Source organism: Vibrio sp. 070316B, from assembly GCF_013114115.1.
GTDB lineage: Bacteria > Pseudomonadota > Gammaproteobacteria > Enterobacterales > Vibrionaceae > Vibrio > Vibrio chagasii_B.
Genome location: NZ_VTYC01000009.1, coordinates 57,672 through 115,342 on the forward strand (window position 1 = coordinate 57,672; position 57,671 = coordinate 115,342).

At 45.6% G+C, this 57,671-nt stretch carries 50 protein-coding genes and 1 other RNA gene (2 of these 51 cut by a window edge); 12 read left to right on the plus strand and 39 right to left on the minus strand.

The window, feature by feature from the left end; all coding sequences use genetic code 11:
• From dapB to rsmI, 19 genes are all read right to left on the minus strand, one after another.
• Positions 1-109, minus strand: partial view of a 4-hydroxy-tetrahydrodipicolinate reductase gene (gene dapB, locus F0251_RS09255; RefSeq protein ID WP_081090357.1) — the beginning only. It extends 716 nt beyond the left edge of the window; 109 of the gene's 825 nt are visible here — the first part of the coding sequence; its start codon is at positions 107-109; its stop codon lies beyond the left edge, outside the window.
• A 92-nt stretch (positions 110-201) separates the two neighbouring features.
• Positions 202-600: an 8-oxo-dGTP diphosphatase MutT gene (mutT, locus tag F0251_RS09260; protein WP_008222857.1), complete on the minus strand. Its 399-nt coding sequence runs from the start codon at positions 598-600 to the stop codon at positions 202-204.
• Between the two features lie 335 nt (positions 601-935).
• On the minus strand, positions 936-3,662 hold the full coding sequence (gene secA / locus F0251_RS09265) for a preprotein translocase subunit SecA (RefSeq protein ID WP_116870012.1): 2,727 nt from the start codon (positions 3,660-3,662) through the stop codon (positions 936-938).
• 388 nt (positions 3,663-4,050) lie between these two features.
• Positions 4,051-4,968 (minus strand): UDP-3-O-acyl-N-acetylglucosamine deacetylase, encoded by a 918-nt coding sequence (lpxC, locus tag F0251_RS09270; RefSeq protein ID WP_004740735.1) that lies wholly within the window; start codon positions 4,966-4,968, stop codon positions 4,051-4,053.
• A gap of 96 nt (positions 4,969-5,064) precedes the next feature.
• Positions 5,065-6,294 (minus strand): cell division protein FtsZ, encoded by a 1,230-nt coding sequence (gene ftsZ, locus F0251_RS09275; RefSeq protein WP_061033376.1) that lies wholly within the window; start codon positions 6,292-6,294, stop codon positions 5,065-5,067.
• 31 nt (positions 6,295-6,325) lie between these two features.
• Positions 6,326-7,594 (minus strand): cell division protein FtsA, encoded by a 1,269-nt coding sequence (ftsA, locus tag F0251_RS09280; protein ID WP_004740737.1) that lies wholly within the window; start codon positions 7,592-7,594, stop codon positions 6,326-6,328.
• On the minus strand, positions 7,587-8,366 hold the full coding sequence (locus F0251_RS09285) for a cell division protein FtsQ/DivIB (RefSeq protein ID WP_032498757.1): 780 nt from the start codon (positions 8,364-8,366) through the stop codon (positions 7,587-7,589). Before F0251_RS09285 ends, ftsA begins: the two co-directional genes overlap by 8 nt.
• 191 nt (positions 8,367-8,557) lie before the next feature.
• Positions 8,558-10,018 carry a UDP-N-acetylmuramate--L-alanine ligase gene (gene murC / locus F0251_RS09290; protein ID WP_008223697.1) on the minus strand — a complete coding sequence of 487 codons (1,461 nt, stop codon included), beginning with the start codon at positions 10,016-10,018 and terminating at the stop codon, positions 8,558-8,560.
• Between the two features lie 13 nt (positions 10,019-10,031).
• Positions 10,032-11,093, minus strand: coding sequence for an undecaprenyldiphospho-muramoylpentapeptide beta-N-acetylglucosaminyltransferase (murG, locus tag F0251_RS09295; RefSeq protein WP_061033377.1), 1,062 nt, complete (start codon positions 11,091-11,093; stop codon positions 10,032-10,034).
• Positions 11,094-11,105: 12 nt separating this feature from the next.
• The gene (gene ftsW / locus F0251_RS09300) at positions 11,106-12,302 is read right to left on the minus strand and encodes a cell division protein FtsW (protein ID WP_061033378.1); all 1,197 of its coding nucleotides are present in this window, start codon (positions 12,300-12,302) and stop codon (positions 11,106-11,108) included.
• Between the two features lie 22 nt (positions 12,303-12,324).
• On the minus strand, positions 12,325-13,641 hold the full coding sequence (gene murD, locus F0251_RS09305; RefSeq protein WP_171730855.1) for a UDP-N-acetylmuramoyl-L-alanine--D-glutamate ligase: 1,317 nt from the start codon (positions 13,639-13,641) through the stop codon (positions 12,325-12,327).
• A gap of 58 nt (positions 13,642-13,699) precedes the next feature.
• A complete protein-coding gene (mraY, locus tag F0251_RS09310) occupies positions 13,700-14,782 on the minus strand; it encodes a phospho-N-acetylmuramoyl-pentapeptide-transferase (protein ID WP_008223690.1) in 1,083 nt (360 codons plus the stop codon).
• The gene (gene murF, locus F0251_RS09315; RefSeq protein ID WP_171730856.1) at positions 14,779-16,152 is read right to left on the minus strand and encodes a UDP-N-acetylmuramoyl-tripeptide--D-alanyl-D-alanine ligase; all 1,374 of its coding nucleotides are present in this window, start codon (positions 16,150-16,152) and stop codon (positions 14,779-14,781) included. The genes mraY and murF overlap by 4 nt, the downstream gene beginning before the upstream one ends.
• On the minus strand, positions 16,152-17,636 hold the full coding sequence (murE, locus tag F0251_RS09320; RefSeq protein ID WP_171730857.1) for a UDP-N-acetylmuramoyl-L-alanyl-D-glutamate--2,6-diaminopimelate ligase: 1,485 nt from the start codon (positions 17,634-17,636) through the stop codon (positions 16,152-16,154). Before murE ends, murF begins: the two co-directional genes overlap by 1 nt.
• A gap of 18 nt (positions 17,637-17,654) precedes the next feature.
• Complete coding sequence (locus F0251_RS09325; RefSeq protein WP_008223684.1) at positions 17,655-19,412, minus strand: peptidoglycan glycosyltransferase FtsI; 1,758 nt, start codon at positions 19,410-19,412, stop codon at positions 17,655-17,657.
• Entirely contained in the window at positions 19,409-19,726 is a 318-nt protein-coding gene (gene ftsL / locus F0251_RS09330) for a cell division protein FtsL (protein WP_017062901.1), read from the minus strand. Before ftsL ends, F0251_RS09325 begins: the two co-directional genes overlap by 4 nt.
• 3 nt (positions 19,727-19,729) lie before the next feature.
• The gene (gene rsmH / locus F0251_RS09335) at positions 19,730-20,680 is read right to left on the minus strand and encodes a 16S rRNA (cytosine(1402)-N(4))-methyltransferase RsmH (RefSeq protein ID WP_171730858.1); all 951 of its coding nucleotides are present in this window, start codon (positions 20,678-20,680) and stop codon (positions 19,730-19,732) included.
• 228 nt (positions 20,681-20,908) lie between these two features.
• Positions 20,909-21,348: RNase P RNA component class A (rnpB, locus tag F0251_RS09340), an RNA gene on the minus strand.
• A 256-nt stretch (positions 21,349-21,604) separates the two neighbouring features.
• Positions 21,605-22,471 carry a 16S rRNA (cytidine(1402)-2'-O)-methyltransferase gene (rsmI, locus tag F0251_RS09345; RefSeq protein ID WP_105058998.1) on the minus strand — a complete coding sequence of 289 codons (867 nt, stop codon included), beginning with the start codon at positions 22,469-22,471 and terminating at the stop codon, positions 21,605-21,607.
• Positions 22,472-22,532: 61 nt separating this feature from the next.
• On the opposite strand from rsmI, the gene F0251_RS09350 reads away from it, so the two are divergent.
• From F0251_RS09350 to F0251_RS09365, 4 genes are read left to right on the plus strand one after another with little or no spacing between them, the layout of a single operon-like run.
• The gene (locus tag F0251_RS09350; RefSeq protein ID WP_171730859.1) at positions 22,533-24,350 is read left to right on the plus strand and encodes a penicillin-binding protein activator; all 1,818 of its coding nucleotides are present in this window, start codon (positions 22,533-22,535) and stop codon (positions 24,348-24,350) included.
• Entirely contained in the window at positions 24,337-24,735 is a 399-nt protein-coding gene (locus F0251_RS09355; protein WP_061033384.1) for a YraN family protein, read from the plus strand. Before F0251_RS09350 ends, F0251_RS09355 begins: the two co-directional genes overlap by 14 nt.
• 2 nt (positions 24,736-24,737) lie before the next feature.
• Positions 24,738-25,328, plus strand: a complete 591-nt coding sequence (locus tag F0251_RS09360; RefSeq protein ID WP_004729817.1) for a phosphoheptose isomerase — start codon at positions 24,738-24,740, stop codon at positions 25,326-25,328.
• Positions 25,329-25,344: 16 nt separating this feature from the next.
• Positions 25,345-25,950: a BON domain-containing protein gene (locus F0251_RS09365; protein ID WP_171730860.1), complete on the plus strand. Its 606-nt coding sequence runs from the start codon at positions 25,345-25,347 to the stop codon at positions 25,948-25,950.
• Positions 25,951-26,049: 99 nt separating this feature from the next.
• On the opposite strand, the gene sspB is transcribed toward F0251_RS09365, so the two are convergent.
• From sspB to zapE, 8 genes are all read right to left on the minus strand, one after another.
• Positions 26,050-26,544, minus strand: a complete 495-nt coding sequence (gene sspB, locus F0251_RS09370; protein ID WP_061033386.1) for a ClpXP protease specificity-enhancing factor — start codon at positions 26,542-26,544, stop codon at positions 26,050-26,052.
• A gap of 5 nt (positions 26,545-26,549) precedes the next feature.
• The gene (gene sspA / locus F0251_RS09375; protein WP_004740754.1) at positions 26,550-27,185 is read right to left on the minus strand and encodes a stringent starvation protein SspA; all 636 of its coding nucleotides are present in this window, start codon (positions 27,183-27,185) and stop codon (positions 26,550-26,552) included.
• 97 nt (positions 27,186-27,282) lie between these two features.
• Positions 27,283-28,020 (minus strand): cytochrome c1, encoded by a 738-nt coding sequence (locus tag F0251_RS09380; RefSeq protein WP_061033387.1) that lies wholly within the window; start codon positions 28,018-28,020, stop codon positions 27,283-27,285.
• Positions 28,017-29,282, minus strand: coding sequence for a cytochrome bc complex cytochrome b subunit (locus F0251_RS09385; protein ID WP_008223666.1), 1,266 nt, complete (start codon positions 29,280-29,282; stop codon positions 28,017-28,019). Before F0251_RS09385 ends, F0251_RS09380 begins: the two co-directional genes overlap by 4 nt.
• Complete coding sequence (gene petA / locus F0251_RS09390; RefSeq protein WP_004740757.1) at positions 29,282-29,872, minus strand: ubiquinol-cytochrome c reductase iron-sulfur subunit; 591 nt, start codon at positions 29,870-29,872, stop codon at positions 29,282-29,284. Before petA ends, F0251_RS09385 begins: the two co-directional genes overlap by 1 nt.
• Before the next feature lie 331 nt (positions 29,873-30,203).
• Positions 30,204-30,596 (minus strand): 30S ribosomal protein S9, encoded by a 393-nt coding sequence (gene rpsI / locus F0251_RS09395; RefSeq protein WP_004740758.1) that lies wholly within the window; start codon positions 30,594-30,596, stop codon positions 30,204-30,206.
• A gap of 15 nt (positions 30,597-30,611) precedes the next feature.
• Positions 30,612-31,040: a 50S ribosomal protein L13 gene (gene rplM / locus F0251_RS09400; RefSeq protein ID WP_004740759.1), complete on the minus strand. Its 429-nt coding sequence runs from the start codon at positions 31,038-31,040 to the stop codon at positions 30,612-30,614.
• A gap of 247 nt (positions 31,041-31,287) precedes the next feature.
• Complete coding sequence (zapE, locus tag F0251_RS09405) at positions 31,288-32,391, minus strand: cell division protein ZapE (RefSeq protein WP_171730861.1); 1,104 nt, start codon at positions 32,389-32,391, stop codon at positions 31,288-31,290.
• Between the two features lie 219 nt (positions 32,392-32,610).
• Here zapE and zapG point away from each other — a divergent pair, with 219 nt between their 5' ends.
• The 3 genes from zapG to degS all read left to right on the plus strand — a co-directional run bounded on the left by zapG (position 32,611) and on the right by degS (position 35,774).
• Positions 32,611-33,066 carry a Z-ring associated protein ZapG gene (gene zapG / locus F0251_RS09410; protein ID WP_061033389.1) on the plus strand — a complete coding sequence of 152 codons (456 nt, stop codon included), beginning with the start codon at positions 32,611-32,613 and terminating at the stop codon, positions 33,064-33,066.
• 127 nt (positions 33,067-33,193) lie between these two features.
• Positions 33,194-34,549 (plus strand): DegQ family serine endoprotease, encoded by a 1,356-nt coding sequence (locus tag F0251_RS09415; protein WP_171730904.1) that lies wholly within the window; start codon positions 33,194-33,196, stop codon positions 34,547-34,549.
• A 160-nt stretch (positions 34,550-34,709) separates the two neighbouring features.
• Complete coding sequence (gene degS, locus F0251_RS09420) at positions 34,710-35,774, plus strand: outer membrane-stress sensor serine endopeptidase DegS (RefSeq protein ID WP_061033391.1); 1,065 nt, start codon at positions 34,710-34,712, stop codon at positions 35,772-35,774.
• 104 nt (positions 35,775-35,878) lie between these two features.
• On the opposite strand, the gene parC is transcribed toward degS, so the two are convergent.
• The 6 genes from parC to nudF form a co-directional block, all read right to left on the minus strand.
• Complete coding sequence (gene parC, locus F0251_RS09425; RefSeq protein ID WP_102423068.1) at positions 35,879-38,137, minus strand: DNA topoisomerase IV subunit A; 2,259 nt, start codon at positions 38,135-38,137, stop codon at positions 35,879-35,881.
• A 3-nt stretch (positions 38,138-38,140) separates the two neighbouring features.
• The gene (gene parE / locus F0251_RS09430) at positions 38,141-40,021 is read right to left on the minus strand and encodes a DNA topoisomerase IV subunit B (protein WP_008222567.1); all 1,881 of its coding nucleotides are present in this window, start codon (positions 40,019-40,021) and stop codon (positions 38,141-38,143) included.
• A 239-nt stretch (positions 40,022-40,260) separates the two neighbouring features.
• Complete coding sequence (yqiA, locus tag F0251_RS09435; RefSeq protein ID WP_061033393.1) at positions 40,261-40,866, minus strand: esterase YqiA; 606 nt, start codon at positions 40,864-40,866, stop codon at positions 40,261-40,263.
• Positions 40,867-40,881: 15 nt separating this feature from the next.
• On the minus strand, positions 40,882-41,706 hold the full coding sequence (gene cpdA, locus F0251_RS09440) for a 3',5'-cyclic-AMP phosphodiesterase (RefSeq protein ID WP_061033394.1): 825 nt from the start codon (positions 41,704-41,706) through the stop codon (positions 40,882-40,884).
• Between the two features lie 59 nt (positions 41,707-41,765).
• On the minus strand, positions 41,766-42,206 hold the full coding sequence (locus F0251_RS09445; protein ID WP_008222561.1) for a DUF1249 family protein: 441 nt from the start codon (positions 42,204-42,206) through the stop codon (positions 41,766-41,768).
• Between the two features lie 4 nt (positions 42,207-42,210).
• Positions 42,211-42,840 (minus strand): ADP-ribose diphosphatase, encoded by a 630-nt coding sequence (nudF, locus tag F0251_RS09450; RefSeq protein WP_061033395.1) that lies wholly within the window; start codon positions 42,838-42,840, stop codon positions 42,211-42,213.
• A gap of 227 nt (positions 42,841-43,067) precedes the next feature.
• Between nudF and tolC the strand changes: the two genes are divergently transcribed.
• A complete protein-coding gene (gene tolC, locus F0251_RS09455; RefSeq protein ID WP_061033396.1) occupies positions 43,068-44,387 on the plus strand; it encodes an outer membrane channel protein TolC in 1,320 nt (439 codons plus the stop codon).
• 109 nt (positions 44,388-44,496) lie between these two features.
• On the opposite strand, the gene hldE is transcribed toward tolC, so the two are convergent.
• The 3 genes from hldE to F0251_RS09470 all read right to left on the minus strand — a co-directional run bounded on the left by hldE (position 44,497) and on the right by F0251_RS09470 (position 50,538).
• Entirely contained in the window at positions 44,497-45,927 is a 1,431-nt protein-coding gene (gene hldE / locus F0251_RS09460) for a bifunctional D-glycero-beta-D-manno-heptose-7-phosphate kinase/D-glycero-beta-D-manno-heptose 1-phosphate adenylyltransferase HldE (protein WP_048658013.1), read from the minus strand.
• Positions 45,928-46,047: 120 nt separating this feature from the next.
• Entirely contained in the window at positions 46,048-48,897 is a 2,850-nt protein-coding gene (gene glnE, locus F0251_RS09465; RefSeq protein WP_105059005.1) for a bifunctional [glutamate--ammonia ligase]-adenylyl-L-tyrosine phosphorylase/[glutamate--ammonia-ligase] adenylyltransferase, read from the minus strand.
• A 384-nt stretch (positions 48,898-49,281) separates the two neighbouring features.
• Complete coding sequence (locus F0251_RS09470) at positions 49,282-50,538, minus strand: methyl-accepting chemotaxis protein (RefSeq protein WP_061033399.1); 1,257 nt, start codon at positions 50,536-50,538, stop codon at positions 49,282-49,284.
• 96 nt (positions 50,539-50,634) lie between these two features.
• Between F0251_RS09470 and F0251_RS09475 the strand changes: the two genes are divergently transcribed.
• Positions 50,635-51,384 (plus strand): potassium channel family protein, encoded by a 750-nt coding sequence (locus F0251_RS09475; protein ID WP_105059007.1) that lies wholly within the window; start codon positions 50,635-50,637, stop codon positions 51,382-51,384.
• Between the two features lie 39 nt (positions 51,385-51,423).
• On the opposite strand, the gene F0251_RS09480 is transcribed toward F0251_RS09475, so the two are convergent.
• Positions 51,424-52,941: an inorganic triphosphatase gene (locus tag F0251_RS09480; RefSeq protein ID WP_116869999.1), complete on the minus strand. Its 1,518-nt coding sequence runs from the start codon at positions 52,939-52,941 to the stop codon at positions 51,424-51,426.
• Between the two features lie 207 nt (positions 52,942-53,148).
• Between F0251_RS09480 and F0251_RS09485 the strand changes: the two genes are divergently transcribed.
• The 3 genes from F0251_RS09485 to F0251_RS09495 all read left to right on the plus strand — a co-directional run bounded on the left by F0251_RS09485 (position 53,149) and on the right by F0251_RS09495 (position 56,037).
• On the plus strand, positions 53,149-53,829 hold the full coding sequence (locus F0251_RS09485; protein WP_008222549.1) for a TIGR00153 family protein: 681 nt from the start codon (positions 53,149-53,151) through the stop codon (positions 53,827-53,829).
• Positions 53,830-53,957: 128 nt separating this feature from the next.
• Entirely contained in the window at positions 53,958-55,220 is a 1,263-nt protein-coding gene (locus tag F0251_RS09490; protein ID WP_061033573.1) for an inorganic phosphate transporter, read from the plus strand.
• Positions 55,221-55,425: 205 nt separating this feature from the next.
• Positions 55,426-56,037 (plus strand): TIGR04211 family SH3 domain-containing protein, encoded by a 612-nt coding sequence (locus F0251_RS09495; protein ID WP_008222545.1) that lies wholly within the window; start codon positions 55,426-55,428, stop codon positions 56,035-56,037.
• Positions 56,038-56,162: 125 nt separating this feature from the next.
• On the opposite strand, the gene F0251_RS09500 is transcribed toward F0251_RS09495, so the two are convergent.
• On the minus strand, positions 56,163-57,083 hold the full coding sequence (locus F0251_RS09500; RefSeq protein ID WP_061033572.1) for a general secretion pathway protein GspB: 921 nt from the start codon (positions 57,081-57,083) through the stop codon (positions 56,163-56,165).
• A protein-coding gene (locus F0251_RS09505) for an ExeA family protein (protein WP_171730862.1) crosses the window boundary here: on the minus strand, positions 57,083-57,671 show its final stretch. It continues 1,082 nt past the right edge of the window; the window shows 589 of its 1,671 coding nt (coding positions 1,083-1,671); the start codon falls outside the window, past its right edge; the stop codon is at positions 57,083-57,085. Before F0251_RS09505 ends, F0251_RS09500 begins: the two co-directional genes overlap by 1 nt.

Sequence of the window (57,671 nt, forward strand, 5' to 3'; positions counted from 1 at the left end):
CAGCGCCAACACTAGCTTCTGAATTATGATGAGCGGCTTTCACCAAGTTGCGGCCCATACGACCCGCTGCTCCTGCTATTGCAATTCTTACCACTGCGAATATCTCCATTGTTTTGGTTACTGTTGCCGCAGTTCTCTTGCAGCAACGTTCATTCGATTAATCTCTTTAAACTAACAACAATCTCAAACTCAGGCTAGCAATTAAGAAAACTCTTTTACCACTCGCTCTAAAATTGGCACATTTGCTTCAGGGAAAGCGTACTGATTCAATGATTCAAGGCTGACCCATTCACCTTGCTGACCTTCTTTACCATAAGGTTGCTCTTCAAAATCAGTCACGAGAATGAAATCGAACTTAAGTGACTTGTCCGTGTAATCAAATTCAAGATGCTCAAACAGAGACTGCTCGGTCACCTTGATACCGATCTCTTCATCAAGCTCGCGAGTCATCGCTTGCTCAATAGTTTCGCCCTCTTCAACCTTGCCACCAGGAAACTCCCAAAAGCCGCCTTTGTGCTTGTCATCTGGGCGCTTTGTAATAAATACCTGTGACTTATCTTGATTGAAGATAATACCCGCTACGATATGGATTCTTTTCATTGATGGTGTTCCTTAATAAAACGCTGAACTCACATAGTCCCTAAATACATCATCCTCAAGAAGGAGGAACGACTGAGTTGGGGATCTAAAACTACGCGAGCCTAACTAAACAAGATTCCCTACTACGCTCGCTCCTCGCTATAGGGAATGACGACTTCCTTGAGTAACAAAGTAAGCCATGAAATTTACATACAAAAAGAGCCGCCTAAGCGACTCTTGAATAAATAAAATTATATTTAGGCAAAGCTGTAATGGTTGAGAACAAGGAGGCGACGCGGAGTTTACAAGTGTAAATGAGCATCGCCGACGCAGTTATCAACCTTTACAGCAAAGCATCAATTAATTTTACCGTGACACTGTTTGTACTTCTTACCGCTACCACATGGGCAAGGCTCGTTACGACCAACTTTACGCTCATCACGTACTACAGTTTGTGGCGACGCTGCTTCTGCTTCATCATCACCTAGCTGGTTTTCTGCTGTTGCGTGTTGCGCTTGTGCACGACGCGCTGCTTCTTCAGCTTGAGCTTGACGCTGCGCTTCCATCTTTTCTACTTCTTCTTGTTGCTGAACGCGAACTTTCGAAAGGATAGTAATAACGTCTGACTTCAGTACATCCAGTAGACCTTCAAACAGTTCAAACGACTCGCGCTTGTACTCTTGTTTCGGGTTCTTCTGAGCGTAACCACGCAGGTGGATACCTTGACGAAGGTGATCCATCGCAGCCAAGTGCTCTTTCCATAGACCATCTAGCGTTTGCAGCATTACAGACTTCTCGAAGTTGCGTAGCACTTGTGCACCAACCACTTCTTCTTTCTGTTTGTAAGCATCAACAGCCATGCCTAGGATACGTTCACGTAGTGCTTCTTCGTAAAGCTTGTCGTCTTCGTCCAACCAGCCTTGAATATCAAAGTCTAGGTCGAAGTCGTTCTTCAGACGATCTTGTAGACCAGCGATGTCCCACATATCTTCTAGCGATTGCGGAGCAATGTACTCATCGATAACCGACGTAAACACGTCTTCACGGTTGTGCTCAATCATTTCGCTGATGTCGTCAGAGCCCATTAGCTCATCACGCAGCTCGTATACCACCTTACGTTGGTCATTGGCTACATCATCGTACTCTAGAAGTTGCTTACGGATATCGAAGTTACGCCCTTCAACTTTACGTTGTGCTTTTTCGATAGAGCGAGATAGCATCTTAGATTCGATCGCTTCACCTTCATCCATACCGCTCTGGATAAGACCAGCCATACGATCAGAAGTGAAAATACGTAGTAGAGAATCTTCCATCGATAGGTAGAAACGTGAAGAACCTGCATCACCTTGACGACCAGAACGACCACGTAGCTGGTTATCGATACGACGAGATTCGTGACGCTCTGTACCAATGATGTGTAGACCACCTGATTCTAGTACTTTGTCGTGAACCACTTTCCAGTCCGCTTTGATCTTGTCGATCTGCTCTTGAGTTGGACTTTGTAGTTTCTCAACTTCAGACTGCCAGCTACCACCTAACACGATATCGGTACCACGACCGGCCATGTTAGTTGCGATAGTTACTGCACCAGGTGTACCTGCTTGCGCTACGATTTCCGCTTCTTTCTCGTGGAATTTCGCGTTTAGTACGTTATGCTTAATTTTTGCTTTTTTCAGTGCGTTAGACAGTAGCTCTGATTTCTCGATAGAAACAGTACCAACCAGTGATGGCTGACCTGCAGCAACACGGTCTTTAATGTCTTCAATGATCGCATTGAATTTGTCTTCTTCTGTACGATAAACCACATCTGGCATATCGTTACGAACCATAGGTTTGTTAGTCGGGATAACAACCGTTTCTAGGCCATAGATAGACTGGAATTCGAAAGCTTCAGTATCGGCTGTACCTGTCATACCTGACAGTTTCTCGTACAGACGGAAGAAGTTTTGGAAGGTAATCGAAGCTAGCGTTTGGTTTTCATTCTGAATCTTCACACCTTCTTTTGCTTCAACAGCTTGGTGTAAACCTTCAGACCAACGACGACCTGGCATTGTACGGCCAGTATGTTCATCAACGATAACCACTTCGCCTTCTTCAGTTACGATGTAGTCTACGTTCTTCTCAAACAATACGTGAGCACGCAACGCAGCATTAACATGGTGTAGTAGGCTGATGTTTGTTGGAGAGTAAAGCGTATCGCCCTCTTCCATCAGACCATTTTTCACCATTAGCTCTTCAACAAATTCTTGACCGTTTTCAGTCAGGTGAACCTGCTTAGATTTTTCGTCCATGGTGTAGTGACCTTCACCACGGTACTCTTCAGAATCTTCTTTATCTTGGCGCTCAAGATGAGGAATCAATGTGTTAATACGCGTGTAAAGATCTGAGCTATCTTCAGCCGGGCCAGAGATAATAAGAGGTGTACGCGCTTCATCGATTAAGATTGAGTCAACCTCATCGACTACAGCAAAGAAGCGTTCGCGTTGAACACGGTCTTCAGCACGGAAAGCCATGTTGTCACGTAGGTAATCGAAACCAAACTCGTTGTTTGTTCCGTATAGGATATCCGCTTGGTATGCTTCTTTTTTCTCTGGTGGAGCCATGTTTGGCACGTTCACGCCAACAGTCATACCAAGGAATTCAAATAATGGGCGGTTAGTTTCCGCATCACGCTTAGCTAGGTAGTCGTTCACCGTTACTACGTGAACACCTTTACTAGGTAGGGCGTTAAGATAAGCAGGTAGAGTTGCTGTAAGAGTCTTACCCTCACCAGTACGCATCTCTGCAATTTGGCCAGCATTTAGAACCATGCCACCAATCATTTGCACGTCAAAGTGACGCATGCCGTAAACACGCTTAGACGCTTCACGTACCGTAGCAAATGCTTCAGGTAGGAGTTGGTCTAGCGATTCACCTTTGTCTAAGCGCTCACGAAACTCAACAGTTTTCGCTTTTAGCTCTTCGTCAGAAAGCGCTTCAAACGTTGGCTCGTAGTTATTAATTTCTTTTACAATTTTTCTAAGGCGGCGCAGTGTTCTGTCATTGCGACTGCCAATTACCTTTGTCAGCAGCTTAGTAATCATGTGCTTGGAATCTCTTCGTTCTCAGATCGTCCGCGATCTATTTTAAATGCCGTCAGTCTCTACTAGCGATGAACCAGTCTTCAGTTACTAACCAAGGATACTGAGATAAATCTAGTATTTCTGATATTGTACTTGAGAGTAGAGTTTTCAAGGCTTGAGTTAAAATTAATGCCCCTTAGTGTAAGTAATTTTCACACCAACGACCATTTATAACCCCATTTGTTTGATGTGCTTGGAACTTTTCTTTCTAATTGCTGATGGATTAGCCAGACTGGCGACCATTAGTCGATGACTTTCGGATGTTGATGACACTGTATCTGGAAAATAGATACAAAAAAACCAGGCCGATAGCCTGGTTTTCGAAATCTTACATTGTTGAAAACAACAATTACGCTAGAACCATTCCTGGTTCAGCAAAAGCCACTGGCGAGCCAGCTTCTTCTTCGAATGTTGCCCATTCCCAAGCTTCTGCGTCAGCAAGCACTGCACGTAGTAGTTGGTTGTTTAGGCCGTGACCTGATTTGTATGCACGGAATTCACCGATAATAGCGTGTCCACACATATAAAGGTCACCAATCGCATCTAGCACTTTATGAGTTACAAACTCATTGTCAAAACGTAGACCTTCTTCATTAAGAATTCGGTATTCGTCTAGTACGATTGCACAGTCAAAGCTACCACCCAAACACAAGTTTTGTGATTGAAGGTATTCGATATCACGCATGAAGCCGAAAGTACGAGCTCGAGAGATCTCTTTCACAAAGCCTTGAGAAGAGAAATCAAACAATAGATGCTGTTCGTCAGACTCAATTGCAGGGTGGTTGAACTCGATTTCAAAGTCCATACGGAAGCCGTTAAATGGAACAAACTCTGCCCACTTATCGCCATCTTCGAAACGAACTGGCTTTTTGATGCGAATGAAACGTTTTGGTGCATTCAGCGTTTCAACACCCGCTTGCTGTAGCAAGTATACGAATGGGCTTGCGCTGCCATCCATAATTGGGATCTCTGGTGCATCTACTTCAACAATAATGTTGTCGATGCCCATGCCCGCTAAAGCCGCGTTAAGGTGTTCCACTGTAGAAATACGTACGCCTTCGTCATTTACAAGAGCAGTACATAACATAGTGTCACGAACTGATGCTGGATCAGCTGGAAAATCTACAGGTGGATTTACATCAGTACGACGGTAAACAATACCTGTATTTGCAGCTGCCGGGCGAAGAGTAAGTGTGACTTTACGACCAGAGTGGAGACCCACACCAGTTGTTTTCACAATTTCTTTCAGAGTACGTTGTCTGATCATCTGCTTGCCTCGTTATCAGTGCTACAAATCACGGTCAGTATTTACCGACCGCGAATTTTACCATTAATTCGACGATAGTCAAATTTTGGGTAATTGTTAATCAGCCTGACGTCGTAAGAATGCTGGAATATCTAAGTATCCGCTCTCTTTCTCAGCCTTAGGTGCTGCACTTTGGCTAGCGCCTGTACCTGAAGAAACAGGCGACGTTGTTGGCTGCGGCTTAACTTGAGGTTTTACCTCAGTTTTTTCTTGCAATGGTTGTGCCACTTTCTCTTCCACTTTTGGTGCAGCTTGTGCCGCTACTTGTGGTTGAGGAGTTGCTGCAACCTTAGCTTTTCCACCAGCAACTAGTGTAATGTCTGGTTTTCTCTCTGTGCCGATACCTGTTGCAACAACAGTTACACGGATTTCGTCCGTCATATCAGGGTCTAGAGAAGTACCAATCACAACAGTTGCATTATCAGAAGCGAATGCCTTAACTGTGTTACCTACTGTTTCGAATTCATCTAGACGCATATCTAGGCCAGCAGTGATGTTCACAAGAACGCCACGTGCACCAGCTAGGTCGATGTCTTCTAGTAGTGGGCTAGAAATTGCCGTTTCAGCAGCTTCTTCAGCACGGTCTTCACCTTTCGCGATACCGCTACCCATCATTGCATGACCCATTTCCGACATTACGGTGCGAACATCCGCGAAGTCGACGTTGATCATACCAGGGCGAGTAATTAGCTCAGCGATACCTTGTACAGCGTTTTTAAGTACATCATTTGCACTTGCGAAAGCTTCTAGCAGTGTAACGCCACGGCCTAGTACTTTAAGTAGCTTTTCATTTGGAATCGTAATTAATGAATCCACATGTTTAGAAAGCTCTTCGATACCTTGCTCAGCAAACGCTAAACGCTTTTTGCCTTCAAAGCTAAATGGCTTAGTTACAACAGCAACGGTTAGCACACCCAGCTCTTTCGCAACTTCAGCAATAACTGGAGCAGCACCTGTACCAGTACCACCGCCCATACCAGCTGCGATAAATACCATATCGGCGCCAGTTAGAACTTCTTTAATTCTTTCTCGATCTTCGAGAGCTGCATCACGGCCTACTTGTGGATTTGCACCAGCACCAAGACCTTTAGTGATATCACCACCAATTTGGATCACGCTGCTCACGCTTGTTTTACGAAGTGCTTGTGCATCAGTATTAACACTGATGAATTCTACGCCTTCGATTGATTCACGTACCATGTGCTCAACAGCGTTACCGCCACCGCCACCAACTCCAACGACTTTAATTACTGCATCGTCAGACATTTCCATCATCGGTTCAAACATGTGTTATCTCCGTTTTTTCCTGCAACTCAGGTTAAAACTCTTTTTGTATCCAATTACGCAATTTACCAAATAAACCAGACATCGAAGGTGCTGAACGCTTAGGTTCGCTGTAATCACCTTCATCACTGATCTGACAATCTCTTGCGTAATGAAGTAAACCAACCGCCGTAGAATGATACGGCTCTTTAACATAATCAGTTAAGCCACTAACTTCTAATGGCTTACCAACTCGAACTTGATTGCGGAAAACACGTTCCGCACACTCTACCAATCCGTCAATTTGTGCCGCTCCACCAGTGAGGACGACGCCAGCTGCAAGGTGGTGTTTAATACCTTCGTCTCGTAGCTGTAATTGAACCGTATCGATAGTTTGGTTAACGAGGCCCATAAGTTCAGTGTAACGTGGTTCAATCACTTCCGACAAAGTTTGTCGTTGCAAACTTCTTGACGGGCGACCACCAACACTTGGGACGTTAACAGAGTCATCCTTGCTAACGAGTTCACTCAGAGCGCAACCATGGTTTACTTTTATCTCTTCAGCATCGCTCACTGGCGTACCGAAAGCGAAGGCAATATCACTGGTTACTGCATTTCCTGCATAGGAAAAGACTTCTGTGTGTCGTAGCGCGCCGCCAGTCCAAATGGAAATATCCATTGTACCCGCACCGATATCAACCACACACACTCCGAGCTCTCTCTCGTCTTCAGTAATTACCGCATTACTTGAGGCAAGTCCTGAAAACACGATTTGTTCTACTGTGAGACCACATCGTTCAACAGCTTTAATAATGTTTCTCGCCATGTCGCTATGGCAAGAAATTAGATGAACGCTCACTTCCATTCGAACACCAGACAGACCAAGTGGGTTCTTAATCCCTTCTTGATAATCAATGGTAAATTCTTGTGGGATCACGTGCAGAATTCTCTGCTCTTCACCTATTTTAATTGATTTCGCAGTATGGATCGCTCGATCCATATCGTCTTGAGACACCTCTTCATCAGAGATAGTGCCCATGCCTTTTTCAATTCGGCTTGCGATATGTTTGCCTGATAGCGAGATAAACACATTGCTGATTTGGCATTCCGCCATCAACTCTGCTTGATCAATTGCTCGCTGAACTGACTTAACTACCGACTCTAGGTCGTTCACACCACCTTTATCCATACCTCTGGATGGGCTTTGCCCAGAGCCAATGATATTGATTTGACCATCAGGCAGTATTTCACCAACCAGAGCTGATATGGTCGCAGTGCCTATATCAAGACCAACGATTATGTTGTCATCTGCGGTCTTAGTCATCTGTGCTCTCTTCTAACTCTTGCTCTGGAAACCAGCCTACAGCGGCTCCCGTATCATACCTGAGGTCGATGTAGCTCACTTGATTCGCCTTACTACCGAGTTCGTTGTAAAGCGAAATGAAGCGTTCAACACGCTCATCTAAAGAATCTTTACCTAGCTCTAAACGGATACCGTTATCTAGGATTATTTGCCAAGCGCGACGTTCGTTGAGAACAAGTGAGGTAACCGTTAACCCTAGACTGTTAATCAAAGGGGTTATCTTTCTCCACTTTTCGATCACTTCTTGGCTGGTGCCATCTGGGCCGTAAAGCTTAACTCTATCGCCTTTCAGAAGACCGATATCGCCATTAAACACCTGACCATCATCATTCAACAGCATGTTGCCGTTCCAGATTGCTGCAGCATGATACTCAGTCAAAAATACTTTTATTGTGTCTGGCCACTGCTTACGAATAGAGACAACAGACACCCAAGGCAATGCTTCTAAACTGTCTTGCAACACACCAATGTCTTGTGACATGAATGTACCAATATGCTCGAGTCTTCCAAAAGCATGTTGAACATCACCAGCGGTTACATAAGTTAAGTCACCTTGAATGACTATTTTGGAGAGAGGCAATCGTTGATCGTCCCACATCCAAGTCAGTGTGGTGTAGAAAAGAAACCCAATGAATAGCAATACCATGACAAAAAAGGACCCGCCTAGGGCGTGTTTCTTTAACGATGGTAAACTGAATAGGTGGCGGTTTTCGCTAAAAGTACTTTCTACCAAAGCCCGCTTTCCCTGTCGTTGGTTCGCAATTCTATTCCCTATCTTCGTAATAGAGGTAAAAGCACTTACTTTAACCTATGAATTATACTGAGCAAAATCAAACTATCAAACGTTGATAATAAGATTTTTGGTCAATTTTAGGTCAATCGCAAGAAGTGAGCGATTGACCACAGTATGTAGACAGTATTCTGCTACACGTTCTGCATTTTATTAATGTCTAACTGTAACGATTCTAGTTGCTTAGCAACGCGGCCAACATCGCCTGCACCCTGCGTCAATACAAGGTCGCCGCCTTGAATCACGTTAGCTAAAACCGATGGCAGCGTGTTGATATCAGCAACAAAGATTGGGTCAATCTTACCACGCCCGCGAATAGTTCGACTTAATGAGCGCCCGTCTGCACCTGCAATAGGTTTCTCACCCGCAGAATAAACATCTAATAAGATTAAGACATCAACCTGCTCAAGAACGTTCGCAAAATCATCATATAAATCACGTGTTCGACTGTAACGATGTGGTTGGAAAATCATCACGAGACGCTTATCAGCCCAACCACTTCGAGCAGCCTGAATCGTTACATCAACTTCGGTTGGGTGATGACCATAATCATCAACCAGCATTGCGACACCATTACCCGTCTCGTACTCACCAAGATGGTCGAAACGACGCCCAGTACCTTCGGTACCTGCCATCGCTTTTAGGATCGCTTCATCGCTGATGTCATCTTCCGTTGCCACTGCAATCGCCGCAGAGGCATTCAGTGCATTGTGACGACCTGGAATGTTCAACGTGATATCCAGATTAGCTTTACCTTCACGTACAACAGTGAACTTGCCTTGCTGGCCTTCTTGTACGTAGTTTTCAATACGGATGTCCGCATCTTCTGAGAAACCGTAAGTGATCACTTGGCGACTAACCTGAGGAATCAGCTCTCGTACAACAGGATCATCCACACACATCACAGCCTGACCATAAAATGGCAGGTTGTGTAAGAAATCGATAAACGTCTGCTTTAATGTTTCGAAGTCACCGCCATAGGTATCCATATGGTCCGCTTCGATATTGGTTACGATACTCACCATAGGTTGCAAGTGTAAGAATGATGCATCACTCTCATCAGCTTCAGCAATCAAGATACGGCTCGAACCAAGGCGGGCATTGGTACCTGCACTTTTCACTAACCCACCGTTTACAAACGTTGGATCTAAACCTGCTTCAGAGTAAATCTGTGTAACCAAAGCCGTTGTTGTTGTCTTACCGTGCGTACCTGCCACAGCAATACCGTGACGAAAACGCATCAGCTCAGCTAGCATTTCTGCACGACGAACGATAGGCGTACGCGCTTCACGAGCGGCAATAATCTCTGGGTTCTCTTCGTTGATAGCGGTTGATACCACGACTACACTTGCATCAGCAACGTTACTCGCCTGGTGGCCAATGTAAACGGTCGCACCCTTGCTAACTAAACGCTCTGTCACTGGATTTTGAGCGATATCAGAACCAGTGATCTGGTAGCCTTCATTAAGCAAGACTTCAGCAATCCCGCTCATTCCAGCACCACCAATACCAATGAAGTGGATAGATTTAACACGGCGCATCTCTGGCACCATTGCACGGATTTGCGCTAAGTCTTGGGTATGTTCAATCGTCATCAATTCAGTCTCATTATTTTGCTAAAGCTTTAATCGCTTCAGCGACAGTAACGTCGGCATCAAGCTTGGCTGCTTGACGCGCTTTTGTTGCCATCATTTTTAATTCATTTCTATCAAGTTCAGCGATGGTGTTCGCTAACTTTTCAGCCGTCAGTTGTGGCTGTTCAATCATTAACGCCGCACCACATTCAACTAAATGGTCGGCATTCAGTGCTTGCTGTCTGTCTTTGTGCATAAACGGAACAAAAATTGAACCGACACCGGCTGCTGATACCTCTGATACGGTTAACGCACCTGAGCGACACACTAATAGATCCGCCCACTCATAGGCTTGCGCCACATCATCAATAAATTCAGTTACTTGAACATTATCTACAGAATGTGATTTGTATTGTTCAATCACTTGCTGTTGATTGTTCTTACCCGCTTGGTGCATCACTGTGAAGCCTTCTCCAAGCTGTGCCATCGCTACAGGCAAAGTATCATTGAGGATTTTAGCCCCTTGGCTGCCACCCATAACCAAAATACGGATATCGCCATCACGCTCAGCCATGCGTAGCTCTGGCTCCGGTAAAGCAACCACATCCTCACGAACTGGGTTACCCACTACCTCAGCAGTAGGAAATGCACCAGGGAAGGCTTGGAAAACCTTTTTCGCAATCTTAGATAGCCACTGGTTGGTTAGACCCGCCACTGCATTTTGCTCATGCAAAACCACAGGAATGCCTGATAACCATGCCGCAATACCACCCGGGCCACTCACATAGCCACCCATACCAAGTACCACGTCAGGCTGCCACGCTTTGATATGCTGCTTTGCTTGAAGTATGGCATTAATAATTTGGAATGGGGCTTTAATTAGCTTACTAATGCCTTGACCACGCAGGCCTTTCACTTTAATGAAGTCGATCTCAATGCCATGTTTTGGCACTAAATCCGCTTCCATTCTGTCTGCTGTGCCTAACCAGCGAATTTCCCAACCTTGCTGCTGAAGCTTTTTAGCCACCGCTAGCCCTGGGAAAACGTGACCGCCAGTACCACCAGCCATCACTAAAAGTTTTTTGTTTTGTTTCATCGCTTTAGATTCTTATTCTACTAATTCGTTTTGACTATCAGCTTGTTCTTTTTGTTGCATTCGGCATTCGTGGTCAATGCGCAGCAGCATTGATACCGCCACAGACATAACAATTAAACTTGAACCACCGTAACTGATTAGCGGGAGGGTTAGACCTTTGGTCGGAACAATGCCAGATGCTGCACCTACGTTAACAAGCGTCTGAAACGCAAACCAAATACCAATACCAAAAGCCAGATAGCCACTGAACACTTGATCATGTTCAAAGGCTTTTTTGCCAATAAGAATGGCTTTTAACACCAAGCTGAAGATCAACATTAATACTAAGGTAACACCGACAAAGCCAAGCTCTTCAGCCAAGACCGCAAATACAAAATCAGTATGCGCTTCTGGTAGGTATTCGAGTTTTTGAATCGAGTTACCAAGCCCTTGTCCCATCCAATCACCACGGCCGAACGCCATCAATGATTGAGTTAATTGGTAGCCGCTACCAAACGGGTCATTCCATGGTTCCCAGAATGAAGTCACACGTCGAACACGGTAAGGTTCTATGACAATCAAACCAACGACAGCGGCAATACCAGCGACCATCAAGGCAATAAACTGTGACAACTTGGCACCAGCAATGAACAGCATGCCAAACAGCGTTACCAACATTACAACTACGGTACCCAAGTCGGGTTGACCAAGTAGCAAGACGGCAAAAGCACCAAACACCATGATGGGTTTTGCAAAACCACCAAAGAAGGTTTTTCTCACTTCGTCTTGTTTACGAACCAAGTAGCCCGCCATGAAGATAAACAAGGAAAGCTTAGCGACCTCGGCAGGCTGTAAGTTGAATAGCCCAAGAGGTATCCAGCGAGATGCACCGTTAACTGACTTACCGACGGCTAGTACTACGACCAACAAGAAGAAGGATAAGCCCAGCAGGTACATGCTGTATTGAAACCAGCGCTTCATCGGGATTTGCAATATCACACTGGATACACCCAATGCGAGCAATAGAAAGATCGCGTGACGGAACATAAAATGAAACGGCTGATCGGTTAAACGAGCACTGATGGGGAACGAAGCAGACGTCACCATCACCAAACCTGTCAGCATTAGCCCAAGAGCAATCCATACCAATTGACGATCGTAAAGCGCCTCGGGAGTAGCACGGTTTAGCCACTGCCAGATGGATTGATTAATCTCTTTGACTCTTTGCACTGAATGTTAGTCCTTCAACACGTTAAGCATACTCATGAGCAAGCTCAATGAACGCGTCACCTCTTGCCATGAAATTATTAAATTGATCGAAGCTTGCGCACGCCGGAGACAGCATCACCATATCTCCAGCCACCAGCTGTGGCGAGATAGATTCGATTATCTGCTGCATAGTGTCGAACTTTTGTGCCGATGGGTGTAGAGGCATGAATTGATCTGCATCTTCACCGAAACAACACAGCTGAACACGCTCAAGTTGCGTCAATACTGGTTCAAGCTCACTAAAGTCAGCACCTTTACCAACGCCGCCAACCAAAAGATATAACGTACCTTGATACTCCAACCCAGACAGGGCTGCCAATGTGCTGGCTACATTCGTTGCTTTGGAGTCATTAACCCATTTGATTTCGCGCTTGTCAGCCACGACTTGGCAACGATGCGTCAAACCGTTATAGGCCTTCAAAGCATCAAGACTTTTGCTGTAGTCGATACCAACTTGCTTCAATAGTGCAAGTGAGACTAACGCATTCGCCACATTGTGACGTCCAACCAATGTTAAATCTTGGGTAGCAAGGACAGGTGTACCGTGATCGACTAGCCACTCAGTACTATCAATCGTTGATACACCAAACTCTTGGTTATCTAAGCCAAAAGTCAACAATGGCATTGTCTGGTCAGGGTAAGTCTCTTTGTCTTCACGATTAACAATCGCACACTGCGCGTTATTAAAGATTCTTAACTTGGCCTCACGGTAATCAGCCATGCCTTGATAGCGATCCATATGATCTTCAGACAGATTTAAGAATGCCGCAGCGGCAAGTTTTAAATTTGATGTAGTTTCTAGCTGAAAACTTGAAAGTTCAAGGACATATAAATCCGCATCAAGTTCTAGAAGGTCTAGGGCTGGAATGCCAATATTGCCGCCAACGCCAACATTAAGCCCAGCAGCCTTAGCAAGCACACCAGTCAAATCAGTCACGGTACTCTTACCGTTTGAACCAGTAATCGCCACAACAGGCTTATCTACAGCCCAACCAAACAACTCGATGTCGCCAACGACAGGCGTACCCGCTTGAAGCACATCTTGAATTTCAGGTGTCGCTAAAGCAATGCCTGGGTTAGCAACCACTAGATCAGCCTCAGCTAACCATTGGCTATTCCAGCTTCCAGAATGCAGCTCAACCGACTCAGGCAAAGATTCTTTTCCTGGCGGTAGATCTCGCGTATCAATGACCTTCACATGCGTATGAGGTTGATATTTTACGAGATGTTTAACGACAGAGAGCCCGGTAATACCGAGCCCCACAACCACTACATTTTGAATATTTTGCCAACGTTCCATTTAAACAAGATGCTCTTAATAGTTTTAAAGAGCCTCTAATACAGAGGCTCGCATAGGATTAACGAACTTTCAGTGTCGCTAGGCCAATCAGTACCAATACCATTGAGATGATCCAAAAGCGCACGATAACACGCGGTTCTGGCCAGCCTTTCAGCTCATAGTGGTGGTGAATCGGTGCCATACGGAAAATACGTTGGCCACGTAATTTGTAAGAGCCGACTTGCAGGATTACTGACAAGGTCTCCATTACAAACACACCACCCATGATCACTAGTACCAACTCTTGACGAACGAGTACCGCAATCACACCTAACGCACCACCCAGTGCTAGAGAGCCAACATCGCCCATGAATACTTGTGCTGGGTAAGTGTTAAACCATAGGAAGCCAAGGCCTGCACCAACGATAGCAGTACATACCACAACCAGTTCAGAGGTGTATGGGATGTATGGAATGTGTAGGTATGCTGCAAAGTTAACGTTACCTGTCGCCCAAGCGATAACAGCAAAACCCGCTGCAACCATAACCGTTGGCATAATCGCCAAGCCATCTAGGCCATCAGTTAGGTTTACCGCGTTACTGGTACCCACAATAACAAAGTAAGTTAGAACAATGTACAGTAAACCAAGTTGTGGCATCACATCTTTAAAGAAAGGCACCACTAATTGTGTTGCTGCAGTGTCTTGCCCGTGAGCATACAGAGCAAATGCCACTACCAAAGCAATCGCCGACTGCCAAAAGTACTTCCAACGAGCAATCAGACCATCAGTGTTCTTACGAACAACTTTACGATAATCATCAACAAAACCAACTGCACCGTAACCGCCTAGCACGACAAGCACCGCCCAAACGTAAGGGTTTGATAAGTCAGCCCAAAGCAAGACTGTAATAATGATCGCAGCAAGGATCATCACACCACCCATAGTTGGTGTGCCACGCTTACTAAAGTGAGACTCTGGGCCGTCGTTACGAACAACTTGGCCAATTTGCAGCATTTGCAGACGCTCAATTAAACGAGGTCCCATCCACAGCGACAGACATAAAGCCGTCAAAATGCTCGCGATTGCACGAAACGATAAGTATTCGAACAAACGGAAAAAAGAAAAGTGTGGCTGTAGTAGCTCTGCAAGCCAAATTATCATGAAAAGTTCTCCTTTAAAGCAGCGGCTATTTTACTCATTCCTGCACTATTGGCGCCTTTTACCAACAAGGTATGTGGCGCGTTTTCTGGCAAGCTCAAGTGCTGCTCTATGTGCGCGATCATCGCTTCATGCGTTGCAAAGTGAGTACCGTTACACACTTCACTAATCACCTTGGTATCATCACCGTAAGTGAGTACATGCTCAAAAGCGAATGGGGCAGCATATTCACCGACTTGACGGTGAAGTGCAAGGCTTTCATCGCCTAATTCAGCCATATTGCCTAAAATCAACCAACGCTGACCTTTGAAGCTCGACAACAATTTAGCTGCCGCCTTCATTGCCGGTACGCTGGCGTTGTAACTGTCATCTATCAGCTTGATATTCTGACTTAATTGTTGAACCTCAACTCGGCCTTTAACTGAGATAAGATTCGCTAAACCGCTTTTAATTTCTGCAAGCGTGGCACCGAATTGAATGCTCAGTGCAGCTGCCGCTAATGCGTTTGCTACATTGTGCTGACCAATAATGCCAAGTTCGACATCGATGGCACCTTGTGGGGTCTGCATATCAAAGCAAGCTTCACCCTGCTCGTTGATGCGAATATTCGTCGCAAAGTAATCCGCCGTGTCATCACTTTCAGAAAAGGTCAGTACGTTTTTGTCTGCAAGGACATCTTTCCAGAAGTCACCACCATTGCTCTCTAGGTTAACAATAGCAGTATCATCAGCAGCAAGCCCCTGAAAAATTTCGCCTTTCGCTTGCTTCACACCATCGATAGAGCCAAAACCTTCTAAGTGTGCCGCCGCGACATTGTTCACCAAAGCAACCTGTGGTTTAACAAGCTGAGTGGTATAAGCAATTTCACCGATGTGATTGGCGCCTAGTTCGATCACTGCGTAGTCGTCGCTTGACTCACTACGCAGCAGGGTTAACGGTACCCCAATATCATTATTGAAGTTGCCTGCTGTAAACAGCACCTTGCCACGTTGCTGCAAAATGCTCGCAACCATCTCTTTTACTGTCGTCTTGCCGCAGCTGCCTGTAATCGCCATAGTTGGAACGTTACATTGCTCATGAATCCAAGCACTTAGCTGACCTAAAGCAAGTTTAGTGTCTTCAACAACAACTTGAGTAATATTTAGGTCAAGTTTTCGTTGAACTAATAACGCACTCGCATTGGCCTCAACAGCCTGACCACAAAAATCATGCGCATCAAAACGTTCACCAACGAGAGCAACAAACAGCGCACCTTGTTCTACGGTACGAGTGTCGGTAGAAACCGCATTGATCAAACTATTGCTCGATTTGCCAGCCTCTATCAGCTGACCGTTCACCGCTGAGCAGATCTGCTCGAGTGATACATCAATCATTATGAAATACCTAAAAGTTGTAGCGCAGACTCTCGATCCGAATAGTGGATCGTTTTGTCTTTCAATACTTGGTAATCCTCATGGCCTTTACCTGCCAGAAGAATAATGTCGTTATTACCCGCCTTCTCTAAAGCAAACTTAACCGCCTGAAAGCGATCGTGTTCAACAAAGGCGGCATCAGGCTCACTTAAGCCTGCCAGCATGTCTTTAACAATCAATGCCGGATCTTCGCTGCGAGGATTGTCATCTGAAATAATAATTTTGTCGGCGAACTGCTCTGCGGTCACCGCCATCATAGGGCGCTTGCCGGTATCTCGATCACCACCGCAGCCAAAGATTGCCCATAGCTTTCCAGAGCAGTGAACTCGTAGTGCTGCTAGTGCTTTCTCTAATGCGTCTGGTGTATGCGCATAATCGACCACTACTTTGGCTTTGTTTGGTACTTGGAACAATTCCATGCGACCAATAACCGGTTGCAGTTGAGGTGCTGTGTCGATCAAAGTTTGCTTGTCGATGCCTAGTGAGAGTAATGTCGCGAAAGCAACCAATACATTTGATGCGTTGAACTGGCCAATTAAAGGAACAGACAGTTCTCCCTGCCCCCAGCTACCATCAAAAGCGAGTTTGATACCGGTCTCTGCATAAGCAACATCCGATGCCCATACTGACTGCTGGTAGCCCGATAACGGAAGTAATGAAACAGCTACTGCATTAGACAGATCTGCCATCCAAGCTTTACCGACTTCATCGTCGACATTAATCACAGCGTGCTTACAATTATGCTGAGTAAACAAGCTCTTCTTAGCTAGAGCGTACTCTTCCATCGTGCCGTGGTAATCCAAGTGGTCACGGCTCAAGTTGGTAAATACACCAACCTCAAAGTTCAACGCCTTAACTCGACCTTGAACCAAACCATGAGACGAGATTTCCATCGCGGTATAAACGGCGTTTTCTTCAGCTAACTCACTCAGTGTGCGTTGTATTTCAATCGCACTACCGGTCGTATTAGCCGCCGTTTTAAGGTTGTCTAGAAAGCCATTACCCGTTGTGCCCATTACCGCAGAGCGTTGGCCGACTAGGTCTAGCCACTGAGCAATCAATTGAGTGATAGTGGTTTTTCCATTGGTGCCAGTAACGCCAATCAATTTAGTCGCTTGAGAAGAGTAAATACGACCCGCCAGTTCTGAGAGGATTACATTCAGCTCAGATACATAAATCACTGGCACTGCATCTAACCATTCAACCAAACCATGCGTTTTGTCATCGCTAGCTTGTGCAATAACCGCCTTTGCGCCCTGAGCAACGGCTTTGTCGATAAAGCGGCGACCATCGACAGCATGCCCTACAATGGCAACAAAGGTATCACCGTCCTTGATGGCACGACTGTCTAGCACCAATTGCTCAACCGCAATCGACGCTAACTCGGGAGCACTAAAATCTCCCCAAGGAGAAAGTAAAGATGACAGCGTGAGGCTATTACTCATATTGAATCCTGATTAGATCTATTCTTGAAACTTGTTTTCATCAGCAGGGACATTCAGTATTTGCAGTGCGCCCTTCATGATTTCAGAAAAAACAGGGGCTGCGACCGAGCCACCATAGTAAAGGTCACCTTGAGGTTCATTGATCATCACAACCAAAGAGACTCTTGGGTCACTCACTGGAGCAACACCAGCGGTATAGGCGAAGTACTCGTCTCCATAACCACCGGAAATCGCTTTTCTAGATGTACCTGTTTTTGCTGCTACTCGGTAACCCGGCACGGCAGCTCTTGTCGCTGTACCGCCCTTTTGGGTTACGCCTTCTAACATGTTCAAAACCAACTCAGCATTTTCGCGCTTGATGATCTGTTTTGAGAAATCTTGGTCGTTGCTTTTAACGATATGAATAGGCTCGTAAACACCGTGATTCGCTAACGTCGCATAGGCATGAGCCAATTGAAGCGGAGTAATCGCTAGGCCATAACCAAATGATAAGGTAGCAATTTCAAACTTAGACCAGCGTCGACGGTTAGGGAAAATACCGGCAGTTTCACCGACTAGGTTCAGTCCAGACATCTCACCAAGGCCTACTGAACTGTACATACCCAGTAGCGCTTCAAGCGGCATATCCAGGGCTAATTTCGCCACACCGATGTTACTCGACTTCTTAAGGATTAACGCTAAGTCTGCCTTACCAACTTTGGAAGTATCACGTACACGACTACCACCGATTTGCATGATGCCGTTGCCCGTATCAATCACAGTATCAGCATCTGCGGTGCCATTTTCGAGAGCCGCTAGAACGACAAAAGGCTTAACCGTCGAACCTGGCTCAAAAGCATCGGTGATCACGCGGTTACGCATCTTAAAGCTTTGTAAGTCAGCACGATTGTTTGGGTTGTAAGACGGCGCGTTGACCATGGCCAAAACCGCCCCCGTTTTTACGTCTAATAAGATAGCAGAGCCAGACGTCGCCTTGTGATCGGCTACCGCCTGTTTAATCGCTCGATAAGCGATGGCTTGTAGGCGCTGATCGATGGTTAATTCGAGTGGTTTGCCTTCTTCACGCTCTTCTAGTGCAATGTTTTCCACTACTCGCCCGTAACGGTCTTTACGGATTGTACGTTTACCGGCTTCACCCGTTAGCCACTTATCGTAGCTGCGCTCAACACCCTCTAGCCCGTGTCCGTCAATTCCGGTCACACCTATCAGATGCGCACTGACTTCGCCGGCTGGGTAATAACGACGTGATTCTGCTTTAAGACCAATACCCACCAGCTTTAAGTCACGGATGTATTTCGCCATTGCTGGGCTAACTTGTCTTTGTAGGTAGATAAAACGACGAGATTTGTCACTGGAGATCTTGTTGATCATTGATTGTCGATCTAAGCCAAGTACATCAGCTAACGCATACCAACGATCAATTTGGGCCATGCCATTTTTATCGAAGATGGTTTTCGGGTCAGCCCATACCGCCTCAACAGGCACACTGACGGCAAGTGGTTCGCCATTGCGGTCTGAAATAATCCCGCGGGCAGAAGGAATAGCCTTAACACGTACAGAACGAAGGTCGCCCTGACGAATTAAGTTATCTGGTTCAATGACTTGGATGTAAGCCACACGACCTACTAGTACAGAAAAGGCAACCAACACAAAAGCAATAACGACGTTGAAACGCCATTTAATCAGAATTGGATCCGAGTCCTTTTCGCTCTTCACTCGCTCTTTCGTTGGTTTCTTAACGGCTTTCGCGGGTGCTTTTTCCTTTTTTCCGGTCATTTCAGTGTGATCACAACTTCTTTGTCGGAGTCTGGACGTTTCATGTCTAGCTCTCGTTTTGCCGATGCTTGAACGCGACTATGTTCAGCCAGAGCCGTCTCTTCAAGCATTAAATTTCGCCATTCATTATCAAGCTGTTCACGCTCACTCAATGCCATGTCTTTTTGCGTGATTGCCTGACGTGACATGTGTGTCGTGAGAACGACCCCCATCGCGCTCGCGAAGATACAGATAAGCAGCACCAATGGGACTTTACCCACGGAGATCAAATCAAAAAATATTATCTTGGCTAAGTTCGGCTTGGAGGTCTTCATTGACTATAGCTTTTCTGCGATTCGTAATACTGAGCTACGTGAACGAGTGTTCTCATCCACTTCGCCTTTCGATGGTTTGATCGCTTTACCGACAGGCTTAAGATCAGCACTGCCTAGTGCTTTGATCTGCTCTTCCGTTAACGGAAGGCCGTGAGGTACTTGCGGGCCTTGGCTCTCTTTACGAATAAAGCGCTTCACCATACGGTCTTCAAGTGAGTGGAAGCTAATAACAGACAGGCGACCTTCTGGAGCAAGAATGCTTGCTGCGCCTTTTAGTGCCGTGTCGATCTCTTCCAGTTCACTGTTAATGTAGATACGGAATGCTTGGAACGCACGCGTTGCTGGGTGCTTTTTCTCTTTGAAGCTTTTTGGTGCTACATCAGAGATAAGCTTAGCCAACTGGCCAGTGCGAGTTAACGGCTCATTCTCTTCGTTTTCTTGATAAGCCATGATGCCTTTTGCGATACGACGAGCATGCTTGTCTTCACCAAACTCACGAATCACCCAAGTGATGTCATCAAGATCCGCTTCTAGTAGCCACTGAGATACAGGAATGCCCGAAGTTGGGTCCATACGCATATCTAGTGGGCCATCTTTCATGAAACTGAAGCCACGTTCAGCATCATCAAGTTGTGGTGAAGAAACTCCTAAATCCAGCAGAACGCCGTCTACTTTACCCACTAAATCATAACGCTCTGCGTATTCAGCCATGCCTGAGAATGGACCGTGGATGATAGTAAAGCGAGGGTCATCAATTTTTTGTGCTTCTGCAATCGCTTGTGGATCGCGGTCGATACTAAATAGTCGTCCATTCTCGCCCAGTTTAGACAGGATTGTACGGCTGTGACCACCACGGCCAAAAGTACCATCGATGTAGGTACCATCAGGTTTGATCGCAAGTCCGTCAATAGATTCGTTAAGCAATACTGAAATATGTTTGAATGCTTCTGTCATAGTCTTCTCAGTGAGTGGATTGAGCCATTAGTTCGGCAATAATTTGTTCTGTTAACGTTTTAGTGTACTGATTTCACGCTGTATCTCCACCATATTGTGTACAGGCTTTGGGAATTTTTGACCCAAGCTCATACCAAGATGACGGATTTTAAGGAAATCTAAATAATTTACGTCAATATAAAGCAAAAAACCCATCACTACCGTTAAGTAATGATGGGTTCTTAAAATGGGTGGAGTTGACACATACGCCGGGTTCTGTTCCGCTTGCGCGGCGGTAACCATTCGTCTAGGCCTGCAATCGCTCACAGGCTCAAGCAATCTACCCGCCCCCATACGCGAGCAACGCAATGTGAGGGCCTATTTGATCTTGCTCCGGGTGGAGTTTACCTTGCTACGAACTGTTACCAGTCGCACGGTGCGCTCTTACCGCACCCTTTCAGCCTTACCTGTGCCCCTTCCGAAGAAATGAGGCCATCGGCGGTCTTCTCTCTGCTGCACTTGTCGTGGGCTCGCGCCCCCCAGACGTTATCTGGCACCCTGCTCTATGGAGCCCGGACGTTCCTCCCCTCTGCCAGTCTCCCGAAGGACTTCAACGTCAGTTTCCCGAAGGACCTCAACGTCAGTCTCCCGAAGGACATCAGCAAAGCAGCGATTACCCGTTCAACTCCGAGGGCGGATTGTATAGAGATTAGTGTGCAGTGTCTAGCGAGATCACAAATATGGTGCAAACCAATGATTAACTGATGGGGAATTGACCTAAAAGCGGATGCGAGTGGCGAGATGCGGGATTCGAAGGGATAAAAAGAAAGATGCGAGTGGCGGGATGAGAGATGAGAAAAGAACTAAGAGCAGATTAGAGATACAGATAAAAAGATGGTTGGGTTTCTTGTTTATCTGTATCTGAATTATGTAACTAAAGAAGCATTAGTTGTCTAGGTGCTCTAGGCCCCATTTGTACAGCGCGTTCTTTTTCAGGTTGTAGATTTCTGCTGTCATTGCCGCCGCTTTTTTAAGAGGCAGTTCTTTGGTCAGAATACCCAGCGTGCGAGTCGCTTCATCTGGTAGTTCAGTGCTCGCTTCTTCGCGGTGACCATGAATCAGTAATACCATCTCACCGCGCTTGCGGTTCGCGTCCTCTTCAATCCATTCAATCAGTTCACCAAGAGGCAGGCCTTGAATGGTTTCGAAAGTCTTAGTTAGCTCACGCGCCAATACAACTTCACGGTCAGGGCCTAAAATCTCAAGCATATCTTGCAAAGAGTCAGAAATGCGGTGCGGTGATTCGTAGAAGATGCACGTGCGCTCAGCTTTCGCGATCTCTAGGAACTTATCTTTACGACCTTTACTCTTAGGCGGTAAGAAGCCTTCAAAGCTGAAACGATCCGATGGTAAACCTGACGCACTTAACGCGGTAATCACAGCACAAGCACCAGGAAGTGGCACAACTCTCACACCCGCTTGACGACATTGTGATACAAGATGGTAACCTGGATCACTGATTAAAGGTGTACCCGCATCAGAGACTAATGCGATAGACTGACCTTCTAATAGCTTTTCGACTAGAACTTGAGCTTTAGTTTGTTCATTATGATCATGTAAAGCGAACGTTCTGGTTGATATATTGAAGTGAGCAAGCAGCTTACCCGTGTGGCGTGTGTCTTCGGCTGCAATAACATCGACACTTGATAAGATTTCAATTGCTCTTTGAGTGATATCTCCCAAATTTCCGATTGGGGTTGGCACAATGTAGAGAGTTGGGCTCTCTGTGAGCAAGGTTTTGTTATCTGTCATTTGTTTACCATCACTTCAACGATTAATATAGATACAAATTTATACGGAATTTAAAGAACTCATGGCAACGATGAACCATAAGAGACTCAGTGTACCACGCTTACTAACTCCAATTGCATTAGCAATTACATTGGCGGCTTGTTCTTCAGGTCCACAAGCACCAACAAGCGTAGATATTACACTAGATCCAGTGCAATCCACTGAAAGTTACATGATGCAGGCGGACAGTAGCAAAGGAAGCCTACAAAACGACTGGTTAATCATGGCGCTTAAAGCTTCTGTGCAAGCTGGCAAAACCGACCAAGCGACACTGCTTATCAAACGCTTAGCAAAACAAGAGCTCACTGAAGTTCAGCAAGCAGAATGGCAACTCGCTCGAGCTCAACTGTTGGTGAATAACTCACAGCCGGATCAAGCGTACAGCCAACTAAACTTCCAGCCTTGGTGGAAACTGCCAAACGAACAGTGGAAAGATTACCACGAGCTGCGTGCGAATATTTCAGAGATGCGAAGCGAGTATTTCGAGGCGAGTCGTGAACTTGTTCTTTATTCTGAGTACGCGAAAGATAACGACGAGATCCAGCAGCAAGCTGCAGATCGAATTTGGCAAAATCTAAATAGCTACTCTCAATATGAGATTCTGGAACTGAAAACGTCACCGACGGAAGACGTTTTAGCCGGTTGGTTACAACTCGCTATTTACATGAAGACACTCAACTCGAACCTGCCAAACCTACAGGAAACCCTGTCTGATTGGTTAGCCGAGAATCCTCAGCATCCTGCTGCTACTTATACACCGCAAGCGATCACGGACATCTTAGCCTTAGAGATCAGCAAGCCAACCAGCACTGCATTGCTACTACCGCTAACGGGTAAATATGGTAAGCAAGCACAACTGGTACGTGATGGTTTCATCTTTGCGATGATGAATGACAAAGAGCGCGAAGAAGATGCAACGCTGACGGTTATGGACACCAATGTTCAAAGTGCCGCTGAAATTAAAGCGACACTTGAAGAGAACAATGTTGATTTCATCGTTGGCCCGCTGATTAAGAGCAACATCACTAAGCTTCAGCAAGCGCAGAAAAATCACGAGAACTCGATTCCAGCTTTAGCTCTGAATATTCCAACTCAGCTAGAACCTGACACCAATATTTGTTACCTCGCTCTATCTCCTGAGCAAGAGGTTGCTCAAGCAGCGAAACACCTGTTTGCTCAAGGCTACAAATACCCACTGATTCTGGCTCCGAAGGGACGCCTTGGTGATCGTGTTGAGCAAGCGTTTAAAGAAGAGTGGAAGAAATACAGCAATAACGATGTAGCAATCAGCTTCTTCTCGGACAAACGCCAACTTCAACGCAACGTGAATCAAGTATTCGGTCTACAAGAGAGCCAACAGCGCATCGCGCAAATGGATAACCTACTTGATATAGACCTAGAAACCGAACCACGCAGTCGTCGTGATATCGATTCTGTCTACATCGTGGCGAAGAACTCCGAGCTAACGCTGATCAAGCCTTTCATTGAAGTTGCGATCAACCCAGATGCTAGCCAGCCTGCTCTGTTCTCTAACTCACGCAGTAATAGCGGCGACAAGCAGTATGAAGACCTAACAGGTGTATTCTACAGCGATATCCCACTGCTAGTTGAAAAAAAAGGTGAGCTGAACAAAGAGCTTAACGAACTATGGCCAGCACATTCAAACGGCCAGAAACGCCTACAAGCGTTAGGTATGGATGCATACTACCTAATGGATGCGCTACCACAGATGAAAGCCGTACAGGGTTACAGTATTCCGGGTGAAACTGGCGTATTAACCATCGACAACAACTGTGTTGTACAACGTGAAATCAGCTGGGCAGAGCATGGGGCTTTTTAGCCGAACGTTCTTGTCCAAAGCAACGGTCACCCATAAACAAGTGGGTGATCAATACGAGGCCGTGGCAAAGGCCTATTTGACTCGCCACGGTTTATCGTTAATTCAACAAAACTTCATAGCAAAATGTGGCGAGATTGATCTTATAATGCGCCATAACAATACGATTGTGTTTGCCGAGGTAAAATACCGTAAGCAAACTCGCTACGGACATGCCGCTGAGATGGTGACAGCGAAGAAGTCACAAAGGCTACTCAAAACAGCCCAAGTGTGGCTGATGCAGCAAGGCTTGTCGGTACATTCCACAGATTTCAGGTTTGATATCATTGCCATTGAAGGGCCAGATGATCATATCAACTGGATTCAAAACGCGATTACCCAAGGATAAACATGCTAGACAGCATTAAAGAAAGTTTTACAGAAAGTATTCAAATCCAAATTGCGGCTGCAGAAGCACTACCAGATGCAATCACGCACGCCGCTCAAGCTATGGTTGCTACCTTGCTCAACGGAAACAAAATCCTATGTTGTGGTAATGGTGGATCCGCATCAAACGCTCAGCAATTTGTATCATGCCTACTTAACCGTTTTGAAACCGAGCGCCCTAGCCTACCAGCAATGGCCCTTACAGCTGATAACACCACGCTTACTGCGGTTGCAAACGACTACCACTACGAAGAGATCTTCTCTAAACAGGTGCGTGCGTTTGGTCAAACGGGTGATATTTTACTGGCTATCTCGACTAGCGGTAACAGCAAGAACATCATTAAAGCGATGGAAGCAGCGGTAACTCGTGACATGACTATCATCGCCTTTACCGGTAAAGATGGTGGTGAAATGGCAGGTTTGCTTGGTGAGCACGATGTAGAAATTCGTATCCCGTCACACCGCACAGCGCGCATTCATGAAGTGCACATGGTGACACTACACTGCCTATGTGACCTAATCGATCAAGTACTCTTCCCTGCTCACGAAGAGTGATATACGGAGCATCACAATGAAATCATTTACCTCTAAGACGCTATTGAAGCTGATTAGTGTTTCGCTACTTACACTATCTTTGTCTGGTTGTGCTGGCATTTTCATTGCTGGTGCAGCAACCACTGCAAACATTGTCACTGACACGCGAACCACTAAAGAGATTTGGAACGACAACAATATCGAATTTGAAGTCGCAGCCATCACTAACAAACAGCCATACCGTGGTAGCGTTCGTGTCACAGCAAGCTCTTACCGCGGCTCGGTGGTATTAATGGGCCAAGCAACAACAGATGCTGAACGCCGCTCTTTTGAGAGCCAAGCGAAAGATGTACCTGGCGTCGAAACAATTCACAATCAGATTCGCGTGAAAGAGCCTCTCTCTGTTAGCGCTATCAGCAAAGACAGCTGGATTACCACTAAAGTGAAATCGGCTCTGCTGGCTAACTCTGAGCTGAACGGCATCAAGGTGAAAGTCATCACTGAAGATTCAGAAGTATTCTTACTGGGCTTAGTATCTCGTGAACACGCAGATATCGCGACGGAAGTTGCACGCAACATTTCCGGTGTGAAGCAGGTAATCCGAGCATTTGAATATGGTGAAGAAGAGACAGCCGTTAACTAGCGATTAAGCTAAAACTGCAAAGAAATCAGCAGGTAACAGAAAAGAAAAAAGCAGCGATGAGTCGCTGCTTTTTTATTGAGTCGTTACTTATAAATAACGTTATTTGATAACACGAAGGCTTGGACGACCTTTTGCCGGGCGAGGTGGCTCAGGATCTGAGTCTGGCTCTTCAGCTTCTGGTTCAACCGTAGCAACACTCAAAGATGGGCCTTTTTCTGGCTCTTCGAAAGGACTTTCTTCAATCCCTTCTTCGAACGATTCCATGTAAGCCTCTTCAGGTTCAAACATGGTACCAGCACCATTCTCACGAGCGTAAATCGCTTGTACAGCATAAAGTGGAACGATCACAGAGTGAGGACGACCACTAAAACGAGCGCTAAACGTCACAGCTTCATTACCCAGCTCAAGTTGTCCAACTGCACGAGGTGCGATGTTCAGAATGATCTGACCATCTTGAACAAACTCTTCTGGAACTCGCACGCCTGGTAGTGTTGCTTCAACTACAAGGTGTGGAGTCAATTCGTTATCAACCAGCCAATCATAGAATGCACGAAGCATGTATGGTCGGCGTGGTGTCATATTTGAGATATCCATAACGCTTAGCGAACTAGTCGCATCTCGCGCTCAGCTTCCGTTAAAGAAGCTAGGAATGAATCACGTTCAAATACGCGGTTCATGTAAACTTTAAGCTCTTTAGAACCAGGGCCAATTAGCTCGATACCAAGCTCAGGTAAACGCCATAGTAGCGGAGCAAGGTAGCAATCGATTAGGCTGAATTCTTCGCTCATGAAGTACTCGTACTCTGCGAAGATAGGAGCCAGAGTCAGTAGATCGTTACGTAGTTTAGTACGTGCTGCTTCAGATTCTTCAGCGTTGCCTTTAACGATCTTCTCTGCAACTGAATACCAGTTGCGCTCGATGCGGTACATCATTAGACGGCTGTTACCACGAGCAACCGGGTATACAGGCATCAATGGTGGATGAGGAAAACGCTCATCTAAGTATTCCATGATGATCTTAGAGTCGTATAGAGCAAGCTCACGATCAACAAGAGTTGGTACTGATTTGTACGGGTTCAGTTCAACAAGCTCTGCTGGAAGATTTTTTTCATCAACCAACTCAACTTCAACACTTACGCCTTTTTCAGCAAGAACGATGCGCACCTGATGGCTATACATATCAGAAGCACTTGAGAAAAGAGTCATTACAGAACGTTTATTGGCAGCTACAGCCATGGAGCCCTCCAGTACACTTTAAATAAAAACAATGGAGGCCTAAAGCCTCCATTGAACATTAACATAATTTGGGAATTAGCACGGTATTATAGCACAATTAGTGCACATCACGCCAATACTCTTTCTTCAGCAGAATCACAATGATAGTGAAGATTACTAAGAAAGCCATTACCCACCAACCTAGAGCATGACGCTCAAGTTGAACAGGGTCGCCCGAGTAAACTAGGAAGTTAACTAGGTCGCGAACCGCTTCATCGTATTCACCAGCACTTAGTTCACCAGAGCCATCAGTCTCAGTACCAACAACCACTGTTACTTCTTCGCCATCTACAATGTGAGTATCGTAGATTGGTGTAGGGATACCTTGCAGCTCTTCAAGAACGTGCGGCATACCAACACTTGGGAAAACAATGTTGTTCACGCCAAATGGACGAGACGGGTCTTCGTAGAAAGTGCGAAGATACGTGTATAGCCAGTCAGCACCACGAACACGAGCAACCAAAGTTAGGTCCGGCGGCGGAGCACCAAACCAGCTTGCCGCTTGCTCAGAAGGCATCGCATTAACCATTAGGTCACCAATTTTCGCTTCAGGGTCGAAAATCAGGTTTTCCTTCATTAGATCAACTGGGATCTCTAAGTCATTCGCAACACGCTCATAGCGTTGGTATTGCGTTGAGTGACAAGCAAAACAGTAGTTCATGAACATCTTAGCGCCATTTTGCAATGAAGCTTTGTCCGTTAAGTCATTGTTCGCTTTGTCTAATGGTACGTTTGCACCCGCTGCCATCGCCAGTGACGGCAACATAGCAAATAAAATTACAATCCACTTTTTCATTTGAATGTCACCCTTTCTGGTAATGGTTTCGTCGCTTCATTTTTACTGTAGAACCACAGCAGAACGAAGAACATGAAGTAACCTAAGCTAAAGATTTGAGCTAGTAGCGTGTATGTTGGTGTTGCTGGAAGCGCACCAAGTACACCAAGCGCAATAAAGCTTATTGTGAATTGGATGATGTTAATCAAATGCAGTTTGCTACGGTAACGGTAAGAACGCACTTTACAACGGTCGAACCATGGCAGTAGGAATAGCACAACAATCGATGCACCCATTGCTACAACACCTAGCAGCTTATCAGGAACCGCACGTAGGATTGCGTAGAACGGCGTGAAGTACCATACAGGAGCAATGTGCTCAGGTGTCTTCAGCGGGTTCGCAGCTTCAAAGTTTGGCGGCTCAAGGAAGAAACCACCCATCTCTGGGTTAAAGAACAGCACATAACAGAAGAAGAATAGGAAACCAGCAACACCAACCATATCTTTCACTGTCCCGTATGGGTGGAAAGGAATAGAGTCAATGATGTCGTATTTCTTCGTGTAATCTTTATGGAATGGGAACTGAGTTTTGTAGTCGTCGCCCATTGTGCCTTTAGGAAGCTTAGTCTCGATACCGTCTGGGTTGTTCGAACCCACTTCGTGCAGCGCTAGTACGTGAAGCACGATAAGCAGCAGAAGTACGATTGGTAGCGCGATAACGTGCAGTGCGAAGAAACGGTTCAACGTTGCACCAGAGATGATGTAATCACCACGGATCCAAAGCGTTAGGTCATCACCGATAACAGGAATCGCACCAAACAGAGAAATGATTACCTGAGCACCCCAGTAAGACATTTGACCCCATGGTAGTAGGTAACCCATGAAAGCCTCGGCCATAAGCACCAAGAAGATCAACATACCGAAGATCCAAAGTAGCTCACGAGGTTTTTGGTAAGAACCGTAGATTAGACCACGGAACATGTGCAGGTAGATAACAACGAAGAATGCCGAAGCACCTGTCGAGTGCATGTAACGTAGTAGCCAACCGTATTCCACATCACGCATGATGTATTCAACAGAAGCAAACGCACCCTCACCAGACGGTACGTAGTTCATTGTTAGCCAAATACCCGTAAGGATTTGGTTAACCAATACCAACATTGCCAAAGAACCGAAAAGGTACCAAAAGTTAAAGTTCTTAGGCATTGGGTATTCAGATAAGTGCTTTTTGTAAGCATTCATCGCGGGTATACGTTTTTCAACCCAGTCTAGTAGTCCTTGCATTATGCATCTCCCTCGTCAATACCGATCAGGATCTTGGTGTCGCTTAAATACATATGCTTTGGCACAACAAGGTTCAATGGTGCAGGTACGCCTTGGAATACTCGACCAGCCATATCAAATTTCGAACCATGACACGGACAGAAGAAACCAGACTTAACACCTTGTACTTGTTCTGCGAAAGAATCAGGTAGGTAAGTCGGAGAACAACCTAAGTGCGTACAGAAACCAACAGCAACGAAGAATTCCGGCTTAATTGAACGGAATTCGTTCTGTGCGTATTCTGGCTGTTGTTCAGCTTCAGATTGAGGATCACGAAGTTGACCACCGATAGATTTTAGGTTTTCTAGTACCGACTCAGCACGACGTACAACCCATACAGGTTTACCTTGCCACTCGACACGAACCATTTGTCCCGGTTCTAACTTGCTGACTTCCACTTCCACCGGTGCACCCGCAGCTTTCGCCTTGGCACTCGGATTCCATGATTTAATAAAAGGCACGGCTACAGCAGCAGCTCCCAAACCACCAACAACGGCTGTTGTTGCGGTTAAGAAACGCCTGCGACCGTTATTTAAAGGCGCGTTGCTCATCCAAACATTCTCCCATTTGCTCCTTGTGGATTGAAATTATTCCGATTAAAGAGCATGGCTAACAAAATATGTATTTAGTTCTATTTATTGACGGCAAATGATAAATAAAACCCTACTTTTTGACAAGATAAAGCTACCTTTTTGTAACAATCATGAGGCAAAGCGCACATTGAGTTACAAAAGCTTTCAAAATACAAGAATTTGGAAATAAAACGAGAGGGGAAAAGCATTTAGCAGGGGGGAGAAAAACAAAAAGCCCGGCATATAGCCGAGCTTTGAACCACAATTCCAGTAATAAAACTGGGAGCGTGTACTTTTTCGTAAAGAAAAATTAACGCTTAGAGAATTGAGGTTTACGACGTGCTTTACGTAGACCAACTTTCTTACGTTCAACGCAACGAGCGTCACGAGTAACGTAGCCAGCTGCACGTAGAGCAGGACGTAGAGTTTCATCGTACTCCATAAGAGCGCGAGTGATACCGTGGCGGATTGCGCCAGCTTGACCAGAAATACCACCACCAGAAACAGTGATGTAAAGGTCAAGTTTCTCAGTTAGTTCAACTAGCTCAAGAGGTTGCTTAACAACCATACGAGAAGTTGGACGACCGAAGTAAACATCAAGGCTACGCTTGTTGATTACGATCTCACCAGAACCTGGTTTGATGAAAACACGAGCTGCTGAGCTTTTGCGACGACCAGTGCCGTAGTATTGATTCTCTGCCATTTTCATAATCCCCAATTAGATGTCTAGTACTTGTGGTTGTTGAGCAACATGGTTGTGCTCAGCACCAGCGTATACTTTTAGCTTACGGTACATAGCGCGGCCTAGAGGACCACGTGGAAGCATACCTTTAACAGCTAGTTCTAGAACCATTTCTGGTTTCTTGTCGATCAGCTTTTCGAAAGTGATAGACTTAAGACCACCTGGGAACTCAGAGTGACGGTAGTAAACCTTACCCTTAGCTTTGTTACCAGTTACAGCAACTTTCTCAGCGTTAACAACGATGATGTAATCACCAGTGTCTACGTGAGGAGTGTATTCTGCTTTGTGCTTACCACGAAGGCGAGAAGCGATTTCACTTGCTAGACGACCAAGAGTTTTACCTTCAGCGTCTACAACATACCAGTCGCGTTTTACAGTTTCTGGTTTAGCAACGAAAGTTTTCATGCTAATAATTACCTATTTAAAAAATTTACACTTAAGGAATACTCGCGTATTCCCACTGTCTAAGAGTCACCATTCATCACCCCTTCGAGTGTTGGAAAACTCTTGGCATAACGTGATTTAACTCATCGTTAGAGGCCCGCAGTAACGGTAGGTCGCAGGATTATAGAGAAGAGCGAAGAAAAAATCACCTCTTTTTGAACAAAATCACGATTTTTTTATTTCTACTTCTCAATCGAGATAATCCTAGCTAACTCAAGTGCTCTTTTGCTAAATATTCATGGCTCTGCATTTCAATTAAACGCGACTGACAACGTTTAAATTCGAACTCTAGCTGGCCGTGGGTATATAAATTTTCAAGCTCTACTTCCGCAGAAATAATCAGCTTTACATTGCGCTCATAGAACTCGTCCACTAGTGCGATAAAACGTCTTGCTGCGTCATCGGAAGTCGCGCCCATTTGCAGTACATCAGCCAAGAGAACCGTGTGGTAAACGCGCGACAGTTCAATATAATCATTCTGGCTTCGAGCCGACTGACAAAGCTGAGCAAAAGTACCATGCAACACGCCATCGCTTGCTTCAATAACGTCTAACTGACGATGATTCAATTCAATTTGCTTGAGTCTCTCTTTATCTTCCCCAACCAGTTGGTTGTAGTACTTTTCAAGATTGATGTTCGCTTGTCTATCTAATGGGTAATGATAAATTTCAGCTTGTTCTAAAGTACGCAGACGATAATCAATACCGCTATCAACATTGAGAATATGGCAGTTGTCTTGAATCAGCTTAATCGCTGGCAAGAAACGCGCACGCTGCAGACCATTACGATACAGGTCAGCAGGCGGAATGTTCGAGGTTGCAACCAAGATAACGTTTCGTGCGAACAACTCTTGGAATAAGGTACCTAAGATCATCGCATCGGTGATATCGGAAACGAAAAACTCATCGAAACAGATAATATCAGCCTCTTGCTTCAATTTATCAGCAACCAAAGGCAGTGGATCGCTGACATTGCCCAACGCCTTCAATTCATCATGTACTCGATACATAAAGCGGTGAAAGTGAACTCGCATTTTTTTAGTGGTCGGTAAGGCATCGTAGAACGTATCCATAAGGTAGGTTTTACCGCGCCCTACGCCACCCCAAAAGTAGAGACCTTTCGGTGGTGTCGGTAGCTCTGGCTTCTTACCGAGCAATTTCTGGAATCGAGTCAATTGAGGAATGGGAGTATTTACGTAATCTTGGAACTGATGAAAGAGTTCATCTAAAGATTTTACGGCTTGCTCTTGCGCTGGATCTCTTTGAAATCCATGCTCTTTTATATCTTGTTCGTATTTTTGGACGGGATTCATGACGACATTTCCACAATGAAAGCGATATCAGACAGCGAATAAAATTAAGTTCAAACAGTAAGAGACGTGACATTAAGCGGTGAATAATGCAGCATTAAACTGCTAAGTAGCGCACATGCATTTCTCTTTATACTGCGGCTTTCTCATAGTACCATGGAGCCGTAGCACGTGTAACTAAGCAGTAACAAACATGTTAAAAAACAATAATAAGGAGCTGTTATGCCTTGGATGTATGCCATTGCCGGTTTACTAGTCGGAGTTATTTTAGGGGTCGCTATTTCTCGTCTTATGACACCTGAATACAAGAAGCAAAAGAACGTACAGAAAGAATTGGATAGCGCAAAGTTTGCCCTTGAGCAGCAGCGACAAGAGCTGGCTGATCACTTTGCGAAATCAGCAGAGATGTTGGACACCTTAGGTAAGGACTACACAAAACTGTACCAACACATGGAAAAAACCAGCTCAGAGCTAATCCCTAATTTGCCAGAGCAAGACAACCCGTTTGTGAAGACAGCGGCTGCCCATTCAGAAAAGCCACAAGAAAAGTCGGCAACCAAAGAAGCGGCACTGGAAGAGCAACCTAAAGATTACGCCAATGGTGCAACCGGTTTGTTTACTGAGCACAAGAAAGAAATCATTGATGCTCCAGATGTAGTCACAGCAAAAGCATCATAAACATTTAACACTTAGGTGAACTTTACAAAGGTTTTTGAGTCATAACTTTCACTCAGGTCATTTGAAACTTCTCATACATATCACACGTAATGAGAGGGGTAGGACCTTAACTAGAGAGGAGTTTATGATGAAAAAACCTTTGCTTGCTTTATCAGTACTGACCTTAAGCTTAAGTTCAATCATCACCCCGATTCAAGCAACTGCCGCACTACCATTAAGTGTAGGTAATGAACAATTACCAAGCCTTGCACCAATGCTTGAACAAGTGACCCCCGCTGTGGTTAGTATTGCCGTTGAAGGCAAACAGGTACAACGTCAGCAAATCCCTGAACAATTCCAATTCTTTTTTGGCCCGGAACAAACTCGTGAGCGTCCATTTCGCGGGTTAGGCTCTGGCGTGATCATTGACGCCCAAAAAGGCCATATCGTCACCAACTACCATGTAATTGATGGTGCTGACGATATCAAAGTAAGACTTTATGACGGTCGAGAATACGATGCCGAGCTTATCGGCGGTGACCAGATGTCCGATATTGCCCTCTTAAAACTCGAAAAAGCCAAGAACCTAACTCAGATAAAGCTCGCAGACTCAGACAAGTTGAGAGTCGGTGATTTCACTGTCGCGATTGGTAACCCGTTTGGACTTGGCCAGACCGTAACATCTGGCATCGTTTCTGCACTTGGCCGAAGCGGCCTCAACCTCGAGAACTTTGAAAACTTCATTCAAACCGATGCCGCTATCAACAGCGGTAACTCAGGTGGTGCGCTAGTGAACCTCAACGGTGAGCTAATTGGTATCAACACTGCCATCCTTGGCCCTAACGGAGGTAATGTCGGTATCGGCTTTGCAATCCCATCCAACATGATGAAAAACCTGACAGAACAGATTATCGATTTCGGTGAAGTAAAACGCGGCATGCTTGGTGTACAAGGTGGCGAGATCACCTCAGAACTGGCAGAAGCTCTAGGTTATGAGTCCAGTAAAGGCGCCTTCGTTAGCCAAGTCGTGCCAGATAGTGCAGCCGATGATGCTGGCTTAAAAGCGGGTGACATTATCGTCTCTATTAATGGTAAACGCATCGATACCTTCAGTGAGTTAAGAGCGAAAGTCGCAACGCTCGGTGCAGGTAAAGAGATCGAGTTAGGTGTGGTTCGCGATGGTAAGAATAAAACCTTCGATGTAACGCTAGGTGAGTCAACCAATAGTAAGACTAAGGCCGAAAAGTTGCATGAAGGACTAACTGGTGCAGAGCTTACCAACACCACTGGTAATGACTCTGCAACAGGCGTCAAAGTATCCAGCGTCGCTCAAGGTTCACCGGCGGAAGCTTATCAGCTCCAGAAAGATGACATCATCATCGGAGTGAACCGCCAGCCCGTTAAGAACCTTGCCGAGTTTAGAGCGATCGTTGAAAAACAACCTGGTGTATTAGCGCTCAATATCCAGCGAGATGACAGAACCATCTACCTCGTAATTCGCTAACGAGTTCGTCAACACAAACACAGGGAGACTGAGTAAGTTTGCTTTAAACTTACTCAGTCTCTCTTTTCTTTAGATGAATCAAAATGCTATGCTTCACAAGTAAATCAAACTAGTCACCCATGCGTGGAGGCTCAATACCTTACCTGTCGAAGAGGGAAACATGCTGGCCTTTCTATTTCGTTCTATCTCCCTTGGACTCGTTTCAGCAGCGCTGATTCTTCTTGCCTTTCCTAGCTTAAGGCCAGCCATTGTTGCAGATGTGACTAGCCCTAAAGTCGATAATATTGGCTCTCTTCAGATTTCATTTAATCAAGCGGTACGCCGCGCTGCGCCTGCTGTAGTGAATATTTACAGCCGTAAATACGCAGAAAGTGATCGTAACAAACTACTGACTCAAGGTTTAGGTTCGGGGGTTATTGTCAGCGAAAAAGGCTATATCATTACCAACTTCCACGTAGTTGCTCAAGCTGACCAAATTGTTGTCGCACTTCAAGACGGTCGAGTAGCAGCAGCGCAACTTGTCGGTTCAGACAAGCGCACCGATATCGCGATACTGAGAGTCAGCGGTGATAACCTACCGGTGATCCCACTCAACCCTAATTACAAAGCCAATGTCGGGGATGTAGTACTGGCTATCGGTAACCCATATAACCTAGGTCAAACCACCACCTTTGGTATCATCTCTGCAACCGGCCGCTCTTCGATCAGCGCTGACGGTCATCAAGCCTTTATTCAGACTGATGCGGCGATCAATGAAGGTAACTCTGGTGGTGCTCTGGTTAACTCTCAGGGTGAGTTAGTCGGCATCAATACCGCCTCTTTCCAACAAGCGACCGACATGGAAACCTACGGTATTTCATTTGCTATCCCCTACCCACTTGCCAATAAAATCATGGAAAAGATCATCGCTGATGGTCGTGTGATCCGTGGTTATATCGGCATCGACGGGCAAGACATCAACTCAGTCACTTCTCGCATGTTGGGTACTAAGAATATCGGTGGGATTGTTGTGTTGGGTATCGATCCAAATGGTCCGGCTGCGGATGCAGGTTTTGAAGCTCAAGATATTATTGTCAGCATCAACAATAATCAGGTAAATGGTCGCCAGAGCGTGATGGATATCGTTACCGATCTACGCCCAGGTACGGTGATCGATGTTGGCATCTTGCGCCAAGGTGAAAACAAGACTCTCAAAGTGACGATTGCTGAAGATACTCGCCTGTAGAGCAAACGCTAAAAGTAAGCGACTCAAAACAACTGACAGACAAATACAAAAAACCCAGCTCACAGGCTGGGTTTTCTTTTATCCGAAGATAGCATCAAATGTCTTTACGATTCACTTGGCTCTTCGATATCAATGCGAGTCACACGCTGTAGGCCTCTTGGCAGTAGACCGCCACGACGACCACGTTCACCACGGAAGTTTTCAAGGTCAGCCGGTTTCAAGCCAAGTTTACGTTTACCCGCGTAGATGGTCAGCGTTGCATTCTCAGGAATAGCCATCAGATGCGATACAAACTCTTCACGCTCTTTAGCCTTCGCTGAAGGAATGTTGATGATCTTGTTACCCTTACCTTTACTCAATTGAGGGAGGTCTTTTATTGGGAACAACAACATGCGGCCTTGGTTGGTAATCGCTAGAATCTGGTTACTTTCCAAATCAGCAATCGGACTAGGCGCCATCACTTCTGAAGATTGCGGCAGGTTAACCAGAGCTTTACCGCTCTTGTTCTTAGACAGCAGATCGCTACCCTTACAAACAAAGCCGTAACCAGCATCAGAGCCAACTAACCATAGCTGTTCATCTTCTCCCATCACCACTTGGCGAATAGAGGTGCCTGCGCTTATGTTCAAGCGACCGGTAATCGGCTCACCTTGACTTCGCGCAGATGGTAATGAATGAGATTCAAGGGAGTAGCTTCGGCCATCACTGCCAAGGAACACCGCTTGTTGATTACTCTTACCCTTAGCGCTCGCTAGGAATTTATCACCCGATTTGTAGTTCAGGCCTTCAGCGTCAACCTCATGCCCTTTCGCATGACGAATCCAACCTTTCTCTGACAGCACAACAGTAATTGGTTCGCTAGGTACCAAATCACGCTCAGTCATCGCTTTTGCTTCAGCACGTTCAACTAATGGAGAACGACGGTCGTCACCGTATTTATCGGCGTCAGCTTGAATTTCTTTCTTGATAAGTGTGTTTAGACGACGCTCAGAGCCCAGCAGCTTCTCTAGCTTCTCACGCTCTTTCTCTAGTTCATCTTGCTCGCCGCGGATTTTCATCTCTTCCAGCTTAGCAAGGTGACGAAGTTTAGTATCAAGGATAGCGTCAGCTTGAATTTCCGTAATACCAAAGCGCTCCATCAGAACCGCTTTAGGGTCATCCTCAGTTCGGATGATCTCAATCACTTCATCAAGGTTGAGGTAAGCAACCAGCAAACCTTCCAAGATGTGTAGACGAGCTAGTACTTTATCTAAACGGTGTTGCAGACGACGGCGAACCGTTGTGCGACGGAACTCAATCCACTCTTTCAGAATTTGAACCAGGCCTTTAACTTGAGGGCGATTGTCTAAGCCAATCATGTTCAAGTTAACACGGAAGTTCTTCTCAAGATCTGTCGAAGCAAATAGGTGACTCATCAGTTGATCACAATCGATACGATTCGAACGAGGCACCACTACGATACGTGTTGGGTTCTCGTGATCGGATTCATCGCGCAAATCATCAACCATTGGCAGCTTCTTAGCACGCATCTGGTTCGCAATTTGCTCAAGTAGCTTAGCACCTGACACTTGGTGAGGCAGAGCTGTGATAACAATATCAGAGCCTTCTTTGTGCCAAACCGCACGCATCTTGATGCTGCCACGACCCGTTTTGTAGATCTTTTCGATATCCGACTTCGGAGAAATAATCTCAGCTTCTGTTGGATAGTCAGGGCCTTGGACGCTTTCCATGATGTCTGATAGCTCAGCTTTCGGGCTATCGATTAGCTTAATCGTCGCATCAGCAATCTCACGCACGTTATGTGGTGGGATATCTGTCGCCATACCTACCGCGATACCAGTAATACCGTTAAGTAGGATATGAGGCAGACGCGCTGGCAACATTTGTGGCTCTTTCATGGTGCCATCAAAGTTTGGTTGCCACTCAACTGTGCCTTGGCCTAATTCACCAAGCAATACCTCAGCAAACTTAGACAGTTTCGCTTCGGTATAACGCATCGCTGCGAATGATTTCGGGTCATCGGGAGCACCCCAGTTACCTTGACCATCTACCAATGGGTAGCGGTAAGAGAACGGCTGTGCCATCAGTACCATGGCTTCGTAACAAGCAGAGTCACCGTGCGGGTGATACTTACCTAGTACGTCACCAACGGTACGTGCTGATTTTTTATATTTCGAGGCGGCAGATAAACCAAGCTCAGACATCGCATAGATAATACGACGCTGTACAGGCTTAAGGCCGTCACCGATATAAGGCAATGCACGATCCATGATTACGTACATTGAGTAGTTTAAGTAGGCGTCTTCGGTGAACTTGCGCATTGGCAATTGTTCAACGCCATCAAATGTAATTTCGTTAGACATCCATTATACCTCGGCCATATCACCGTTAGTCTGTAGCCATGTACGGCGATCATCAGCGCGTTTTTTACCTAGCAGCATGTCCATCATCTCTAGTGTCGCTTCGTTATCGTCAATGGTTAATTGAACAAGGCGACGAGTATTTGGATCCATGGTGGTTTCACGTAGCTGAAGTGGGTTCATCTCACCCAGACCTTTGAATCGTTGTACGTTGATTTTGGATTTCTTCTTAGACAAGCGCTCAAGTACGCCATCTTTCTCATCGTCATCCAGTGCGTAGAACACCTCTTTACCACAGTCGATACGATACAGTGGCGGCATTGCTACATAGATATGACCCGCTTCAACAAGTGCGCTGAAGTGACGAGTGAATAGTGCACATAGTAGTGTCGCGATATGAAGTCCATCCGAGTCCGCATCGGCAAGGATACAGATCTTACCGTAACGCAGGCCTGATAAATCGTCGTTGTCTGGGTCAATACCCAAAGCCACTGAGATATCGTGAACTTCTTGAGACGCCAATACTTGGTCTGCAGACACTTCCCATGTATTTAGGATTTTACCGCGCAATGGCATTACTGCTTGGAACTCACGATCGCGAGCTTGCTTAGCAGAACCACCCGCCGAGTCCCCTTCCACGAAGAAGATTTCAGTGCGATTCAAATCTTGTACCGAACAGTCGGTTAGCTTACCTGGTAGTGCAGGGCCAGACGCTACTTTCTTACGCACAACCTTTTTGCTGGCACGCATACGACGGTGCGCATTCGCAATACAAGCTTCAGCTAGCTGTTCTGCCAGTTGTGGTTTTTCATTCAACCACAGGCTGAAGGCATCTTTTACGACACCAGAAACAAATGCAGCGGTTTGACGAGAAGATAAACGCTCTTTTGTTTGACCTGCAAACTGAGGATCTTGCATCTTCACCGATAGCACGTATGAACAGCGGTCGAAGATGTCATCACCCGTTAGCTTAACGCCACGTGGTAAAAGATTACGGAATTCACAGAACTCACGCATTGCATCCAATAGACCTTGGCGCAGACCATTTACGTGTGTACCACCTTGTTTAGTCGGTACCAGGTTCACGTAACTCTCAGTGATCATGTCGCCGCCTTCTGGCTGCCAGATGATCGCCCAGTTCGCCATTTCCGTTTCAGCAACAAATTCGCCAACATAAGGTTCTTCAGGCAGTAAGGTGTAACCTTTCACGCCTTCAGCAAGATAGTCTTTTAGGCCATCTTCATAGAACCATTTGTGTTCTTCGTTGTTCACTTTGTCGCTGAAGGTAATTTCTAACCCCGGGCAAAGTACCGCTTTCGCACGTAAATTGTTGATCAGGCGAAGCGTTGAAAACTTAGAGCTATCGAAGTATTTAGGATCAGGCCAGAAGTGTACTGATGTACCACTGTTGCGATGACCACAAGTGCCTGTAACCGTCAGTTCAGTAACCGCTTTACCATGCTCTAGAGCGATTTCATGAACTTGACCTTCACGGCGAACCGTAACCTCAACACGCTTAGACAGGGCGTTTACTACCGAGATACCTACACCGTGCAAACCACCAGAAAACTTGTAGTTGTTGTTCGAGAACTTACCACCAGAGTGGAGCTTGGTTAGGATCAGCTCGACACCTGAGATACCTTTCTCAGGGTGGATATCGACAGGCATACCACGGCCATCATCGGTAACTTCTAATGATTGGTCTGCATGAAGCACAACTTTGATTTTCTTAGCGTGTCCCGCTAGAGCTTCATCGACCGAGTTATCAATGACTTCTTGGGCAAGGTGGTTCGGTCTTTCTGTCTCGGTATACATACCTGGGCGGTGTCGCACAGGGTCGAGACCTTCAAGTACCTCGAGGTCTTTTGCATTATATTGTTCAGTCATAATACGGAGTTTACTCAAAAAGTTTGCGTCAGTTCGCTGGCTCCAGTTTCACTAAAGCAGAATCATTACTATGAACCGTCATAGCAGAGCGAACGAGCGAAGTATTGGGGAATATAGTCTGGAAGCTGAGTAATGATGTCAAGCTAGTTCAAAAACTAAGACATCAAACTATGATATTTCACCATTGATAGATGAAATAACAAGCAAAAGAGAGATATCTACTCAGTGAATAAAATAGGTTATAGCTGTAGAAAGGTGATGATTTGTTGTGGGTAGCGTTCAAAATCAACAAAGCTATGATCTCCGCCCTCTTCTACAGTTTGTGTTGCACCTTGATACTTCTCAACCGCTTGTCGGTAATCCAGAACTTCATCTTCCGTTTGTTGAAGTAACCAGAAATCGCTTGGCTTTGCTACATCTGGCACATCTAACGCCTTTAATTCATCAATATGCTTTGTTTCCAGTACATATCGTTCATCTGTGTATGGGTTTACTTGCTCACCTAAATAGTCCACAAGCAGTTCATACGGTTTCACCGCGGGATTAACCACAACTGCCTTAAAGCCATAATGACTGTTGAGCCAAGTTGAAAGGTAGCCGCCTAATGAGCTGCCGACCAGTGCAATCTGATATTGATCTTTGTGTTGTTCCACGAGCTGCTGCAGGAAAAGGGCAGCTTGTTGTGGGAAACTCGGCAGTTGCGGTATTAGCACCTTAATATCCGCGCGATGCTCCGCGCAATACTCGGCCATCACCATCGCTTTGTGAGAACGTGATGAACTGTTAAAACCATGGATATAGAGAAGCAGTGATGGCTTTATGGTTTGATTGATAGAATCAGACATCGGTAGCAACCTTTATTAATAACCCGCAGCCTTAAAATCAGGCAAGAACTGCCCATGAGGCAAGCGACGAACTTGAGTGCTGACCGTACCATCTTGATGCAATTCGATCTCTCTCCACCCCGGAGATAAGGTATCTACGGCGAAGTCATCTGAATTTGGCTTGAACTGAACGCAAGTCGACGGAGTTGCCATGACTTGTACACCATGATGTTCTCGATTCATGTCTTGGTGAACATGGCCACACAACACAGCTTTCACGTTAGAATGCTGTTGGACGACGTCCCAGAACTGGTCGGCATCTTTAAGGTTGTGCTGATCGAGCCAAGCACTGCCCACCAACAACGGATGATGATGAAGCAAAACCAAGGTATTACGTTCAGGAAATTCCGCTAACTTTTGTTCAAGCAGATCGAGTTGTTGATCGCTCAGACGCCCGTGAGGTACGCCAACCACTTGAGAGTCCAACATGATCATTTGCCAACGCTCGCCCAGCAATACATGTTCGACACATTGAATCTGTGGTGATGGTAAAACACTGCCCATATTAGGCTTAAAATCATGGTTTCCAGGTAGCCAGTAACACGGTTTTTCTAAGGGTTGAATCCCTGATTCAAATTTCTGGTATGACTCAGCGCTGTGATCTTGAGAAATGTCACCAGTCGCTAAGATCGCTTGATAGTCAAAGCCCTGACTAACAATGCCATCGACTACAGCACGAAAGCTATCTTGAGTGTTGATGCTTAATAAGCTGCCATTGCTCGGCGCAAACAAATGCGTATCCGTTAGCTGCACAAGCTTAATACTGCTCTCATCAAATTTTGAAGTGTGTGATAATTCCAAAATAACAAATCCAGATACGTTACTGTTTAGACTTTAAAAATGTTCTTAAATTAGCTCAATTAAAAGGCAATTGGAGTTCGGCTGATACCAGTTTTTAAACAAAACGTTAACCATTCCCCAAGAAATTTATTCAATTGAAATTTCTCATCCTTTTGCAGAAGCTTAGTGTTGGGATAGTCATATTTCGCTTTGACTCGCGAAAAATCCCCGCTAGCGCACACTTCTGCAACTCGAGCGTCGTGATATAGCCTGACAGACATTTTTGGCAAAGGAAACACTGGCATCGCGTCACTCTGACATATATCTATTAATGTGGTGTATTTTGTGACCTCATTCACTGTCAATTGATACACCATATTAACGGCTTGGTAACAGCGGACATCACCAACCTCATGCCCAACCGGTAACAAAGCGTTAAGTTTGGCATAATTCGTCTCATAGACTCGCATCAATTCAGCAAGATCAACATGATACGGTTTTTTGACCGCTATATTTGGCATAACGTTAAGCCACCCACTCTGACTGTAATTCTTGGTAGTTCAATTGTAGCCATTGCAGCGCAATGATTGTGGCTCCATTTTCAAACACACCGTCTTTCACTAACTGATAAGCGGCTTCACGGCTCATCACTTGTACACGAATATCCTCACCTTCGTAATCCAATCCGTGCACCCCTTTGGCCGTGGTGGCATCCACACAGCCAACAAAAACATCTAGCTTTTCTGAGCAACCACCTGATGAAGGGTAATATGAAGTAATGGGCAACACAGTTCCGACTTCGACTCCGGCTTCTTCCATCGCTTCACGACGAGCCACATCTTGAGGCGACTCATCGGTATCAATGATCCCAGCAACAATTTCGTATTGCCAAGGGTTCTCATGCTCTAAAGCACCAACGCGGATCTGTTCAACGATCACCACTTCATCGCGCACAGGATCATAAGGTAGCAAAGCGGCAGCATGACCACGCTCAAACATTTCACGTTCTATTGGTTGGCTCCAGCCTCCCTCAAACAGCTTGTGCTTAAATGTGTACTTAACCATTTTGAAAAAACCACGAAACAGCGTCTCTTTTGAGACTATTTCCACATCTTGCGGAGTAAACTCATGTCGTTGATTGTCAGACTGTTGCATTTGGTACCTCACTAAGTGATCTTTATAGTTTACTCATTGTCCGAGTTAACTACCAAGGATAAGGTTCAACTTTTTATATAAAACTTATAATTAAAGTTAAGTTTTAAAAAATAAATATTGCACAAGTGGACAGTTAAATGTAAAAAAGTGCAAAGTTTCGAGTAAATTACCACCAAACTGGGTTAAACTCTTTTAAAGAAAATTCCATAAAAGGCAGGAATAGGAAAATGAAAAAACTGCTTCCACTATTTATCAGTGCAGCAATTGGCAGCCTGAGTTCGTCAGCTTTTGCTGATACGCTAGCTGAAGTTTACGACCAAGCAAAACAGAACGATCCACAACTTCTTCGTTCAGCAGCGCAGCGCGATGCCGCTTTTGAAGCAGTAACGTCAAGCCGTAGCTCTTTGTTACCGCAAATTAATCTAACAGCAAACTACGATATCAATCGTGGTGATCGAAGTGATATGAGCAATGACAACAACCAATGGGGTGTTGGCATCGGTTTCAGCCAAGAGCTATACCAACGCTCTTCGTGGATCACTCTAGACACGGCAGAGAAATCGGCTCGTCAAGCAGATTCAGCATACGCGGCAGAGCAACAAGCTTTGATTCTGCGTACAGCAACAGCTTACTTCGACGTACTTCGTGCTCAAGATAACCTAGAATTTGTTCGTGCTGAAAAAGCAGCGGTAGCTCGTCAGCTTGAGCAAACTAAGCAACGTTTCGAAGTGGGTCTTTCTGCTATTACCGATGTACATGATGCGCAAGCTCAGTACGATGGCGTTTTAGCTGATGAAGTATTAGCAGAGAACGATCTGACTAACAGCTACGAAGGTCTACGTGAGATTACAGGTCAAGAACACTCTAACCTAAGCATCCTAGATACTGACCGCTTCTCAGCGAGCAAATCTTCTGAGTCGGCAACCGCTCTTGTTGAACAAGCCGAGCAAAAGAACCTTAGCCTACTAGCTGCGCGTATCTCTCAAGACGTAGCAAAAGACAACATCTCTCTAGCAAGCTCTGGTCACCTGCCAAGCCTAACGCTAGATGGTAGCTATGGTCTTTCAGAGCAGACTGACAGCTCTAACAGCCAAAACGATTACGATGCAGATAATCTGAACATTGGTTTGAACTTAGTTGTACCTCTATACACGGGTGGTAACACAACTTCTTTAACCAAACAGGCTGAATACAACTACGTTGCAGCAAGTGAAGATCTAGAAGCAACTTACCGTAGCGTTGTAAAAGACGTACGTGCATTCAACAACAACATCAGCGCTTCAATTGGTGCTCTACGCGCTTACGAGCAATCTGTTGTTTCTGCTCAGTCAGCTCTAGAAGCGACAGAAGCAGGTTTCGATGTAGGTACTCGTACTATCGTTGACGTACTAGATTCAACTCGTCGTCTGTACGATGCAAACAAAAACCTTTCAGACGCTCGTTACAACTACATCCTAAGTGTCCTTCAGCTTCGTCAAGCAGTTGGTACGCTAAGCGAGCAAGACATCGTTGATGTAAACGCAGGTCTAAAAGTAGCAAGTAAGTAATTCTTAATTACTTACGTAAGTTACAGTTACAAAAATGCCGCTCATTGAGCGGCATTTTTATTATCTGTTCTAAAGCTAGCTGAGAAGTTTCGAGCTAAAAGGCGAAACGTTAACCTCGACCGCCTTTGATCGCTTTAATGATTTCAGTAGTCGAGCAACCATCTTCAAAGTTAAGTACTTTAACTTCACCACCAGCAGCAATCACTTCCGCACCACCTGCGATCTCTTCAGGCTTGTAATCACCGCCTTTCACTAAGATGCTTGGTAGTACTTCAGAGATCAAACGTTGAGGTGTGTCTTCAGAGAAAGGCACCACCCAGTCAACTGCGCCCAAGCCTGCCAATACCGCCATACGACGATCGGTAGGGTTCACAGGACGACCAGGGCCTTTCAAACGCTTAACAGATTCGTCGGTATTAACGGCAACGATCAAACGGTCGCCAAGTTCAGCCGCGTGGTTCATGTAAGAAACATGCCCCGCATGCAGAATATCAAAGCAGCCATTGGTCATAACGACCTTCTCGCCTTTCGCGCGAGCGCGCTTCACCGCTTCAACCAGTGCTGCTTCAGAGATCACACCGTAGTCTGTATCTTGACTACCGTGAATCGCTTCCGCTAATTCAATTGTCGACAAGGTTGATGTACCTAGCTTACCAACCACAACACCAGCTGCCGCGTTCGCTAATGCACACGCTTCATCCAATGGTTTACCGGCAGCAACAGAAGCAGCAAGAACGGAGATAACCGTATCACCAGCACCTGTCACGTCGTAAACTTCTTTCGCTTGAGTTGGCAAGTGGAATGGTGCCTGACCTTTACGTAGTAACGTCATACCATTTTCACTGCGAGTCACCAATAAAGCTTCAAAGTCATACTTCTCGATCAAGGCAATACCCTTCTCGATAAGATCTTCTTCTGATTTCACTTTACCGGCAACCAGCTCAAACTCTGCCATGTTTGGTGTCAGTAATGTCGCACCACGGTAGCGCTCTAAATCCGCACCTTTGGGATCGATGAATACAGGAACATTGGCTGCGCGTGCTTTTTGAATGAAACTCTGTACATGCTCTAATGCACCTTTCGCGTAATCCGACAAGATAACCGAACGTACATTTGGTAGGGCTTGCTCCATGCGAGACAGAATAAGCTCTGGATTGGTGTTTTCAAACTTGTCTTCAAAATCAAGACGTATCAACTGCTGACCACGGCTCATCACTCGTAGTTTGGTGATGGTTGGATAGTCTTCTAACTCAACAAAATCACACTTAACCTTCAGCGCACCCAAGGTGTTTTTCAACACCTCAGCTGGTTCATCTTTACCAGTTAAACCAACAACATGAGCATGACCGCCAAGCGAGGCAATATTCATTGCTACGTTGGCAGCACCACCTGGACGCTCTTCGTTATTTTCTACTTTTACCACAGGCACAGGGGCTTCTGGTGAAATACGGCCAGTTGGACCATACCAGTAACGATCAAGCATGACGTCACCGACAATAAGAACACCTGATTGGCTGTAGTCAGGTAGAATTGGTTTCATTGTTGAGCTCCAAAAATCGAATCTGGCTAGAGTCTAGCACACTGATTACAGTGGCTAAACCATAGAAAAATGAGTAAAGCCTATCTCGATAGGCACTGTGCTAGCTAAGCGAAAGACAAGTTACACTTCCATCCATTGCTTCCATGCGTGAACCACATGTTCTCTTTCCATTTCGAACTTATTAATTGCAACATCAGCATCAAGATTAAGTAGGTTACGATGGTGTATTTCATCGCGTAGCGTTGTGTATGCATTGGTCAATGCCATGCCTTGTTGCTCGTCCATGATTCCTTGTGACATCAGACTCTCAAAGATTCTGACATTGTCACACCAACGTGTCAGCTTTGGCTTCTCGTGGCTGTATCGTAACACTAAGTATTGCGCTAAAAACTCAACATCAGTGATGCCACCAGCATCCTGTTTGAGCATGAATCGTTCGGCTTTTTTACCGCCAAGGTGATCACGCATTTTTTCTCGCATATCCACCACCGCTTTTTTCAACGTTGCTTCATCACGTGATAGACACAACACTTCATGACGTGTTTTGTTGAATGCGGAAGCCAATTGCTCATCACCATAGATCATACGAGCTCGAGTCAGCGCTTGATGCTCCCATGTCCATGCATCGTTGTGTTGATACTCATCAAAGGCATCAGTTGGACTAACCAACAAACCCGAAGCACCCGATGGACGCAAGCGAGTATCGACTTCATACAGGATTCCCGACGCGGTTCTGGTCGAGAAGATATGAATAATACGCTGCGCCAACCTTAGATAAAATTGGCGTCCATCGATCTCTTTCTTACCATCAGTATAGATGTGTACCGGGCAATCGTGCATAAACACAATATCGAGGTCTGAGTTGTAACCAAGCTCCCAGCCGCCGACTTTGCCATAACCGACAACCGCAAAACCGCGGCCTTCACGGTCTTTAACATGAGTGGGCTCACCAAACTTAGCCGACACTTGTAACCAAGCTTGGTTAACACCGGCTTCAACAATCGCTTCTGCTAAGTAAGTCAGGTGATCACTCACCTTCATCACCGGCAGCACACCCGCTATATCCGCCGCAGCAATCCTTAGGATACAAGTCTGCTTAAACTGACGCAGACCTTCCATCTGCTGTTCCATGTCGTCTTCAGGAATACGAGCAAGGTAATCACGCAATTCTGTCTTGTAAGACTCAAGCGGCACCGGGTTATAGAGCTGCTGAGGGTCGATAAGTTCGTCTAACAGAATTGGGTAACGTCCAAGCTGTTCTGAGATCATCGGGCTCGCGGTACACAAACGAACAAGTTGAGTCAATGCAGCGGGGTGCTCATCGAGCAACTCTAGATAAGTGGTACGCGTGACAATTTTATGCAGTAAATGCAGTACACGCGATAAACCAAACTCAGCGTCTTTAGCTGTGTACAGGGCCTGAAAGACTTTCGGCATCAGTCGATTGAGAACTTCACGCCCACGCGGACCAAGGGTTTTCTTAGCGATATCCGCTTTAAATTGAATAATGGTTTTCGCTGCTTCTGGCGGATTGGCGATAGCAATATCATGCTCCAATACATGCTCGATAACATCCGGCTTATGGGCCATATCCCACAGCTCACTGAAGTGACTCGCGATTGGGTTAGCGTCCTCTTCGTCAATCCCGATCAGCTCTTCGAACACGTTATGTACGTTTGCCATATGGGCACGAGTTGCAGTAATCAAACTATCCCAATCACTGAATTGCATGGCAACAGCAAGCTGAAGTTGTTCAAACTCACCATCCGGCAACGTCTGAGTTTGCTTGTCAGCCATCGCTTGTAGTAGGTTTTCTAGGCGACGTAAAAACAGGTAAGCATCGCGCAGATCAGTCACTTCTCCGGCTTCTAGCAGATGCAGAGAGTCAATGGCGGTTAACGTCTCTAAAAGCCCTCGTCCACGTAGGCTAGGCTCACGGCCACCACGAATCAGTTGGAAGACTTGTGCAATGAACTCAACCTCACGAATACCGCCTGAGCCGAGCTTGATGTTATTGGATAAGCCACGACGACGCACTTCACTGCTGATCATCGATTTCATGCGGCGCAAAGATTGAATTGCACTGAAATCGATATAGCGACGGAAGACAAACGGACGTAGCATCTTGCGCAACTCTTGATACTCTGGGTACATTTCACTGCCCATTACGCGCGCCTTAACCATCGCGTAACGTTCCCAGTCTCGCCCTTGTTCTTGGTAGTAATCTTCCAGAGCGGCGTAACTCATCACCAATGGTCCACTCTCGCCAAAAGGACGCAGACGCATATCGACGCGATAACAGAACCCATCAAAGGTTTGTTGATCCAGCGCCTTGATAATACGCTGCCCTAAGCGGGTAAAGAACTGCGCATTGGCGATACTGCGTCTTGCTCCTTGGGTTTCGCCATTCTCAGGATAAGTAAAGATCAAATCGATATCAGAAGAAAAGTTGAGTTCACCGCCACCAAGCTTACCCATGCCAATGATAAGCATCGGCTGTGCTTCACCCTGTTCATTACAAGGTGTGCCCCACTCTTTACAGCAAATGTCGTACTGCCATTGATAAGTCTCGAAGATCATCGCTTCGGCCAACATAGAGAGATGACTTAGGCTCTGTTCAAGCTCCCAAGAGCCCATAAAGTCACGCCATGCAATATAGGTCATTTCTCGATTGCGGAATTGACGTAGCACTCGCTGACCGCTCATTTCGTCCGTACAATCAGAAAGCAGCTCAGCCAATCGTCCACGATACCCTTCAGCACGCTCCTCACATTCCAACATATCCGGTAGAGTCGTCGATAAAACCGTGTCACGTTGTAAGCAATCACCAATAAAGCAGCTTAATCCTAAGACGCGTTTAAGGTCTTCAATTAGCGGCTCAGGCCAAGCATTAATGGCTTCACTTTGGTGCTCTAATAATTGCTTAAAAGCTGACTGCGAATGAGTGACGAGTTGAGGAGGCAATGGCATGTTTCTTCCTTGTATAAGCTGCGCGCGAACAATCAATTTGTTGGGTCAGTTTTTCAATAACGAGTTTTCATAACTAATACCAATCACAGTAAGTAAGTGTTCAGAGATAGCGTAGGAAAAAAGCTTGAGAACAAGGCTGCTCTTTTCAATAAATAGTTTCGATAAGTAGTTATTCTACATTCAAAAATTCTAACGCTGTTATCGAGATTTTTAACAAGCTAGGGTGACCAGTTATTTACTACGATTGGTATAAGATAGTTATACCAAAGTTACGCCAATAAAAAACGCCCACATCAGCAATGTGGGCGTTTTATCAGTGAACTTATCAAGTTAGACCTTTCTCTCTAGAAAAAAGGCTCTATCAATAGGGTTTAGAGAACAAGGTTATACCTTAAACTGCTTAATCTTACCGTCGAGTTCTTGCGCGTTGCTTTCCATAAGCTGAGAGGTTTCTAGAAGCTCACCGACCACGACAACAGAAGCTTCCACCAGCTCACGAACATTGGTCAGGTTAACACTCATCTCTTCCGCAACGCTGCTCTGCTGGCCTGCAGCCGTCGCAATCTGGAAGTTCATGTCATTGATTTGGTTAACTTGGCTCACGATGCCATCAAGTTCGGAGCCAGCATTAGTCACAAGATCGACACCTTCAGCCGCTTCAACAACACTCTTTTCCATTAGCTCTACCGCAGAGTTAGCACTGCTTTGTAGATGGCTGATCATATCTTGAATTTCGACGGTTGCTTGCTGAGTACGTTGTGCAAGGTTACGAACCTCATCAGCAACTACAGCAAAACCACGACCGGCCTCACCTGCACGCGCCGCTTCAATCGCTGCGTTTAGTGCCAGTAAGTTGGTTTGTTCTGAAATACCTTGGATAGTGCCTACAACGCTGCCGATTGAATCAACACGCTCTTCAACTTGGTTTACCGCTGCCGCTGATGCTGCGATATCAGAAGAGAGTTCACTCATCTTAGATACAGAGCCCTGAACAAACTTCTGCCCCGTTAATGCTTGACCTGATGCTTGTTCAGTAAGAGAAGAGGCGCTTTGTGCGTGCTCAGCCACCGTTTGAACGGTCGAAGTCATTTCGCTCATTGCCGTTGCTAACTGATCGATCTCGTTAAACTCTTCTTGAGCTGACTCTTTGGTCTCCGACATGCTGATGGTCATCACTTCTGTTAGAGCAAATAGCTCATCAGAAGAAGCCAGTTGAGCCTTCACCATGTCATGCAGCTGAACTCGTGTTTTTTCTAGCTCACGAGCTACATCGCCGTATTCATCTTTACAGTCCATGTGAATCGGCACTGATAGATTCTTGTCTGCCATCGTTTTAATGGCATCACTGAGGTATTGAGTTTGGCGCAGCATAACGCGAGCTGCCGCCAATAAAAGAACCACAAACACAATGATCATCAAGCCTGTCTGCCAAGCCACTTGAACTAAGTAAGTCTCATAATGCTGCTGCGCGACTTGTGCATTATTCGTTGCAGCGAGCAATGAATCGTAAAACGTGCTCGCGTCCCATAGCTGCTTAGAAATGATCAAGATGGTACTGAACACCATCAGCATGATCATTTTCGGAACGAGACGAACGTCAGAGATTACCCTTTCCCACGGCTTGAATGACAGTTTAGTCATTGTCAGTTCTCCATTAACTCTTATATATTGATGGCTTCTATACCCGCGAGATGGCTGATTGAGTCAGGTTCGCGATTTATTTTGAGCCTCGTATGAATGTTAAATAGTATCAAAGACACACCTAAGCCGATGAGCTTATTATCACTGATTCTCTCTTTCTTAGCGTTATTTGTGATCTCAGGCTTGTTGTTTGCGCCGATTGATAAAGAATCGAAACAAGTCCTTATCGGCCTCGATTTTATAATCTGTAGTGTTTTTCTTTTTCAGCTCACGATTGATCTATTCAGATCACAAAACAAGAAAGAATACCTCAAAGTACACTGGATCGATTTCTTGGCAAGTATCCCAATGATCGAGCCACTCCGTTTCGCTCGTATTTTTCAAATTCTGCGAGTCATCTTGGTTCTACGTTCAAGTAAACGTATTTTCAGAGAGCTGTTTCGTAACAGAAAAGAGACCACTTTCGCTTCCATCATTCTGCTTTTGGTGATCTTACTGACCATCGGTGCTGGCACGATCCTGCTATTGGAACACAAAGATCCTAATGCCAATATCACGACTGGTCATGATGCGTTGTGGTGGGCTTTCGTGACCATCAGTACCGTTGGCTATGGCGACCATTATCCAGTAACCACCGCTGGTCAGTTAATCGCATCGATTGTGATCATCTGTGGGGTTGGTGTATTTGGTATGATCTCAGGTCTAATTACCTCGCTGATTACTGAGCCTACCGACCTCCAGAATCAACAATTGGAAAACAAAGAGCGTAAACTGGACAAGATTCTAGAGCAGCAGCAACAGATACTAGAGCGGCTCGAGTTGCTTGAACGACAGACAAAAAAATAGGGCCAAGGCCCTATTTAAAAATGGATGTTAGTGTAGAGGCTAGTCTTGCCAGTATGGCTCAACTTCAACACTGATTTGGCGAGTCTGCTCCATCGCATGCAAAATGGAAACTTCTTGACGAGCAAGCCAACGCTCTAGCTGATCTTTCTCATCACCTTCTAACTTCTCAGTGAGTGGCTGTAAGGTTCGTAGCATCAACAAATCGTCGATACCTTGTACCATGTCCGCCCAAGGCAAACGGAAGCTATTACGCTCATCGTCATCATATAAGCTCGCAAAGCCAACACCAGAATACAGGTTACGCATCAAACGATACTGCTGGTCGATGTAAGCTTGGCTTGTCATCACGCGCTCTGGTGGAAAGGCTTCCATCAGCTCCGCCCAAGTGCGATCAAGCTGCTTCACAGAGAACCACTCAATTCCGCGCTCCATTTGCTCACGCGCTTTTTCGTCCAAGAAAGGCTGCCAACCTCGGGTAAGTATCCAGCGGCTTAAATCAAGCAGGAGACCAGTGTAGCGGGCTGAACTCAAGAGAGTCAGTAACTCTTCACGATCTGGCAATTGCTCTTGCATCTCTTTTAGCTCAGCCACTAGGAACTTGCGAGCGTCAAGCTTACGCAGAACGTGGCCTTTATCTTCTAGCAAATCCTCAAAGTGGTCATAGCTTTTTAGCCAATCCAACTCTTGTTCTAGCCATTTCAGCTCTTGGCGTAAAATAGCGCTAGCGCGTCTAGGTACAATGCCACCGTAGATAGTGAAAGTCTGGCGGATAAAGCTCAGTGAATGGCTGATCTCGTGCAGAGCTTCAATCGATTGGCGCTCGGTGAAAATTTGCTCGTGGTAATGCCAATGAGCGAGAGCATGCTCTAAAGATTGAATGAAACACGATTCAACGGTATCACTTTTGTCAGTATCAACTAAGGTCAAAGGAGTTACTTCATCGCCTTGATAACCTTGAGCAAGTCGGTAACCCTTAGCAGCTTTGCTTAAGTTACCTAAGCGCATACCACCTTGTTCACAGAATTGGCGAGACAGTGTAAACAGAGCATCCGTTTGGCCGGATTTAAGTTCAAGCTCAACTTCGCAAATCGGTTCTTGCAGATCGCCGGATTCAACGAAACCTTGGTCAAAGGCAACCTCGACTTGGCTACCGTCAGGCATGCCAATCAGCCACTGTTCTCGCGTGAAGTTAGTCGAGAACAGAGGAGTAAGCTCAGCTTGTAATGTTTCAATGTCCTTACCTTCAGGCCAAATATCTTCTGGATGTAAGGCAAGTTTTGGCTCATTGCTATCGTGTTCTGCATTGTATTCCGGCCTTTGATGCAGGCCAGCAACAACGCGACCCGCTGTCTTTACCGTTTGTACAAATACGTCATCAAAGCGTCGAATGCGCAAGCCGGTATCGTGCTTGCGTAGCCAGTTGTCAGGGGTGTCAAAGTAGATGTTACCTAGCTCACGACAACTGTGCTGAAGTACTTTAGTTTCAGCAATTTTATTGCGTAAAGTCTCTGAAAAATCAGGAGAAACAAAAAACTTCAGTTCTATCTCGGTTTCCATAGTTATACCTTTCTGTGAAGATAGGGACAGGATATTGCCAATTTTCAAAGTCGGCAAGTCAGAAATATCGCCCTTATGATGATCTAAAACAGTTTTAATGAGAGATTGATTAGGTTAACATGCGCGACTTTGTAGCCATCGCTTAACATTTCACCATGAATATGGTGTATGTTGTTTTAAGGTTATTATTTATTAGGTTGGATGACCATGCCAGTAAATACAATTATGGGGTTATTTGCAAAGTCCCCAATTAAACCTTTGCAGCGTCACGTAGTATGCGTGAACGAATGTTGTTCTCACCTAGTTAATTTCTTTGAAGTTTCTTCAAAGGGTGACTGGGAAAAAGCAGCTGAAATTCGAGCTCAGATTTCTCACCTTGAGAAAGAAGCTGACGTACTAAAACGTGAAATTCGCCTTAAACTTCCTCGTGGTTTGTTTATGCCTGTTGATCGCACCGACATGTTGGAGCTATTAACTCAGCAAGACAAACTCGCAAACCTAGCGAAAGACATTGCAGGCCGTGTATATGGTCGTCAACTTGTCATTCCTGCTCCTCTACAAGAAAACTTCATCGCTTACGTTAAACGTTGTCTAGATGCAGCGAACCAAGCACAAAACGTAATCAATGAACTAGACGAATTACTTGAGACTGGCTTTAAGGGCCGTGAAGTAACACTCGTTGCTGAAATGATTCATCAATTAGATGTAATTGAAGATGACACGGACGCGATGCAGATCGAACTACGCCAACAACTAATGGCGATTGAAGGCGATCTGAATCCAGTTGATATCATGTTCTTATACAAAATTCTTGAATGGGTTGGTGGTATTGCAGATCAAGCACAGCGTGTAGGCGCTCGTCTTGAAGTAATGCTTTCTCGATCTTAAATCATACGTTAACCATATAACGAAGAGCATTTTTTGAACAAACCACTTATGCGTTGAGTATTTCTCTCGCTGAGCGGTTTTTTGCGTCTAAATTTGTTCCGCTTGTTATCAAACAACTAGGTATTACGATGGATATCCTTGCTAACTACGGCACTGTCCTGATTATTGTTGCAGCAGCTTTCGGTTTCTTGATGGCTATTGGTATTGGTGCAAATGACGTTGCGAACGCAATGGGCACCTCAGTAGGCTCTAAAGCTCTAACCGTAAAACAAGCGATCATTATCGCAATGATCTTTGAATTCGCTGGTGCATATCTTGCCGGTGGCGAAGTTACCGATACGATCCGTAAAGGTGTTATCGAAACATCTCTATTCGCACATCAACCAGACGTTCTTGTATTCGGTATGATGTCTGCACTTCTTGCTGCAGGTACATGGCTACTTCTAGCTTCGTACATGGGCTGGCCTGTTTCTACTACTCACTCAATCATCGGTGCAATCATCGGTTTCGCTTGTGTGTCTGTAGGTACTGAAGCGGTAGACTGGAACAGCGTTCAAGGCATTGTGGGCAGTTGGATTATTACTCCTGTCATCTCTGGTTTCTTCGCCTACGTGATATTCGTAAGTGCTCAGCGACTGATTTTTGATACAGAGAACCCGCTATTCAACGCGAAGCGCTTTGTACCGGTATACATGTTCATCACAACGATGGTAATTGCACTGGTAACAATCAAGAAAGGTCTTAAGCACGTTGGTCTTCACCTAAGCAACACTGAAGCATGGGTTTGGGCTGCAGCAGTATCAGCAATTGTAATGATTGGTGGTTACCTATACATCCAGAAGAAATTCGCTAACCGCGAAGAAGACCACGGCTTTGCTGGTGTTGAAGGTATCTTCTCTGTACTAATGGTTATCACAGCTTGTGCTATGGCATTCGCACACGGTTCAAACGACGTTGCAAACGCGATTGGTCCACTGTCTGCTGTTGTATCAACGGTTGAGCACATGGGCGAAATCACAGGTAAGAGCACTATCGCATGGTGGATTCTTCCTCTAGGTGGTTTTGGTATCGTGGTTGGTCTTGCGACTCTTGGTCATAAAGTAATGGCAACCGTAGGTACTGGTATTACAGAACTAACACCGAGCCGTGGCTTTGCAGCACAACTTGCTACAGCATGTACGGTTGTTCTAGCGTCAGGTACTGGTCTTCCAATCTCAACTACACAAACACTGGTTGGTGCGGTATTGGGTGTTGGTTTTGCTCGTGGTATCGCAGCACTGAACTTAGGCGTTGTACGTAATATCGTGGCTTCGTGGATTGTGACACTGCCAGCAGGTGCTCTACTTGCTGTTGTGTTCTTCTACGGTATTCAGGCTATGTTTAGCATGTAATTGCCACTGCGTTAGTCGATGCTAGCGTCAGAATTATGTGAGCTTCAGTAACGATATGTAAATGCCATGTCATTATTGACTCAAACGCACAGAAAGGGAGGCTTTGCCTCCCTTCTTTGTTGCACCGCATAAAGAAACTAAATATTATTTGCTAATTGAGGCTGACTCATCCGCCTACCCAATTAGAATCGTTAAGGGATTTACTGTGAAAAAACTGATTAGCTTAGTTTTGTTCGCAATGCTTGCGGCTCCAGCTGCCTTTGCACAAGACCGTTATATTGCTGACAAACTATTTACTTATATGCATTCTGGCCCAAACAACACCTTCCGTATTATCGGCAGTGTTGACGCTGGTGAGAAGATTACCTACCTGCAAGCAAACAAGAGCACGGGTTACACACAAATCCAAGACAACCGTGGCCGTAAAGGTTGGGTTGAAAGCAAGTTTGTAAGTACTAAAGAGAGTATGGCTCTGCGTATGCCTAAGCTTGAGAAAGAACTGACAGAAGTGAAAACTAAGCTGGCTAACGCACGTCAAACGGCTGACAGTGAAAAAGCAGGCCTAGCAAGTTCTCTAGATTCTCGTAATAAGCAGATTGCTGAACTAGAACAGAACTACAGCGAGATTAGCCAACAATTAACAAGCTCTCAAACAGAAAACCGTGAACTACGCGCTAAGCTAGACACGCAGAAAGATGACCTACTATTGAAGTACTTCATGTACGGTGGTGGTGTTGCTGGTATTGGTCTACTTCTTGGCCTTGTTCTACCACACATCATTCCTCGTCGTAAGAAATCACCAAACGGCTGGGCGTAAGCTGATCGTTTGACTGTATTGCGTTACGCAAAGTAAATTCAATATCGGATACCAAAAAGGAGCACCTAAGTGCTCCTTTTTTATTTATCTCAACATGTTATCAAAGCGCTTGTAGCAGCTTTAGGTTAGCCCTTCCACTCGTACAAAGCAGGAATCTCAATCTTCTGCTGATTAAACTCAACAACCACAGATTGCGGCTTGATCTCTAGCAGTTGAACATCATTACCGATCCAATCGCCCTGTGACATCTCTTGCCCATTCACTTTGACCCAACGCTTGTTCTCACTACTTGAGTACATATGGGTTTGTAAGTCGAGCTTAGGTAATACGCCAGACAAACTGTTAACGTGATTTTCGAGCTCAATCACTTGAGGTTCCATCTGGCTTGCTGGTCGCGAGTCCATCGGCTCCGGTGCACTTGGCTGCTCATCCATAATCGCTTCTAGCTTCAATGCCAAATCAGGCGGTAACTCGGTCAAATCCAAGCCTTGTAGCAGGTCGCTATCTGATTGCTGATAATTGCTTTCGTCGTTCACACCAGGTCCAACTTCAGGCTCAGCTAATGACAGCTCTGAATCATCCACTGTTCGCGCAGTGCTCTCTGCTTTGGTTACCGGCACAATTACCCCAGCAGACAGTTGAGTGCTATCAGAGTTAACTTGAGCATAAACCTCTTGGCGAGGTAACGATTTTAACGTCTTGCTTGTCGGCGCTGGACGCACCACAAACAGAGGCTCATCTTCGATTTCTTCTTCGACATTCAAATCAGCCGTTTCGATATCCTTGGCTTGAACAGGCTGGGTTTCTGATTCTGAATTCGAACTAATAGCAGCTTGGTTGGCCGTTTGCTGTTGATGGTAAGATTGATACACCAAGGCACCACCTACCAACAGAGAAGGCACAAGTAAAACAAGCAACCCCATAGCCAACGACGAACCGCGTTTGTTGCTGATACCCTTTACAGAACTCGGCACTTGATGGTTTTGGTAGCCCTTAAAGCTAGATTTGTCTGAGGACTGATTCAACTCATGCATAATGCGTGACATTAGCTCGCTCCTCCGCTTAATGACATTAACTTCGGAGAATCTAGCTGAGCTAATCTTTGTAGCCTCGCTAACGTTCGTTGACCAGCAATACCGTCGACCGACATGCCCTGCCATGTTTGAAACGCTTCGACTTTCATTTTTAATTCGTAATCAAATACATCACTACCGGACACAACCTCTCCAAGAACCTCAGAAAGCAACAAATCAAGCAAAGCGACAGCTTCACCCTGATATCCCTCTTTTAACGTTTCTCGCAATGGCTGTTTCCAAATCGCGACATAATCACCATGCCAGACCTTCTCTAAAGATTGCTTCGGCATGACTAACAGTTTTTCGTTCACCAGTAACTCGACAGCGTCTTGTGATGCGCCATAAAGCACAGCAAACACAGGCTCTTGCTCTACATTTAAGTTCAATACCACAGGGACGCCTAACCCTAGAAGGTCATCTAGACTTGCTTGTTGTTGTTCACATACGAACACGCTTTGTGGCTCACTTAAGCATAAACCGTCACGCAGAGAGGATTGGTAGCCCCAAAGCGTATATAAGTCCTTGATCGCCAGCGAACGGTTAGTCCCTTGCATCAAA

Bases quoted from the DNA above. Each gene is read 5' to 3' on its own strand.
- F0251_RS09490 (WP_061033573.1), top strand. From the start codon at position 53,958: ATGGATATCCTTGCTAACTACGGCACTGTCCTGATTATTGTTGCAGCA.
- murC (WP_008223697.1), bottom strand. From the start codon at position 10,018: ATGACGATTGAACATACCCAAGACTTAGCGCAAATCCGTGCAATGGTG.
- ftsL (WP_017062901.1), bottom strand. From the start codon at position 19,726: ATGAAGACCTCCAAGCCGAACTTAGCCAAGATAATATTTTTTGATTTG.
- F0251_RS09500 (WP_061033572.1), bottom strand. From the start codon at position 57,083: ATGTCACGCATTATGCATGAGTTGAATCAGTCCTCAGACAAATCTAGC.
- F0251_RS09325 (WP_008223684.1), bottom strand. From the start codon at position 19,412: ATGACCGGAAAAAAGGAAAAAGCACCCGCGAAAGCCGTTAAGAAACCA.
- rplM (WP_004740759.1), bottom strand. From the start codon at position 31,040: ATGAAAACTTTCGTTGCTAAACCAGAAACTGTAAAACGCGACTGGTAT.
- murD (WP_171730855.1), bottom strand. From the start codon at position 13,641: ATGGAACGTTGGCAAAATATTCAAAATGTAGTGGTTGTGGGGCTCGGT.
- lpxC (WP_004740735.1), bottom strand. From the start codon at position 4,968: ATGATCAGACAACGTACTCTGAAAGAAATTGTGAAAACAACTGGTGTG.
- degS (WP_061033391.1), top strand. From the start codon at position 34,710: ATGCTGGCCTTTCTATTTCGTTCTATCTCCCTTGGACTCGTTTCAGCA.
- yqiA (WP_061033393.1), bottom strand. From the start codon at position 40,866: ATGTCTGATTCTATCAATCAAACCATAAAGCCATCACTGCTTCTCTAT.
- murF (WP_171730856.1), bottom strand. From the start codon at position 16,152: ATGATTGATGTATCACTCGAGCAGATCTGCTCAGCGGTGAACGGTCAG.
- mutT (WP_008222857.1), bottom strand. From the start codon at position 600: ATGAAAAGAATCCATATCGTAGCGGGTATTATCTTCAATCAAGATAAG.
- rsmH (WP_171730858.1), bottom strand. From the start codon at position 20,680: ATGACAGAAGCATTCAAACATATTTCAGTATTGCTTAACGAATCTATT.
- glnE (WP_105059005.1), bottom strand. From the start codon at position 48,897: ATGCCATTGCCTCCTCAACTCGTCACTCATTCGCAGTCAGCTTTTAAG.
- rpsI (WP_004740758.1), bottom strand. From the start codon at position 30,596: ATGGCAGAGAATCAATACTACGGCACTGGTCGTCGCAAAAGCTCAGCA.
- ftsA (WP_004740737.1), bottom strand. From the start codon at position 7,594: ATGACTAAGACCGCAGATGACAACATAATCGTTGGTCTTGATATAGGC.
- ftsZ (WP_061033376.1), bottom strand. From the start codon at position 6,294: ATGTTTGAACCGATGATGGAAATGTCTGACGATGCAGTAATTAAAGTC.
- F0251_RS09380 (WP_061033387.1), bottom strand. From the start codon at position 28,020: ATGAAAAAGTGGATTGTAATTTTATTTGCTATGTTGCCGTCACTGGCG.
- F0251_RS09355 (WP_061033384.1), top strand. From the start codon at position 24,337: ATGGGGCTTTTTAGCCGAACGTTCTTGTCCAAAGCAACGGTCACCCAT.
- F0251_RS09365 (WP_171730860.1), top strand. From the start codon at position 25,345: ATGAAATCATTTACCTCTAAGACGCTATTGAAGCTGATTAGTGTTTCG.
- F0251_RS09485 (WP_008222549.1), top strand. From the start codon at position 53,149: ATGCCAGTAAATACAATTATGGGGTTATTTGCAAAGTCCCCAATTAAA.
- murE (WP_171730857.1), bottom strand. From the start codon at position 17,636: ATGAGTAATAGCCTCACGCTGTCATCTTTACTTTCTCCTTGGGGAGAT.
- parE (WP_008222567.1), bottom strand. From the start codon at position 40,021: ATGACTGAACAATATAATGCAAAAGACCTCGAGGTACTTGAAGGTCTC.
- parC (WP_102423068.1), bottom strand. From the start codon at position 38,137: ATGTCTAACGAAATTACATTTGATGGCGTTGAACAATTGCCAATGCGC.
- secA (WP_116870012.1), bottom strand. From the start codon at position 3,662: ATGATTACTAAGCTGCTGACAAAGGTAATTGGCAGTCGCAATGACAGA.
- mraY (WP_008223690.1), bottom strand. From the start codon at position 14,782: ATGATAATTTGGCTTGCAGAGCTACTACAGCCACACTTTTCTTTTTTC.
- tolC (WP_061033396.1), top strand. From the start codon at position 43,068: ATGAAAAAACTGCTTCCACTATTTATCAGTGCAGCAATTGGCAGCCTG.
- sspB (WP_061033386.1), bottom strand. From the start codon at position 26,544: ATGGATATCTCAAATATGACACCACGCCGACCATACATGCTTCGTGCA.
- zapE (WP_171730861.1), bottom strand. From the start codon at position 32,391: ATGAATCCCGTCCAAAAATACGAACAAGATATAAAAGAGCATGGATTT.
- nudF (WP_061033395.1), bottom strand. From the start codon at position 42,840: ATGCAACAGTCTGACAATCAACGACATGAGTTTACTCCGCAAGATGTG.
- F0251_RS09360 (WP_004729817.1), top strand. From the start codon at position 24,738: ATGCTAGACAGCATTAAAGAAAGTTTTACAGAAAGTATTCAAATCCAA.
- murG (WP_061033377.1), bottom strand. From the start codon at position 11,093: ATGAAACAAAACAAAAAACTTTTAGTGATGGCTGGTGGTACTGGCGGT.
- F0251_RS09470 (WP_061033399.1), bottom strand. From the start codon at position 50,538: ATGACTAAACTGTCATTCAAGCCGTGGGAAAGGGTAATCTCTGACGTT.
- hldE (WP_048658013.1), bottom strand. From the start codon at position 45,927: ATGAAACCAATTCTACCTGACTACAGCCAATCAGGTGTTCTTATTGTC.
- petA (WP_004740757.1), bottom strand. From the start codon at position 29,872: ATGAGCAACGCGCCTTTAAATAACGGTCGCAGGCGTTTCTTAACCGCA.
- F0251_RS09385 (WP_008223666.1), bottom strand. From the start codon at position 29,282: ATGCAAGGACTACTAGACTGGGTTGAAAAACGTATACCCGCGATGAAT.
- sspA (WP_004740754.1), bottom strand. From the start codon at position 27,185: ATGGCTGTAGCTGCCAATAAACGTTCTGTAATGACTCTTTTCTCAAGT.
- F0251_RS09445 (WP_008222561.1), bottom strand. From the start codon at position 42,206: ATGCCAAATATAGCGGTCAAAAAACCGTATCATGTTGATCTTGCTGAA.
- zapG (WP_061033389.1), top strand. From the start codon at position 32,611: ATGCCTTGGATGTATGCCATTGCCGGTTTACTAGTCGGAGTTATTTTA.
- F0251_RS09475 (WP_105059007.1), top strand. From the start codon at position 50,635: ATGTTAAATAGTATCAAAGACACACCTAAGCCGATGAGCTTATTATCA.
- F0251_RS09480 (WP_116869999.1), bottom strand. From the start codon at position 52,941: ATGGAAACCGAGATAGAACTGAAGTTTTTTGTTTCTCCTGATTTTTCA.
- F0251_RS09415 (WP_171730904.1), top strand. From the start codon at position 33,194: ATGAAAAAACCTTTGCTTGCTTTATCAGTACTGACCTTAAGCTTAAGT.
- rsmI (WP_105058998.1), bottom strand. From the start codon at position 22,471: ATGACAGATAACAAAACCTTGCTCACAGAGAGCCCAACTCTCTACATT.
- F0251_RS09350 (WP_171730859.1), top strand. From the start codon at position 22,533: ATGGCAACGATGAACCATAAGAGACTCAGTGTACCACGCTTACTAACT.